Origin of the sequence: Persicimonas caeni (assembly GCF_006517175.1) — a bacterium.
GTDB classification, from domain to species: Bacteria; Myxococcota_A; Bradymonadia; order Bradymonadales; family Bradymonadaceae; genus Persicimonas; species Persicimonas caeni.
Map to the genome: position 1 here is coordinate 1,095,202 of NZ_CP041186.1, position 57,671 is coordinate 1,152,872.

39 protein-coding genes (2 of these 39 only partly in view) are annotated in these 57,671 nt (G+C 60.9%); 10 read left to right on the forward strand and 29 right to left on the reverse strand.

The genetic code is table 11. The features are described 5' to 3' along the window. Both FIV42_RS04145 and FIV42_RS29985 read right to left on the reverse strand, forming a co-directional pair. Positions 1 to 178 carry the beginning of a phosphotransferase family protein gene (locus tag FIV42_RS04145; protein ID WP_141196448.1) on the reverse strand. The gene continues 758 nt to the left of window position 1, outside the view, so 178 of the gene's 936 nt are visible here — the first part of the coding sequence; the start codon lies at positions 176 to 178; its stop codon lies off the left edge, out of view. A 56-nt stretch (positions 179 to 234) separates the two neighbouring features. Continuing rightward, the gene (locus FIV42_RS29985; RefSeq protein WP_168210392.1) at positions 235 to 399 is read right to left on the reverse strand and encodes a hypothetical protein; all 165 of its coding nucleotides are present in this window, start codon (positions 397 to 399) and stop codon (positions 235 to 237) included. Between the two features lie 208 nt (positions 400 to 607). Between FIV42_RS29985 and phnD the strand changes: the two genes are divergently transcribed. After that, positions 608 to 2,908, forward strand: coding sequence for a serine/threonine-protein kinase (gene phnD, locus FIV42_RS04150; protein WP_141196454.1), 2,301 nt, complete (start codon positions 608 to 610; stop codon positions 2,906 to 2,908). A gap of 3 nt (positions 2,909 to 2,911) precedes the next feature. Here the strand turns inward: phnD and FIV42_RS04155 are convergent, their stop codons facing one another. Beyond that, a complete protein-coding gene (locus tag FIV42_RS04155) occupies positions 2,912 to 4,921 on the reverse strand; it encodes an HD domain-containing phosphohydrolase (protein WP_141196455.1) in 2,010 nt (669 codons plus the stop codon). Positions 4,922 to 5,194: 273 nt separating this feature from the next. On the opposite strand from FIV42_RS04155, the gene FIV42_RS04160 reads away from it, so the two are divergent. Further along, the gene (locus FIV42_RS04160) at positions 5,195 to 7,777 is read left to right on the forward strand and encodes a carbon-nitrogen hydrolase family protein (protein ID WP_141196456.1); all 2,583 of its coding nucleotides are present in this window, start codon (positions 5,195 to 5,197) and stop codon (positions 7,775 to 7,777) included. 31 nt (positions 7,778 to 7,808) lie between these two features. Here the strand turns inward: FIV42_RS04160 and mutY are convergent, their stop codons facing one another. Beyond that, a complete protein-coding gene (gene mutY, locus FIV42_RS04165; protein WP_141196457.1) occupies positions 7,809 to 8,942 on the reverse strand; it encodes an A/G-specific adenine glycosylase in 1,134 nt (377 codons plus the stop codon). A gap of 21 nt (positions 8,943 to 8,963) precedes the next feature. Continuing rightward, positions 8,964 to 9,299 (reverse strand): hypothetical protein, encoded by a 336-nt coding sequence (locus FIV42_RS04170; protein ID WP_141196458.1) that lies wholly within the window; start codon positions 9,297 to 9,299, stop codon positions 8,964 to 8,966. A gap of 371 nt (positions 9,300 to 9,670) precedes the next feature. Here FIV42_RS04170 and FIV42_RS04175 point away from each other — a divergent pair, with 371 nt between their 5' ends. After that, entirely contained in the window at positions 9,671 to 10,342 is a 672-nt protein-coding gene (locus FIV42_RS04175; RefSeq protein WP_141196459.1) for a hypothetical protein, read from the forward strand. A 201-nt stretch (positions 10,343 to 10,543) separates the two neighbouring features. Further along, the gene (locus FIV42_RS04180; RefSeq protein WP_141196460.1) at positions 10,544 to 11,809 is read left to right on the forward strand and encodes a protoporphyrinogen/coproporphyrinogen oxidase; all 1,266 of its coding nucleotides are present in this window, start codon (positions 10,544 to 10,546) and stop codon (positions 11,807 to 11,809) included. 7 nt (positions 11,810 to 11,816) lie between these two features. Here the strand turns inward: FIV42_RS04180 and mgtE are convergent, their stop codons facing one another. Further along, positions 11,817 to 13,208, reverse strand: a complete 1,392-nt coding sequence (gene mgtE / locus FIV42_RS04185) for a magnesium transporter (protein ID WP_141196461.1) — start codon at positions 13,206 to 13,208, stop codon at positions 11,817 to 11,819. 79 nt (positions 13,209 to 13,287) lie between these two features. Further along, positions 13,288 to 13,884, reverse strand: coding sequence for a helix-turn-helix domain-containing protein (locus FIV42_RS04190; RefSeq protein WP_141196462.1), 597 nt, complete (start codon positions 13,882 to 13,884; stop codon positions 13,288 to 13,290). A 475-nt stretch (positions 13,885 to 14,359) separates the two neighbouring features. Here FIV42_RS04190 and FIV42_RS04195 point away from each other — a divergent pair, with 475 nt between their 5' ends. Next, on the forward strand, positions 14,360 to 15,964 hold the full coding sequence (locus tag FIV42_RS04195) for a hypothetical protein (protein ID WP_141196463.1): 1,605 nt from the start codon (positions 14,360 to 14,362) through the stop codon (positions 15,962 to 15,964). A gap of 92 nt (positions 15,965 to 16,056) precedes the next feature. Here FIV42_RS04195 and rsmI read toward each other — a convergent pair whose 3' ends face one another. The 11 genes from rsmI to FIV42_RS04245 all read right to left on the reverse strand — a co-directional run bounded on the left by rsmI (position 16,057) and on the right by FIV42_RS04245 (position 42,119). After that, positions 16,057 to 16,905, reverse strand: coding sequence for a 16S rRNA (cytidine(1402)-2'-O)-methyltransferase (gene rsmI, locus FIV42_RS04200; protein ID WP_141196464.1), 849 nt, complete (start codon positions 16,903 to 16,905; stop codon positions 16,057 to 16,059). Positions 16,906 to 17,003: 98 nt separating this feature from the next. Beyond that, positions 17,004 to 29,654, reverse strand: coding sequence for a hypothetical protein (locus tag FIV42_RS04205; protein WP_141196465.1), 12,651 nt, complete (start codon positions 29,652 to 29,654; stop codon positions 17,004 to 17,006). Positions 29,655 to 29,738: 84 nt separating this feature from the next. Then, complete coding sequence (locus FIV42_RS04210; RefSeq protein ID WP_168210394.1) at positions 29,739 to 30,605, reverse strand: tetratricopeptide repeat protein; 867 nt, start codon at positions 30,603 to 30,605, stop codon at positions 29,739 to 29,741. Positions 30,606 to 30,854: 249 nt separating this feature from the next. After that, a complete protein-coding gene (locus FIV42_RS04215; RefSeq protein WP_168210395.1) occupies positions 30,855 to 31,436 on the reverse strand; it encodes an AgmX/PglI C-terminal domain-containing protein in 582 nt (193 codons plus the stop codon). After that, positions 31,433 to 33,640, reverse strand: a complete 2,208-nt coding sequence (locus FIV42_RS04220; RefSeq protein ID WP_141196468.1) for an AgmX/PglI C-terminal domain-containing protein — start codon at positions 33,638 to 33,640, stop codon at positions 31,433 to 31,435. Before FIV42_RS04220 ends, FIV42_RS04215 begins: the two co-directional genes overlap by 4 nt. A gap of 126 nt (positions 33,641 to 33,766) precedes the next feature. Further along, on the reverse strand, positions 33,767 to 34,054 hold the full coding sequence (locus tag FIV42_RS04225; protein WP_141196469.1) for a hypothetical protein: 288 nt from the start codon (positions 34,052 to 34,054) through the stop codon (positions 33,767 to 33,769). A gap of 295 nt (positions 34,055 to 34,349) precedes the next feature. Continuing rightward, positions 34,350 to 35,882 (reverse strand): tetratricopeptide repeat protein, encoded by a 1,533-nt coding sequence (locus tag FIV42_RS04230; RefSeq protein WP_168210396.1) that lies wholly within the window; start codon positions 35,880 to 35,882, stop codon positions 34,350 to 34,352. An 80-nt stretch (positions 35,883 to 35,962) separates the two neighbouring features. Next, positions 35,963 to 39,394: a tetratricopeptide repeat protein gene (locus tag FIV42_RS04235; RefSeq protein ID WP_168210397.1), complete on the reverse strand. Its 3,432-nt coding sequence runs from the start codon at positions 39,392 to 39,394 to the stop codon at positions 35,963 to 35,965. Between the two features lie 58 nt (positions 39,395 to 39,452). Beyond that, positions 39,453 to 41,063, reverse strand: coding sequence for a tetratricopeptide repeat protein (locus FIV42_RS29990; RefSeq protein ID WP_168210398.1), 1,611 nt, complete (start codon positions 41,061 to 41,063; stop codon positions 39,453 to 39,455). A gap of 129 nt (positions 41,064 to 41,192) precedes the next feature. Further along, positions 41,193 to 41,525: a hypothetical protein gene (locus FIV42_RS04240; protein ID WP_141196472.1), complete on the reverse strand. Its 333-nt coding sequence runs from the start codon at positions 41,523 to 41,525 to the stop codon at positions 41,193 to 41,195. Positions 41,526 to 41,792: 267 nt separating this feature from the next. Then, positions 41,793 to 42,119: a hypothetical protein gene (locus FIV42_RS04245; RefSeq protein WP_141196473.1), complete on the reverse strand. Its 327-nt coding sequence runs from the start codon at positions 42,117 to 42,119 to the stop codon at positions 41,793 to 41,795. Positions 42,120 to 42,481: 362 nt separating this feature from the next. On the opposite strand from FIV42_RS04245, the gene FIV42_RS04250 reads away from it, so the two are divergent. After that, positions 42,482 to 44,071 (forward strand): hypothetical protein, encoded by a 1,590-nt coding sequence (locus FIV42_RS04250; RefSeq protein WP_141196474.1) that lies wholly within the window; start codon positions 42,482 to 42,484, stop codon positions 44,069 to 44,071. An 18-nt stretch (positions 44,072 to 44,089) separates the two neighbouring features. Here FIV42_RS04250 and FIV42_RS04255 read toward each other — a convergent pair whose 3' ends face one another. From FIV42_RS04255 to FIV42_RS04300, 10 genes are all read right to left on the reverse strand, one after another. Continuing rightward, a complete protein-coding gene (locus FIV42_RS04255; RefSeq protein ID WP_141196475.1) occupies positions 44,090 to 44,518 on the reverse strand; it encodes a YraN family protein in 429 nt (142 codons plus the stop codon). A 141-nt stretch (positions 44,519 to 44,659) separates the two neighbouring features. Continuing rightward, the gene (locus tag FIV42_RS04260) at positions 44,660 to 45,334 is read right to left on the reverse strand and encodes a ribonuclease HII (protein ID WP_141196476.1); all 675 of its coding nucleotides are present in this window, start codon (positions 45,332 to 45,334) and stop codon (positions 44,660 to 44,662) included. Between the two features lie 11 nt (positions 45,335 to 45,345). Next, entirely contained in the window at positions 45,346 to 47,007 is a 1,662-nt protein-coding gene (locus FIV42_RS04265) for an AAA family ATPase (RefSeq protein ID WP_141196477.1), read from the reverse strand. 221 nt (positions 47,008 to 47,228) lie between these two features. Continuing rightward, a complete protein-coding gene (rplS, locus tag FIV42_RS04270; protein ID WP_141196478.1) occupies positions 47,229 to 47,588 on the reverse strand; it encodes a 50S ribosomal protein L19 in 360 nt (119 codons plus the stop codon). Positions 47,589 to 47,733: 145 nt separating this feature from the next. After that, a complete protein-coding gene (gene trmD / locus FIV42_RS04275; RefSeq protein ID WP_141196479.1) occupies positions 47,734 to 48,414 on the reverse strand; it encodes a tRNA (guanosine(37)-N1)-methyltransferase TrmD in 681 nt (226 codons plus the stop codon). A 29-nt stretch (positions 48,415 to 48,443) separates the two neighbouring features. Beyond that, positions 48,444 to 48,989 (reverse strand): ribosome maturation factor RimM, encoded by a 546-nt coding sequence (rimM, locus tag FIV42_RS04280; protein WP_141196480.1) that lies wholly within the window; start codon positions 48,987 to 48,989, stop codon positions 48,444 to 48,446. A gap of 3 nt (positions 48,990 to 48,992) precedes the next feature. Next, positions 48,993 to 49,256 (reverse strand): KH domain-containing protein, encoded by a 264-nt coding sequence (locus FIV42_RS04285; protein ID WP_141196481.1) that lies wholly within the window; start codon positions 49,254 to 49,256, stop codon positions 48,993 to 48,995. A gap of 51 nt (positions 49,257 to 49,307) precedes the next feature. Further along, positions 49,308 to 49,838 carry a 30S ribosomal protein S16 gene (gene rpsP, locus FIV42_RS31055; protein WP_281285786.1) on the reverse strand — a complete coding sequence of 177 codons (531 nt, stop codon included), beginning with the start codon at positions 49,836 to 49,838 and terminating at the stop codon, positions 49,308 to 49,310. A 241-nt stretch (positions 49,839 to 50,079) separates the two neighbouring features. Continuing rightward, positions 50,080 to 50,481, reverse strand: coding sequence for a Grx4 family monothiol glutaredoxin (gene grxD, locus FIV42_RS04295; protein WP_174769487.1), 402 nt, complete (start codon positions 50,479 to 50,481; stop codon positions 50,080 to 50,082). Continuing rightward, a complete protein-coding gene (locus FIV42_RS04300) occupies positions 50,478 to 50,726 on the reverse strand; it encodes a BolA family protein (protein WP_141196483.1) in 249 nt (82 codons plus the stop codon). Before FIV42_RS04300 ends, grxD begins: the two co-directional genes overlap by 4 nt. A 372-nt stretch (positions 50,727 to 51,098) precedes the next feature. Here FIV42_RS04300 and FIV42_RS04305 point away from each other — a divergent pair, with 372 nt between their 5' ends. The 4 genes from FIV42_RS04305 to FIV42_RS04320 all read left to right on the forward strand — a co-directional run bounded on the left by FIV42_RS04305 (position 51,099) and on the right by FIV42_RS04320 (position 57,386). Further along, positions 51,099 to 53,477 (forward strand): 3-hydroxyacyl-CoA dehydrogenase/enoyl-CoA hydratase family protein, encoded by a 2,379-nt coding sequence (locus FIV42_RS04305; RefSeq protein ID WP_141196484.1) that lies wholly within the window; start codon positions 51,099 to 51,101, stop codon positions 53,475 to 53,477. An 81-nt stretch (positions 53,478 to 53,558) separates the two neighbouring features. Beyond that, positions 53,559 to 54,740, forward strand: coding sequence for a thiolase family protein (locus FIV42_RS04310; RefSeq protein ID WP_141196485.1), 1,182 nt, complete (start codon positions 53,559 to 53,561; stop codon positions 54,738 to 54,740). A gap of 237 nt (positions 54,741 to 54,977) precedes the next feature. After that, entirely contained in the window at positions 54,978 to 55,448 is a 471-nt protein-coding gene (locus FIV42_RS04315) for a septal ring lytic transglycosylase RlpA family protein (protein ID WP_141196486.1), read from the forward strand. A 417-nt stretch (positions 55,449 to 55,865) separates the two neighbouring features. Further along, on the forward strand, positions 55,866 to 57,386 hold the full coding sequence (locus tag FIV42_RS04320; protein ID WP_168210399.1) for a CRTAC1 family protein: 1,521 nt from the start codon (positions 55,866 to 55,868) through the stop codon (positions 57,384 to 57,386). A 60-nt stretch (positions 57,387 to 57,446) separates the two neighbouring features. On the opposite strand, the gene FIV42_RS04325 is transcribed toward FIV42_RS04320, so the two are convergent. Further along, positions 57,447 to 57,671: the end of a vWA domain-containing protein gene (locus FIV42_RS04325; protein ID WP_141196488.1), read on the reverse strand. 2,019 nt of this gene lie beyond the right edge of the window; the window shows 225 of its 2,244 coding nt (coding positions 2,020-2,244); its start codon lies off the right edge, out of view; it ends in the stop codon at positions 57,447 to 57,449.

The following is a 57,671-nucleotide window of genomic DNA, read 5'->3' on the forward strand; positions in this document are numbered from 1 at the left end:
CCCGCTTGGCGAGCAGTGCTTCGTCCCACACGTACAGCAATGCTGATCGCTGATCGTCGAGGTGCACGCGCACACGCAGCCCGCGCCCCTCGACAGCGGGATCTTCGGTTGGCTGCCAAGGCTGCGCGGCCAACACTTCTTGGAGCACGTCGACGGCTTTGAGGGCGTCCTGAGACATCGTTGACTCACTTCCAAGACGACAAAAAACAAGACGACAAAAGAGGTGCGCCCAACCTACTGGCACGCCTTCGGCAGATCTTCTTCGCGATCTTCGTACATCGCCTCGACCGTACGCAGGATGGTGCGGCAGGTATCCGGGTCTTTGACGCCTTGAGCAATCTCGCCGCAGGCGCTGCCGACTCCTTCCTCATCTTTGATCGCCTCGCAACAGCGAGACATCTGGCGACATTCTTCGGCTTTGCACCCCGCAAGTGCGCCCAGACTCAGGCTCACAGCGAGACTCAACACCACGATCGATGAAATCCTTTTCATAGCGATTCCGTTGTAACATGAGGATACTTTGCGAACGAGCCAATTCCGACTACGATGGCCATGAGACTCTCTGCAACTCGACTGCTCTGGAGCCGCGAACGACACCGAGGCGTGCGTGTCTGACACGAATACAGCTCCCGTGATGCTTGGCAAGTACGAACTGGTGACCAAACTGGCCACCGGGGGCATGGCCGAGCTGTTTCTTGCCCGCGAGCGTGGCCTTGCCGGCCTGGAGCGCCTCGTCGTCATCAAGCGCATCCTGCCTCATCTGGCCGACGATCCTTCCTTTATCGACATGTTCCTTCGGGAAGCAAGGATCATCGCCAGACTCAACCACCCCAATGTCGTCCAAATCTTCGAGCTCGGCGAAGAGAATGGCGACTACTATATTGCCATGGAGTATATCCACGGCAGCACGGTGCGTGAAATGCAGGTGCTCGCCGAGCGCGACGGCACCTCCCTGCCGGTGCAGGTGGCTCTGTCAGTCGTCGACCAAGCTTGTCGAGGCCTGCACGCTGCCCACGAGCTTCGTGACTTGGAGGGCAGCCCCCTCGAGCTCATTCACCGAGACGTCTCCCCGCACAACCTGATGTGCACCACCGAAGGATTCGTCAAAGTACTCGACTTTGGCGTGGCCAAGGCATCCCAGGGCGTCGAGGCGACTCACTCCGGTCACCTCAAAGGCAAATTCGCCTACATGTCTCCCGAACAGTGCAAGGGGCTGAAGCTCGACCGGCGAGCGGACATCTTTGCACTCGGCATCGTGCTGTGGGAGGCGCTGACCGATCGTCGCCTCTTCAAGCGCGAAAAAGATCTCGACATGATGCGGGCGGTCGTCCAAGAGCAACCCGAGCCTCCGAGCACCTACAATCCCGCGGTGCCCGATGTGGTCGATCGCGTGGTGCTCAAGGCCTTGGTCAAAGATCGCGACCAACGCTATCAGACCGCCGAGCAGATGCGCCGTGCGCTTATCCAAGCCGCACGTGCCAGCGGGCTTGCGTTCGGCGAAGACGTTCTGGCGGAGTTTCTCGAAAAGATCGCCGGCGAGGAGTTGGCCGAGCGTCAGGCGACGATGCACGACGCCCTGGAGCGCTCCCTGACCTCGAACGAAAAGCGCAACCTGATTCACGTGACGGGCTCGGACTCGCGCTCGGCAGTCAGCGGCTCCCAGCGACAGGGCCAAGATCATATCGCCACGGTCGTCGATCGTCCTGCTGACAGTGGTTCATTCCCCGAGTTGCGCCGCTCGCCGTCGGGAAGCGGCAGCCTCCCCTCCGGGGTGCGGGCGTTCGACGCAGGAGACTCCCACTCGCAGTCCGGCTCTCATCCAAGCGCCCAGTCCGATCTGCGGACGACCGCGACGATGGATGAGCAGAGCATCGATATGGGAGCCCCGCCGCCGAACATCGGCGGTCGCGCCGCTGATGACTCGAACGGCAAGACGCTGGCGTTGATCGCCGGCGTGACCGTGGCAAGCGTCATCGCCGCAGCTTTCTTCTTCTGGCCTCAAATCAAGGGAAGTGAGCTGGGCCAAAAGCTGCTCGGTGAGGAAAAGGCGTCTCCCATTCTCATCGGCGATCCCATCCGCGTCGGCTGGGCTCCGATCGCGACGCCCGATGTGCTCGAAAAGGAGATTCAGCCCATCCAAGCGTATATGGAGAAAGAGCTCGGGCGTCCGGTGCCGATGGAAGTCACGAGCAGCTATGAGGAGTTGTCCAAGGGGGTGCGTAACGGCGACTACGACATCGCCATCTTGCCTCCCCTGCTGTACGTGCAGACCAAGAAAGCGGAGCCCAAGATCCGCCTGCTCGCCATTCGCCAGTTCGGCGGCTCGACGTCGAGCGACGCCCTCTTGCTAACCCGCATGGACTCCCAAGTCAGCTCGTTGGCCGACCTGGAGGGCAAAACCTTTTGTTTCACAGACCGCAACTCGACCACCGGTAACTTCCTGCCGCGCGCCTACTTGAAGCGCCAAGGCCACAACCCCGGCGAGTTTATCGGCGAAGTGGTGTGGAGCGGCAATCACCTTCAAGCGTTGCGTGATTTGGTCGCCCAAAAGTGCGACGCAGCGGCAACCTACTCGGGCTCGTTTCTGACCGCAGGAAAATTCGGCGTCCCGGTCGGAAAGATCCGCCAACTCGCGATCACGGGCCACGTGCCCCAAGATTCGGTGGTCGCAGCCCCGGACACCCCTGACTCCGTCGCCAAGGATCTGGAGCGTGTGCTGCTCGACTTCGATCCCAAAGAGGACGCCGGGGTCGAAACCGTCGGGGAAATCCTGCAGATCACCGGCTTTTCGGACGGCTCCGACGAGGCGTTCGATGATCTACGCGATGCGGTGGAAAATAACGACGAGCTGCCCGAACGTCTGGCGCCCAAGGAAGACGGCGCTCAAGCCGAAAAGGGTAAAGACTAAGCTCTAAAAATGCCCCGGGATCTTGTCGATGATCGCCGGCAGTACCCGGTCGGCGAATACCTCAACCAACTCCCCGTCGAGCTTCTTGGCTTCGGCCTCCGCTCGCAAAATCGCTACGCCCCGCTCGGGCGTGGCCGCCTTGCGGTACGGACGATCAGCTGCCGTCACCGCGTCGAAGATGTCGGCGATGGTGAGCATGCGTACCTGCGGAATGATCTCGTCGGCGTCTAGCCCCTGCGGGTACCCGCTGCCGTCGAGCTTTTCGTGGTGCGCACCGGCAATACAGGGTACTTGCTTGAGCTCGTCGCCCCACGGAATGCGTTCCAGGTAATCTTGGCTACGCTGGGCGTGGGAGCGCATATCTTCCCACTCCTGCTCGTTGAGTGTCCCCTTCTTGATGGTGAGGTTCTCGATCTCCTCGGCGGTCAAATACGGATGCCGCTGGCCACAGGGGCTGAGGAAGAAACGCTCGCCGAGCTTCTCGACCCGCTCGATCTTCTCGTCCTCCAGAAAGGGCGCCGCGGCCACCTCGTATAACCAGTTGAGCGTGCCGTCGAGCTCATCGCAGAAGGATTGATAGCGCGCTTCGAGCTGATGAAACTTGGTCGGAGGCATCGGCTCTCGGCTGTTGCCAAAATGGCCCCGGATCATGCGCTGGTACTCGAGGGCCTTGATGGTCTCGAAGCGTTGGCCAATCAGGTCGAGATGCAACTCGGGCAGCCGCTTTCCCTTGCGCAGCACGCTCTCACGCACCGCAATTTTGCCGAAGTCGTGCAACAGAGCAGCATAGCGTAGTTCTTTTAGTTCCGATCGCTGCAGATAGATGTCTTTGAGGCTGCCCACCTCGATCCCGTTGACCGCCTGGGCAAGTTCGAGGGTGTAGTCCGCCACCCGCTCGCTGTGGCCAGCGGTGGTGGGATCGCGAGCTTCGATCGCGTTGACGCTAGCAGCCACGAAGCTCTCGAACATCTCGACGATATTCTCCGAGAGCTTGGCGCGCTCGAGCGCGAACGCCACGTTGGAGGCAAAGACGCTAAAGAGGTTGAGATCTTGCTTCGAAAAGAGGCTTCCGAGTCCGCGCGTGTCGACCTGCATCACTCCCAGCAGGGAGCGCTGACCGATCAGCGGAGCGCACAGCGCCGCGGTGATTTGAGCGTCGAGGATCGATTGGCTGACGTTATTGCCCAGCGAGTCTTTGACGAAGAGCACGCTCTCGCGCGTTTCGATGACCTGACGCAAAATACTGGTGCTCAGGATCGGCTCTTCGCTCTCATCTTCGCTTCCGGGAAGTTCTCCGCGCACTCGCGAGACAAAGGGGCTCGTCTGGCTGACGTCTTCGGGGTCGTCGGCCAAGGTGATCGCGAAGAAATTCGCTGCCGGAAAGGCCTGGAAGACCGCATCGACGATCAGGTCGAGGATCTCGTCGAGCTTGGTTTGGCTGTTCAGTTCGCCGGCGAGGCGAAACAAGATGGCCAAGCGATCATCGCTGCTGGCGATGTCTCGGGGCAACGAGCGTACCCCGCTCATCGCGGTGGTGATCATCGTCTCGCGCGGCCCGGAGACCCCGGCGGCTTGTTGGTGGAGAATCTCTTCGGTGGGTCCCGAAACCTCGTCAATCTCGACTTTCTCGGTACGCAGCTCCTCTTCACCCGCGCCCAACTCGACGCGGATCAAGGTGCAGCCGACCTGGATCTCGGCGCCATCAGCCAAGCGAACCTTGCGCGCCGAATCGTGGTCTTGCAAATGCAACGAGACGTCGTCGACCAACACCAGCGAGCCATGCCGACTCTTCAGGTCGCGATAGATCAGCTGACCACCTTCGAAACAGAGCTCGCCGTGCTCGTTGGAGACAAATCCATCCGACAACATGAACTCATTGCGAGAGCCGCGGCCCACGCCGACTCGCTCCCGGTGCGTAAACGAGCGGCTCATCCCAGCGTCAGGGCCGCTCAGCACGGTCATCTTGACGACTTGCCGCTCCCCAGTTGTTACGTGCGTGTCTGTCATGCTCATGGTTGGATCGGGGGTGCTACAGGAGCGGTAGTCTAACACACGGCCTTATGCGTCGCCATGGAGAGAGCAACTTCGATGCTCGACAACAGCCTGTGGGCACACTAACGGGGCCCACGTCACGGGCACTCGCCCCGATTTCTTGTAGTGCGTCGTAGTTTTCGCACAATAGAAGGACGGGCTGATAACATGCGAGCCTGTCAGATGTTCACCGCGCCTGTCGGCGGAGATGTAATGAATCGTTTGCAGCAAAGGATGATACGCACCCGATTTGCCTTGGCAGCTATCGCAGCCACGATGCTGCTCGGCTGCGGCGGCGACGACAGCGGTACCAATGAGGGGCACAACGTCGCCAATAACACAGTCGAAGACGCCGGCACAGGCGACATCCGCGATGCGTCCTCGGATGCGACCAGCTATGATACGTCCGGGGGCGACACGGCTGCTGATGCCGCCGAGCCGAGCCGGTACGAGCCGTCGCTGAGCGATCTTGGAGCGCCCCCGGCGAACTGTACGACGTCTGTGGTTAATTCGACAACGAACGCCACGGAAACGCGCGCGCGCCTCTTTGTACCCAGCTACAGAATCGACTTCGACGCCCTCTCTTCCCATCGAGCTTTTCGAGAGCATATCCACGAGATGGTTCACGAAAAGGTGCTGCCTTGCCGCGCCGAGGCCAGCCCGAACGTGGTCGTATTTCCCGAGTCGATGGGCCTGCCGATGTGGCTCATCGGCGACAAAGCCTCCGCGGCACGTGGGTTTTCCGAGTCGACCCAGGCGCTGACCGCGATGGTCGGCCAAGTCCAACAAGCTTATACCTATTACGGCGAAAAGTTTCCCGACACCTCCATCACCTCGCGCTTTGTGCTGGCGATGACCGATCCGGTCGTGCGCGCCACCTACGATACGTTCGGCCGCATCGCCGACCGCTACGACCTGTATGTATCGGTGACCGTGGATTTGCCCGACTTCCAAAAGACCACCGACGCGTCGGTGGTGAGCCGCCTGGCCGACCCGGACTTCGACACCCACGACTACGCCTACGAGGCTACGAGCCCCAAAGTCCATAATCGCCAGATCCTCTTCGGGCCCGACGGCGAAGTGGTCGACGAGACGCTCAAGACGTACGTGACGGCGATGGAACTCGACCAACTCGCCTTGGCCGCAGGCGACTTCACCGACATCCACCCCATGCAGACCCCATGGGGGAGAACGGGCGTCGTTATCTCCAAGCCCGCCTGGATGCCCGACGTGCAGGACCGCCTCGACGATCTGGGGGCCGAGGTGATCTTCCAGCCCGAAGCCTTCTTCGGCGGCTGGGTCCCCCCGCTCCCGCCGGACACTCCCGAAGAGCAGGTTCGCTGGGAACCCGACTTATTCATGCTCGGCGGATGGAACCTGGTGCAGCGAGCGCCGCGCGCGACCCACAATTTCGTGTCCCAATTGACCGGCAACTTCTTCGAGATGACCAGCGATGCTCAGGTCCAGATCATCGAGAAGGCCGCGCGAGCGTCAGGCTCCGGCGAATTCGTCGGTCAACGTGGCCCACTTTCAGGCAATACTTTCATCGGACCCTGGGTCGTCGAGGACCCCGGCCTGTCCGAGCCCAACCTGACGCTCGCCCAGCGGCGCGAGCGCCTGCGCGACGTGGGGGCAAAACTCTTGCCCGGCTCCGGGGATCCTCTCGAGGGCGAGTACGTCCAGGGCATGTGGGCCGCCGACTTGAGCGGCCCGGCCACCACCGAGCCGGTCGAGGTGCAGACCCACCCGCAGCTCGCCGTCGTCGAAGGCGCCACCTACGTGGTGAGCAGCCGAGGGGCCGTCGGAGAGCGCACGATCGCCGTCGAGATTTTCGAAGGTGGCAGCCTCACAGGCTCGTTCGAGCAGGCCACGTCGGGCTACGACGTCATTCGTCCAGCCATCGCCACGGATGGCACAAAGCTGCATATTGTCGCCGAATTGGTCGGCAAGGACGAAAACCGCCTGCTGTACACGAGCTTCGATCCGGCACAGCGAGCCTTCGTCGACAGCGGCAAGCTCATCGATACGAATCTCGTCGGTGAATGGGCGTTTCATCCGTCGATCGCCGTGGTCGACACCGTGTTGCACATGAGCTGGATCAAGCGTGTCGGCAATGCCAACCGCGCATTCTACGCCCAGACAAGCCTTGCCGAGCCCTTCGCCAACTTGGCGGTCAACGCCGAGCTCGAGCCGCGCCCGGACAACCGCGCCGAACTCGAAGCTAACCAGTGGGACGCGCGTGTCGCCGTCGACGCACAGGCAATTGCGGTGACATGGATCGACTTCAAGAACTGGCAATGGGAAGTCATGGTATCTGTGAGCACCGACGGTGGGCTCGGCTGGTCCGAGCCGGTGCGTGTCGATGCTGTGCCCGACGGTGTCGAAGCGCTCAGCTCCACGCCGGCGATCACCTCTCTTGGGGGGGGCGAGTTTATGATCGCCTGGACTGACGCACGCGCGACCCGTCCGAACACCCGCATTGCAACTCGCACCATTTCAGTAGCCGGCGATGCAATGCTGAGCATGGGAGCGCCACAACGCCTCGGCGAAGCAGCTCCGTTCGACCAGTGGATGTGGCGCCCTGCCTTCGTCGAGACGGCCAATGGACCTGCCGTGGTCTACGAAACACTTGTGGACAACGCCTGGTCCATCGAACTCGTCGAGTTCGACGCCGACGGTACCGCCGAAGCCCCCATGGCCCTTGTGGACGCAACACAAACCGCCAAGCACTTCGCCGCCGCGCAGGCAACCAATGAGGGCTTCCAGGTGGTATTCGAAGAGGTCGGTCCGGCGGAACGGGGCGCCTCGGACGTCGTCCTGCACGACGTTCTGCGCTAGAGAACTCGAAATAAGGGGGTGGGGGGCAGGCTCATGCCTGTTCGTATAGCGCGAGCACCTTTCGCATGGCCGCCGACATAGGAAGTCGCTCGAGCTCGTCACGCGAAACCCAGTCGACGGGCTGGTCGAACTCGGCGGCGCCCTCCGGTGGCTCCTCGGTGTCGAGGCGGCGTGCTTCGGCGCGAATGGTCATGCGGATATGCGAGAAATGGTGGACGAGCTCTCCGAGATCGTTGGGCTCACTCGTCTCGAGACCCGCAGTCGCCAGACACTGCTCGAGGTATGCGTCGACCGATGACGCCTTTCCATCCTCATCGACGACCGTCGGAAACTCCCACAATCCGCCGAGGAGGCCATCAGGCGGACGCTTGACGACCAGAAACCGCTCCGCACGCCCCGTTCCAAATACGACGACCGAGGTGCCGACGGTCATGGGACGTTGTCGCGTGCGCTTGGCCGTGGCGGGGTACTCGGTGGGCTCGCCCTCGGCAAAGGCGATGCAGTGTTCGCGTACCGGGCACAGCATACATGTGGGACTCTGAGGCGTGCAGATGGTCGCGCCGAGTTCCATCATCGCCTGGTTGAAATCGCCGGGCGCATCCGGATCGACCAGGTCGCCGGCGAGCGCCCAGTACAGCTTTTGATTGGCCGTTGCTTTCGGGTCGCCGCTGATAGCGCGCAAACGAGACAGAACCCGCTCGACATTTCCATCGACCACGGGCACGGGCTCATCAAAGGCGATGGATGCAATAGCGCCGGCGGTATACGGACCGATGCCCTTGAGCGATTTCAGCTGCTTGACGGTGCGTGGAACCTCGCCGCCCATCTCGTCGACGACGACGGCGGCCGACTCGTGCAGAAAGCGCGCGCGTCGGTAGTAGCCCAACCCTGCCCACAGCTCCATGACGTCTTCGCGCTCGGCACGAGCCAAGTCTTCCACGGTCGGAAATCGCTCCAACCAGCGGTGGTAGTAGTCGATGACCGTGGCCACCTGAGTCTGCTGGAGCATGATCTCCGAGACCCAAACGGCATAAGGGTCGCCGATATCGCGCCAAGGCAGCTCGCGCTTATGGTGCGCGTACCAACTGAGCAGCGCACGACGAAGGCTGTCGCACTCGTCGGCGCTGAATTGATGTTCGCTGGCTATTTCGGCGGTTCGAGACATAGAGGCGCGATTGACGTCGGCTTATTCTTGCTCTTGGCAGATACCGGGCGGGTCCGACGCTTCCTCACAACTCTCGCAGCCCAACGTGTCGTCGGAGAAGAATTGGCCCGACTCGCACAGGCACTCTTCGGCGCACTGGGCGACGGGACATCCGCGCTCGTCGTCCTCGATGAAGAACCCGCACCCGGGACGACAGTCCGGATCGGGAACCGCCGGGCACGCCGAGCACAACTCGTTGGCCTCGTCGAAGTACTCACCGGGGCGGCAATCCTCGGGCTGATCGGTTGCCTCACCGCATGCAAACAGCGCGGCAAACGCGATCAGCAACAAACAAGTCGCCGCGACACGCCATCTCACGAAATGTCGCCCTCGATGCTCCATGGCCTCAGTCCCTCGAACAGGTTGTCCAGCGACGCCGATGACCCATCGGCGCGGTGAATGTACGCAAGGTGTCCTATCAAAACTGGCAGCGAGCACACAAGCTTCCAGCCTCGAGCAGGAGCCTGCTCAGCTTGCCGGCTGCGCGGGACGGATTATCTTGTGTAGTAGCCGCCAAACTCGAACAAGTGGATAACTGATACTCCAAAATCGGCGATTCCACCGAGACAGCGCCCTCTTTCTTTGCTACAGTGAACTTTAGAAGCCATTTCGCATGTAGCAGATGATGTTTGAGGAGCGCCAACCGGCAGCTCTCGATCCAATGATCGCTTTCGCCAAGGAGATTGGCGTTGATTAATGGTATTGGCAAACGAGCGCACCGACATTTGGCCCCCTGGGCCGGGTTGATGGTGTGGATACTGGTCAGCCTCGTCACCTCGGTGGCCGTGGCCGAACAGTCTCCCAAATTGCTCAAACTGCGCGACAGTGACCGCAGCGCCAGCCGCGCCGATCATTTCGACCTGCCCTCGCCACACACGATTTCGGTGGGCGGGGAGTTGGCCGCGCCGTCACATCACGCCAAGATCTTGTCGGAGGTGGCTCGCCGTCCCGCGCCCCAGTGGCCGCAAACCGCGACACAGCCGATCAACCTGATCCCGCCGGTCCTCGTCATGCGTGACAACCGTACTGACGACGGCAATCAGTTGGCCTGGGGACTCGCCGGCACCGGCGCGTCCATCTTCACCGGCGCCCTGCTCTTCCACATCGAGTCGATGGCGCTCCAGAGCGAATACGAACAGTTGGCAGCCAGCGCCAGCGCGCGTCGCTACCGAGAAATCCGCAACCAGATCGACCAGACGCGCAAGTTCGTCACGGCACTGTACGCCGTAGGTGGCTCGATGGTCACCAGCGGTGTGGTACTCATGGCGACCGACAACCACGACGGTGGTGGACTGACCGCCAAACTCGTACCTCACTGGATGCACGGCAACCCCGCCGCGCGCTTGAAGGTCTCGTTCTGAGAATCTTCGCCCTCGCGACAGTGTTAGCCAATTGAAGGCTATTGCTCCCTTGCAAAGGTTATCTGTTTTTGGTTCTTGATACTTGGTTTGCCAGTGACGTACATCTTTGTTGAACCAAGACCCAAGACCTAAAAGCACTTCAACCTTCGCCGCCACTGTGAAGAGGCCCGAAGACTACGGACGCCCCAAGCCACTCAAAGCATGCAGAAAACCAAGTACCTCATCATCGGCGCCGGCATGTCCGGCCTCGCCTTCGCAAACTTCGTCGATTCGGACGACTATCTCGTCCTGGAGCGCGAGCCCGAGATCGGGGGCTGGTGCAAGACGATCAAAAAGAAGGGCTTCGTCTGGGATTTCTCGGGCCACTTCTTTCACTTCAAGCGCCCCGAAATCGAGAAGTACCTGCGCGATCGGATGCCCGCCGATGAAGTGACCACCGTCGTCAAGAATTCGAAGATCATCTACAAGGACGCGCTGGTCGATTTTCCCTTCCAGAAGAATATCCACCAACTCCCGCAAGAGGACTTCATCGAGTGCCTCTATGACCTGTACTTTCGCGATGAGGTCAAAGACGAGTTCGACCAGGATAGCTTCAAGGGGATGCTCTACGAGAAGTTTGGCAAGGGGATCAGCGAGAAGTTCTTGGTGCCTTACAACGAGAAGTTGTACGCCTGCGACCTCGAGGAACTCGACCGCAACGCGATGGGGCGGTTCTTCCCGTACGCCGACCTCGAGGACATCATCCGCAACATGCGCCGGCCGGACAACGTCTCGTACAATGCGACGTTCACCTACCCGAAAAACGGCGCGATCATGTACGTCAACGCGCTCGCCTCGGAGGTACCCGACGAGAAGATCTTGCTCGAACAAGATCTGACCAACATCGATCTGCAGCGCAAAGTCGCCACGACCTCGAGCGGCGACGAAATCGAGTTCGAGTACGTCGTCTCCTCGGCCCCCTTCGACAAGCTGTTGCAGATTGCGGAACTCGAGCACGACCCGTCGGTCTTCACCTACAACAAGGTGCTCTGCTTCAACCTGGGCTTCGACAAGAAGGGCCCGGAAGGCATCCACTGGATCTATCTGCCCGAGAAAAAGTACTCCTTCTATCGGGTGGGCTTCTACGACAATATCCTGGGGACCGACCGCATGAGCATGTATGTCGAACTCGGCTTCGAGAAGGACGCCGAGGTCGACCGCCAGGCGATGAAAGCGCAGGTGCTAGAAGACCTGAAGACAGCCGGCATCGTCGAGGACCACGAGCTCGTGGCCGACCACAGCGTCGTGCTCGACCCGGCCTACGTGCACATCACGCAAGACTCGCGCGCGGAGTTCGACCGCCTCAGCTCTATCCTGGAGCTACGCGGCGTCCACTCGATCGGACGCTACGGAGGATGGACCTACTGCTCCATCGAGGACAACATCGTCGAAGCGAGGGAACTGGCCGAGAAGTTCAACGCCCTGTGAGCCGCGCTCACAGCCCCAGCATGAGCACCGCGATCGCCAAGAAGATCCACACCCCGAGCACGTCGATCGCGGTGATCACCAGTGGCCCACTGGCGGTGGCCGGGTCGAGGTTCATCTTCTTGAATAGAATCGGCACCACCGAGCCCAAAGTCGCCGCCACACTCATCGCCGCGAGCAGTGACGCGGCGATTGTGCCGGCAAAGATCAACGGGCTCGCCGAATCATAGGTATCCTGTTGCCAAAACAAGGTGCCGGCAATCGCCGCTACGAGCACGCCGTAAGAAACGCCCAGGAGCGTCCCCACCACGAGCTCTTTGAGCACCACTCGTCCCAGCTCGACAAAGTCGTACTTTCCCAGCGAGAGCCCTCGCGTGACGATGGCCGATGACTGGGTCCCAATATTGCCCGCCATGCCAATCATCACCGGGATAAAGGCCGCCAGCGGGATCATCTCTCGCAGCGCATGGCTGTAGTCGAAGACCACCAGCATCGCCAAGATCCCCCCCAGAAAGCTCGGGAAGAGCCACGGCCAGCGCGTGCGAAAACTAAAGAGGACCGAGTTGTAGCGGCTGACGTCCTCTTGACCGGCGCCGGCCATCAGGAGCATGTCCTCGGTCGCCTCCGAGCGGATGACGTCGATGATGTCATCGACCGTGACGATGCCCACCAGCCGGTTATTGTCGTCGACGACGGGCAGTGCCACCAGGTTGTAGCGCGCGATGAGGCGGGCGACCTCTTCCTGATCGGTGTCCACACGCACCCGGATGACGTCCGGGATCATGAACTCCTTGAGGGGACGGTTCCGCTCGGCGCGCACGAGCTCACGCAAGCTGGCCACGCCGACGAGCGTGTCGTGCTCGCTGACGACGTACAGGTAGAAGACGACCTCGGCCTCGCCGGCCTCCTTCTGGAGCTGTTCGAGCGCCTCTTGGGCCGTCGTATTCTGCTCGAGCGCGAAGTAGTCGGTCGACATGAGCCCGCCGGCCGACTCGGGGTCGAAGGCCAACAGCGATTCGGTCTCGGCCTGAGACTCGGTGCGCATCATCGCCACGATCTTGTCGCGGCGCTCCTCGTCGCGCACCAAATCGAGGGTGTCGGCGGTATCATCGGGCGGCATGACCTCGAGGATGTCGACCAGCTTGCGATCCTCGACTTCCTCGAGAAACCGGACGAGGATACCCGGCTCGAGTTCGCTCAGCACTTCGGCGGCGCGTTCCCGATCGGTGTGCTCGATCACTCGGAAGAAACTCTGACGCTGCTCGGGTGTAAGTGAGCTAAAAGTGTAGGCGAGATCGGCCGGATGGGTTCGGCTGATGATCTTTTGGAGCTGAGCGGTGGCGTTTCGCCGCAGGAGCTTGGCCACCGACGTCGTCAGAACCTTGTTCGACTCGCGTTTCATAACCGACCACAAACGACATAAAAAAAGCTGGCGGTCATGGAGACTGCCAGCTTCTTAACCCTGAGGGATGGCTGCTGCGTCAGTGAGCCGTGGCGCCTGCCTCGCCCTCTTCGGAAGCGCTCGCCGGCTGCTCGAGAGCCCAACGCGTTTCTTCTGCAGCCTGCTCGACCTCCCATTCCGATTCGGTGGCCGTCGGGAACTGCGCCGGATCCTTCGCCGTCGCGCTCTGGCCGCCGGTGACCAAGTTGAGCACGAAGAACAAGAAGACGAGTACCAACGCAATCGCGACCACGTGAGCGGCGCGCACTTTGCGCGTGAAGCTCGACATGTGCGAGCCAAACCCGGCGACTTGTTTCTTGGCTTTGGAGATCGACTTGCGCGCAGCCTCTCGGCCTTGCGGACCTTCGGGAGCCGGCTGGCTGTAGCGGCCGGTATAACGTTCGAACGCCTGGATGACAGCTTCCGGGTCGAGCTTCAACTCGCGCGAATAACTGCGCAGGTGACCACGAACGAATACATCAGCGCTGTATTCGTCATATCTGTCGCCCTCGAGATGAGTGAGCATCGTACGCGGAATACGGGTCATGGCAGCCACGTCTCCCAGGCTCAGGCCGAGGGATTGACGCGCTTCCTTGAGAATGGCTCCGGGCGACTTCTTGGCTACTTCGCGGCTCATACAGCGTGACGGCGGCAAATACTAAGGGATTACGGATTTTATGTGATCAGGTCAGCTGCGCGACGACATATCTGGCGCATGATGCCTTGCAGGTCGCGCTCTCGCCGAGCGCGGCAATTGACCCGATGTTCTGCGTTGAGTCTGGTGGAGGTTCGTCACTGTCAACATTGAACCACACCAGGGTTATCCTGTCAATATTTTCGGGCGTCGTTTGCAGGATCGCAAACTTTTTTCCGCCCCCCTCTCGCCCGCTGGTATAGGGTGCTCAGGGCACCTTTGTGCGCGCCATATGATCATCGTTAGACCGAGAATGCAAGCCGTTTTAATGAGATTCTTTGCGCTGGGAGCGACTTCCCCCTAAACTTGACACCCTACAGGGCGGCTGATAGCAATCCCGAGGTCTCTTCATGTTGTTGATCCGGGGTGCCGTTTAATTCCTGATTGATGTCGAATCAAGCGCCTGCAGGAGATGTTTATGCGTTGTTATGTTGTTGCCTCGTCCTTCTGCGCGAGCGCCCTCGGGTTGCTCCTCGCATCGGCTCCCGCACAGGCCGCAGAGTTCACTGATCTGCTCGATGCGGCGGACGACTTCGACGATTTCCAAGAGGACACCTACGATCCGTTCGATTTCCATATCGAACCGTCCTTCCGCTTCGACATTTCGAGCGCGCAGATCACTCGCGAGGCGCCCTGCGTCCCCGATTTGGATCGGTTCGCCGACGAGCCCGCCGTCTTCAACAACCCCCGTGTGGTTGAAGACGAAGGTCGTTGTTCGGAGCCCTCGATGGTGTTCAACCGCGAGATGCTCTACGAGCACACCCGCTCGACGATGGACGTCGAGCTTCGCGCCGGCCTCTACAAGGACCTCGAGCTGCACCTGACGGTTCCCTACGTCATCAACAGTGCCCGCGGCCTCAAATACGACAACGAATCGAACTTGCCCGGCCAACAGGTCGACGAGACGAATTCCTCGGTCGACCCGTCCAACGCCCGCGTCGAGCAGCGCGCCGGTCAAGTCTTCGACGACAACATGTCGATCGAAGAGCAGCTGCGCGCCTTCGACCAATACAACGTGTATCGCTTCTTCGACTTGAGCGATGATCATCGCCAGATCGAGCGATCGGGTTTTGCTGATCCCACCATCGGCATTGCGTGGGCCCCGTTCAACGACCAACGCGACGACACCAAGGCCACGTTGTTGTTCGGCATGGACTACACGATGCCGATCGCGCCGGTGAAAGAGGCCGACGACAAGGATGTGGGCGAAGGCAAGCACGTGCTGCACTGGAAGATCGCTTCGTCAAAGCGCTTCGATTGGATCGAGCCGTATTTCGGCATTGAGTACTTCCTGCCCATTGCCGCCAGCGACTCGCCCATCCGTAAGGTTGACTCGCAAAATGAGGGCCAAGTGTTCACCAACCCGCCCATGCGCGGCGACGTGACCATCGGCACCGAGTTTATCCCCTACCAAAATGACGAGACCGGCGAGCGCTACGCTATCGATCTGCGCTTCACGATGGGCTACGTCAGCGAAGGCCGCGATTACACCCCGCTGTACGACCACATGGTCAACAGCGACTGCAACCGGAAGACCGTCGCCGACGTGTTGCCGAAATTCGAAAACGGCCAGCTTACCAACCCCGAAGATGTCGCATGTGCATGGATTGTCCAGCGCCCGGGCAACGCCGATCCTAACCCGGTCTACGACCTGGCCTCGATGAGCCAGGAAGATCGCCAAGAGACACTGTTTCGCACCGACGGGATCATGACCGTCGAAGATTACGGCACCTTCGCGGGCCAGGTTGGCTTCTATCTACAGCCCTCGCGCTACTTCCAGCTCAACGCCATCGCACAGCTCAAGCACCGCCAAGAGCACTTTCTGACCAACGCCCGCACCGGACGCGACATCGACAACGACGCCGAGGAGACCGACGACGATACCGTCGACCTGACCGGCAGCGACGCACAGTTCGAGCGCAACCCGGTCTACAACCCGACCTACGACTCCTCGGGCAATCGGTTCCGCATCCAGGAGTACAACACCTGGTCGTTCATCGTGAACGCGGCGTTGCAGTTCTGATTGATTCGCGGAGCGGCTGCTTGCTGCCCGCGGAGCCATCGCCAGTGCAGCCCCGGGACTTGTCCCGGGGTTTTGATTTTCAACCGCGAAGGTTAGTCACCCTTCTTCACCCGCTCAATCCGGTCGTACAGCTCCGACTTACGCACGTCGAATAGCTCGGCGACGACCTCCTTGATGCCCCTCGGGCGCATCCCCTCCTCCAACAACTCGGCGATCTTGGCGTCGATCTGCGCGTCGATATCCTCTTCGGCTTCGTTGGGACGCCAGGGCGCCAGCAAGACCACGAACTCCCCATGGATCTCGCGAGCGGCGAGCTCCGCGCATACCTCGGCGACCGGTCCACGCATGTACTCTTCGTGCATTTTCGTGAGTTCGCGCGCCGCGCATACCTCGTGGCCCTCGCCGTAGACCGCCCCCACGTCCTCCAGAAGCTCGACGACGCGATACGGCGACTCGTAGAGCACCACCGTCACCTCGAGCGCCCTGAGTGCCTCCAGGCGCTCCTTGCGCGCCTTGGTCTTATTCGGAAGGAACCCTTCGAAGAAAAACCGGTTGGTGGGCAGGCCCGAGCCGCTCAACGCGACCATCGCCGCCACAGGGCCGGGCAGCGCGACGACCTCGTGCCCCTGCGCGGCGGCCTCACGTACGAGCCGGTAGCCCGGGTCGGAGATGGTCGGCGTGCCGGCGTCACTCGTCAGCACGACTGTCTGTCCGGCGTCGAGCGCACGCAAGAGCTCGCCTGTGCGCCCGGCCTCGTTGTGCTCGTGATAGCTCACCAACCTGGGCGTCCCATCCTTGCGGGCAATGCCGAAGAGCTCGAGGAGCTTTCCGGTGCGGCGAGTGTCCTCGCAGGCGATGATATCGGCCGAGGCCAGCGCGTCTTTCTGGCGAGGCGTAGCGTCTTGCAGATTGCCAATGGGTGTCGGGCAAACGATGAGCATGGCAGTTCTCGGTAGGTTTCTCACACAAGGTGGGGCTCTAAAGAAAAGGGCGTCCCCGAAAGGACGCCCTTTTCGCTTTACTCAGATGCTACGAGCGATCAGCCGATGGCCAACCCGAGCTTCTGACGGATCTCGAAGTACTCGTCGCTGATGCTGAACAGCACCATCTCACGAATCTTCTCTTTGACCGTCGCCTTGCCAATCGGGTTGGTGTCGTTCTTGATGCAGCTCGCCGCCTCATTCAGGTCGCCGCTCAAGACCAGACCCATGCGGATGCTGGTGTGCTCGACATGCGTGAGCCAGGCGGACAGGTTCGGGTTCTTACCCTGGGACAGATACTGCTGCATGTACTTGCGCACCTGCGTAAGCATCTGGGCGGGCATATTCTGCAGCTCCTTGATGACCTCTGCGCCGGCCTCGCCGAGCTGTTGGCCAATGCCCAAGCTCGGATCGGTCATGTGCATCGTAGCCATGAACAGAAGCTTGAGGTTCTCAGTCGGGAAGCCGACCGAGCCCAAGTAATGCTCCGGGCGCATCCAGCAAAGCTGCTTACCGATGAGGAAAGCGAGCTCGCGGTCACCCTTGCCCTGCATCATGTCCGCGCCGATGACCACCGACGGAGACGGGGCGTTGGCGTTGCGGATACCGAGCGCCTGGTCACGCTTCAGGTAGACCTCGGGGGCGGGGATGAGGTTCACACGCTGGGCGGCGTACTTGTAGATCTTGCAGAAGAGCATCTGCTGATCCAAATCGAGCTTGTCCTTGCGCGGATGCAGCCCCCACGGCCCCTTCTTGAGCCGGCGCGAGTAGTAGTCGCGCAGACCCTGGCCCAGAATGCTCATGATGAAGCTGATGAGCATCTCTTGTTCGGGATAGTACAGAAGGCGGTACAGCTCCTGCTTGAACTGGCCTTTGGCCGCCGGCAGGTTCTGCCCCAGGTACTGGCGGTAGAACTTCTCTTCCTGCTCGTTTGCACTCTGCAGGAAGCTCAGCGCCGCCGACATGCACCAAGCCGGGTCGTACTTCTTCTGTTGGATATATGCCTTGAACAGCGCACGATAGCTCTCGATGCGGAACGGATCGAGTTGGATGAGCTCCTTGTGCTGCTCGATGGCGCCGGCCGGATCGCCCGCCTTCTTCTCGTACAGCTCGGCCAAGATGAGACGAAGCTTCTCGTCTTTGGGGTTCAAGCCCACGGCAGCCTCGTACGCGCCGATAGCGCTCTTCACGTGGCCCAGGCGGCTTCGGTAGATCTCACCGAGGTTCGTCCACAGCAAGACTTTGATGTTCTCCATCTCGCCGTCGTCGTTCTCGGCCACGCGCCGCAGCATGCGACGGTAGGCGCGCTCGAGCTCTTTCCATTCCTTGGCCTGCGTCAGGATGCGGTCGATGGCTTCGAAAGCCTTGAGCAACTTGACGTCATTATCGAGCGCGGCGTCGAAGTACTGGACCGCCTCCATGGGGTCACCAATCTCGTCACGGAAGATGACGCCGACGGTGTAGCTGTACTTGGAGGCACGACCTGCATCGGTCTCGTGCTCGATGAGACGCTGCAGAATCTCGACCGCTTCGACCCACTGTTTGGTCTTGGTGTAGAGGTCGAGCAGCTTGCGCAGCACGGCCATACTCTCGGGCTCGATGTCGAGCGCCTCGAGGTAGACCATCACCGCACGGTTGCGGTCGCCGATCTTCTGGGCGAGCAAGTCGCCCATTCGCGTCAGCAGTGCAAAGCGGGCTGCGGGCTCTTCTTCGGCCTGCAGGATCTGTCGCGAATATTCGACGACCTGCTCCCAGTTCTCCTGCTCCTCGTAGAGCTCCACGAGCGCGTCGAGCACCTCGCGGTTCTGCCCGTCGATCTCGAGTGCCTTGATAAAGTACTCGATGGCGCGACGGTTCTCTCCGAATCGGCGCCGAATCTTACCGGCGCGGTGATACAGCGTGACGAGCTCGTCAGAGTCGAGCTTGTCGATGTGCTGGAACTCGAGGTTTTCGAAGACGGTCGCCGCCTTCTCGTAATCCTCGTGCTCGAAGAGCAGGTGGCCCAGACCCTTGAGGGTCTCGTAGTGGTTCGGGTCGTGCTCGTAAGCCTCGCGATAATGTTTGAGCGCCTGCTGTCGCTGCTCGAGGCGACGGAAGGTTTGGCCTGCTTGCAGGTGAAGCTCGTGGAGCTTCTCCGGCTCGGCGTCGTTTCCTTCGTACTCCTCGATGACCAGCTCGAGCAGCGGCACCGCACGCTCCCAGCGCTGCTCGCGCATATACATCGCGATGAGCGGCTCGGCGGCGGCGACGTTGCGTGCGTTATTCTCGAGCGCAGCCTCGTAGTAGTTGAGCGCGCTGACGCGGTCGTCGACTTTGTCCTCGTACAGCTTGCCGATTTCGGCGAGGTACTCGGCCTTCTTGTCGAGGTCGCGCGAGGCGTTCTCGGCGGCTTTGAGGGCGCGGATAAGCGGCTGCCAATCGCCCTTTCGCTCGTAGACACGTCGCAGGGCACGGACCGCATCGGGGTGGCCGGGAACCAAGTCGAGCGTCGACAGGTAGGCATCCTCGGCGCGGTCGTCGTCGAGGAGCTGCTCCTCGAGAATCTCGCCCATGCGGCAGTAGATCTCGGCGCGCTCCTCGTTGCTGTCGAGCAAGTCGACCAAGCGCCGGTACGATTCGACCGCCGGCTCGTAGCTGTCGGTCTCTTCCTGCAGAGTCGCCAACTCGAGGTAGGCTTCGGCCTGATGGGGGTCGAGTTCGACCGACTGCATGAACGCTTCGACCGCTGCGTGCGGGTCTTGGACCTGATCGCGGCGGGTGCGTGCGAGCTCATTGAGAAGCTCGACCTTCCGCGGACCGTCCTCGATGACCTCGACGTGGCGCTGCAGTGCGTCGACCAGGTCGAACCAACGCTCCAGGTTGCGGTAGAGGCGCTCGAGGTTCTGGATGGCCGCTTCGTTGTCGTGCTCGACCATCAAGATGTTGTTGTACGCCTCGATGGCGCTCTCCGGGTCTTCGAACTGATCCTCGTAGACCGCGGCCATCTTGCCGTAGATCGCCACCTGCTCGTCGGGCTCGTGGGTGAGTCCCAGACGCTGCTCGTAGACGTCGAGCAGGTCGTTCCACTGCTCGGTCTGCAGGTAGAGCCTCTCGAGCGCTTCGAGCGAGGCCTCGTGGGTTTGATCGACCGTGAGAACTTCCGCATAGGCGTCGATGGCGGCCTGCGCGTCTTGCAGATGCTGCTCGTAAGTCTCGGCGATACGCACCTTGATGCCGACGATGGCATCCGGGTCGTAGGTCGCCTCGGCCTTCTGTCGAAGGATCTCGATAAGCTCTTCCCAGCGGTCGTACGCCTCGAAGATGCGCTCGAGGCACTCCATCGCCAGGATGTCGGTCTCGTCGAGCATCAGAATCTGCTGGTAGGCAGACACAGCCTCGTCGATCTCGGCCATCTGCATCTCGTACAACTCGCCGAGACGTCGCCACAGCTCGATGCGCTCGTCGGGCGCGCTCGTCAGCTCGATGCGCTTATGGATGACATCGGCGAGCTCCGGCCACGAGGCGAGCTGTCGATACAGCTCCTCGAGCTTCTCGAGGATCTCGGCGTTGTCCGGCTCGATGCCCAGCGCGCGGCGCAGGTGATAGACCGCGTCATCGGGCTGGTCGAGCTTGTCGGCGTACCAACCGCCCACCTTGCGGTGAAGGTCGGCCGCCTCGATGCCGTCTTCGAGCTCACTCAACACGTCGGCAGCACGGCCGACGAGTTCGTCCCACAGGTTGGTCTGATCGGCCAGTCGCGCCAGATCTTGGTTGAGCTGCTCATCTTCGAGCGTCTCGGGCCCGAAGGCCGACAGCTGCACAAGAAGCGCACTTTCGGGCTGTCCCAGATGCTGTTCGAACACCTGAGCTGCGTTGCGAAGCGTCTCGACGCGCTCGAAGGGGTCGTCGGCGACGACCTCGGCACGGGTCAGATACAGCTCGACAAGGCTTCCGTAGGCCTCTTCGGTGCCCTGGTCGCGGTAGATGCTCTCCAGCGCGTGGCTCGCCTGCATGTTGGTCGGGTCGATCTCGAGAATCTGCTCGTAGAACGACACCGCGCGGTTGGGTTCGAACAGCTTGTTCTCCCAGATATCCGCAATGCGGGTCAGCTCGTCGATGCGCTCGTAGTCGTCTTCGAGGCGGTCGACTTTGAGCTCGAGCACCTGCGCGGCCTCCTCCCACATGCTCTCCTGGAGGTAGAGCCGCTCGAGGTTCTCCAGCGCCAGCTCATTGCCCGGGTCGAGCGACATGACGTTCTTCCATGCCTCGATCGCGTCGTGGGGCTGCATGAGCATATCGCCGTAGATTTCACCGAGCTCGATCCACAGCGAGAGCTTGCGCTCTTGCTCGACGCCTTCGTGTTCGATGAGGCGACGGACCACGTCGGGAAGTTGGGCGTAGTCACCCTGGCGCGTGTAGATGTCACGCAGGGCCTCGAGCGCCCGCAGGTGCGTCGGCTCGATGGCGAGGACGTTCTGCCAGGCGTCGAGCGCCTGCAACTCGTTGTCGAGCTTGTCCTGCCAGATGGTGCCCAGCGAGTCGTACAGCTCCAGCTGCTCGCCTGGCTCTTGAGTGAGCTCGACGCGCTGCTCGAGGATGGTCACAAGGTCGTTCCAGCGCTCCTCTTCGAGGTAAAGGCGCTGCAGCTCGCCGAGCGCGTCCTGGTCGGTCGGCTCGAGTTTCAGAACCTCGTTCCAAAGGTCGATGGCATCGAGCGGACGCTCGAGCATCTCCTCGGCGAGGTTGGCCATGCGAGCAAACAACTCGATTTTCTCTTCGGGCTCGTGAGTGTTCTCGGCGCGACGGCGAAGCACGTCGAACAGGTCTTCCCACTGCTGGCGCTCCAAGTGGATGCGCTCGAGCTGGCGAAGCGAATCTTCGTGCATCGGCTGGATGTCGAGCACGTTGCGATACGTGTCCACGGCGCGCTCGGGCTGCTCGAGGTTGTGCTGGAAGAGCTGAGCCAGCCGGAAGCTGAGCTCGATGATCTTCTCTTCGTCGTACAACCCTTCGATGCGCTTCTGGAGCACTTCGGCCAAGTCGTCCCAGCGTGCCTGCTGCTCGTAGATTCGGTCGAGAGCTTCGAGCACACGAGGCTCGCTCGGGTCGATCTCGAGCGCTTGCAGGTAAGCGCCTTCGGCCTCTTCGGCCTGGCCGAGCTTTTCGTCGAGGATACGCGCAAGGCTGACCCACAAGGTCAGCGCGTCCTCTTCGACGAGGTCCTCGCGCTCGAGGGCGTCCACGTAAAAGCCGGCCGCCTCGCCCCAAGCTTGGGTGCTCTGGGCGAGTTCGTCGATTCGCTCGAGGACCTCGGGGTCGTCGGGCTTCTCGAACAGCGCCGAGCCGAAGGCTTGGAGCGCACGCTCCTCGTCTTGCAACTCGTTCAAGAAGATGCGCGCCACCTGCATCAGTAGCTCGTAGCGCTCGAAGTGATCGTCGAGCATCTCCAGACGCTGCAGGTAGATCTCGACGAGCTTCTCGTGCTGGCCCTTCTCCAGGTAATACGGCTCGAGGATGTCGGCGATCTTTTGGACCTCTTGGCCCGCCATGAACATCTGCTCGAGCGAGCCGATGGCCTGCGCATTGTCCGGATCGTCCATCAGCACGGTCTGGTAGACCTCGATGGCGTCGATCGGGCGCTCCAGCGCGTCCTGGTACAGCGTACCGAGGCGCAACCGCAGTTCGAGCGCCTCGTCGGGCTCGGTCGTATTGTAGATGCGCGTCTGCAGAATCTCGGCCAGGTGTTCCCACTGGCCTTCGGCCAAGTACAGCCGGTCGAGGGCCAAGATGGCCTTCTCACTATCCGGCTCACTTTCGAGCACGCGGTTGAAGCGCTCGATGGCCTCTTCGGCGTATTGCAGCTCCTCTTCGTAGATGCGTGCGATGCGCAGGTTGAGCTCAGTCACCGCATCGAAGTTGGTGGTGTCAGCGAGCGTCTCGTCGAGACGGTCGATGAGCACCTCCCAGGCGCCGAGCTGAGCGGCGAGGCGCTCGAGATGCTCGAGCACGTCTTCGCGTGCGGCATCGACCCTGAGAGCTTCGACATAGGTTTCGAACGCGTCCTGCGGATTATCGAGGTTCTCTTCGTAGATGCGCGCCACTTCGCGGTACAACTCGAGCTTGCGCTCGGGGTCGTGGCTCGCCTCGATGAGAAGCTTGTAAACGCGGACGAGCTTTTCCCACTCGTCGGCAGCCTCGTAGATGGGCCGCAGCACTTCGGCGGCCTCCACCTCGTACTCCCCGCGGGTGATCAGACCTTCGAGTGCCTCGGTCGTCGCCTCGTGCTGGGGAGCCTGGTCGAGCACCTCGCTGTAGACTTCGATGGCGCGAAGCACATCGCCCAGCTCCGTCTCCCACAGATGGCCGACGCGGTAGCGCAGGTCGAGCTTGTCCTCGTCCATCGCCACCAGCTCCATCTGACGCTGGAGGGTCTCCAAAAGCTCGTTCCACTGTTCGGTCTGGCCGTACAGCGTGTCGAGGTTCTCGAGCGCGGCGAGTTCGTCGGGGTCGATCTCGAGGATGCGACGGTAGTTTTCAATCGCCTCGAACGGCGCATCGAGGTGCTCGCGATAGATCGGACCCATCGCGTAGAGCAGGTCCTTTTTCGCCTCGTCGTTGTCGGCCAGCTCGAACTTGCGCTGGTAGATCTCGAGCAGCTCCTGCCAACGCTCGAGGTTGGTGAAGATCACCTCGAGGCGGTCGATGGCGTGGCTGTCGGCATCGTCGATGTCGAGCACGCGCCGGTAGACGCCCACGGCGTCTTCGGGCTGGTCGAGCACGTCTTCGTAAGTGGTGCCGGCCTGATACAGCAGGTTTTTCTTGTCGTCGTCTTCCTCGACCAGCTCGGCCTTGGTGACGAGCACGTCGACCAACTCGGCGAAGTCTTGGATATGACGATACAGCTCTTCGAGCGCCTCGACCGTCTCCAGATCGTTGGGGAAGAGCTCTTGGACGCGACGCAACAGGTAGGTCGCCGGCTCGAACGCATCGAGCTGTTCGATGCAGATATTCGCCGCGCGCCACAACAGGTCTCGCTTGACGTCCGGATCTGCCTGGAAGTCGGCCTCGGCCTCGAAATGGTCGGCAAGCTCTTGCCAATTGCCGATCTGCTCGGCCAGACGATACAGATTATCGAGGGTCGTTTCGTTGGCGACGTCGTCGCGAAGCGCACGCCCGTACGTCTCGAAGGCATCTTGGGCGCGTCCAGCGCGCTCTTCGTGAAGCGCAGCCACACGGTGCAGAAGCTCGACACGTGCGTCGGGATCTTCGCTGGCATCGACCTGGACTTCGAGCGCCCGGATAAGCTTCTCGGGCTGGTCCCACTCGATGTAGAGCGGCTCGAGGATGCGGCTGGCGCGACCGCGCGGCGCCTCCTCTTTGTCCATCATCTGCTCGAGCGCCTCGAGCGCGTCGGCGTTGGTCGGCTCGTCGTCGAGGACCTCCTCGTACAGGTCGACCGCACGGTCGAACTCCATGAGGTGATGCTCCAACACGGCGGCCAAGCGGTTCTTGACGTCGTTTTCTTCATCCTCGTCGACCAGCTCGAGCTCGGTGCGGATATTGTCCGCCAGCTCGTTCCACATCTCTTGGCCGCGGAAGAGCTGGCCGAGCATGCGTACGGCTCGGACGTTGTCCGGACGATCCTCGATCATCCCCTCGAGCACCGAAATGGCGCGCTCGGGGTCATCGAGAAGGCGATCGAAGAGCACCGCGATCTTGAAGTGCAGTTCCTCGACCTCTTCGTCGGTCTCGGCAAGCTCGAGCTCACGCTTGTAGACATCGTGAAGCTCATCCCACTGCTCGGTCTGAGCGTAGAGTCCCTCGAGTTCCTGGAGCGCGCGCGACGAACCGGGCTCCAACTCGAGCACACGGTGATACAGCGACTGCGCCGTCTCGGTGTCTTCGAGGCGCTCGCCGTACATCTCTCCGAGGTCGAAGAGGTACTCGATGCGAAGCTCGTCGGATTCGAGCTCTGGCTCCAGCTCTTCGTAGAGCTCGATGAGCTCTTCCCAGCGATCGATCGGGCCGGCGACCCGACGAAGCTGGGCGCGCGCGGTTTCGTTCTCGGGCTGCAAGCGAACCAGCTTGGAGTACGTCTCGAAGGCCTCGTTGTGATAACCGAGCTCTTCGATCTGCGTGCGGCCAATTCGCTCGAGCAGCGCGACCTGTCGCTCGAGATCGTCGGCCGTCTCGACCTGAATCTCGAGGACGTTGATGAACTTCTGCCACTGTCCCTGTAGCTCGTAAACCGGCGTCAGGATCTGGGCAACTTCATCGCGGAACTGCGGCTCTTCGAGATAGCTCTCGATTGTCTGGCGAGCTTCGTGGTGAAGCGGACGCCAAGACAACACGTAGCCAAGCGACTCGACCGCCTCGGCGTCTTCGGCGAGGTGCTCTTTGCAGACCACACCCAGCTCGAAGCGCAGCGCGACAAGCCGCTCGATTTCACCTTCGGTGTAGGCGGGACCGAGATCGGTATCGGCGTCGGCGACGATTTCCTCGTCGGCCACCTCGGAAGCTTCGCGCAGCTCTTCCGCCTCCGAAAGTGCGTCGAGCGCTGCCTCAGACGCCTCCTCGACAAGCGAGGCCTCCGAAATTTCGCCGCCAGCGCCTTCAAAGACTTCGTCGGCAAATTCGTCGGCCGTTGCCTCGACCGCCTCGGCCTCAGAGCCACCGTCGGCGAGCGCCTCGGAGACCTCTTCGACCGGCCCCATGCCCGGGCCGTCCTCGGCGAGTTCGGCATCGTCGAGCGCCAACGCTTCTTCGGACGCTTCGTCTGCCAGCGCCTCGGCTGCAGCAAGACTCTCGTCGGCCTCGATGGAGACCGGCTCACCGCCCGCCAAGAAGGCGTCGATCGGAAGCACCCCCGGATAGTGGGATTTGCGTCCCCCAGCGCGCTCTTCGATAAGCGCGATCTCGCGGCGAATGATCTCGGCGAGTTCCTCGTGCGAATCCTGCGCGGCGTACAGACGGTGCAGCTCGCGAAGGGTCGTCTCGTTCTCTTCGTCGAGTTCGAGAGCCTCGCGCAGACGGTCGATAGCCGTGTCGATATCGCCGGCTTGGACCTCGGCAATCTCGGCCATGCCCTGCAGGATTTCGACCTGGTCGCTCACCTCCTCGGTGAGGTCCAGACGGCGTCGGTAGACGCTCATCAGCTCGTCCCAGCGCTCGGAGCGACGGAAAATCCGCTCCATCGACGCAAGTGCGGCGAGGTTGTCCTCTTCCTCCTCGAGCACCGCTTCGAATTGGGCTAGCGCATCGTCGAGCTGGTCGAGTTCCTCGGAGAGCACGGTGCCCAAGCGCAACCGAAGCTGCTGGCGGGTCTCGAACTCGAGGTCTTCTTGAAGCGCCTGGCGATAAGCCTCAGCCAATTCGCCAAACGTATCGGCCGCACGCGCGGCATCTTCGAGCGCCTCGATAACTTCGCCGGCGCTCGGATCGTCGTAGAACGCTTCGGCGTACCAACGGAAGGCGCCGGTGGCATCGTCGAGTTGCTCGGCGTGCAGTTCGGCCAACTTGAGCTGGTACTCGCGACGCTCCTGGGGCTCGTCCCGGTGCTCCAGAATGATCTGGTAGCAGGTCTTGAGCTGGTCGTAGTCCTCTTTCTCACGCGCGATCGGCTCGAGCTGGAGGGCGACCTTCTCGTTGCGCTCGTCGATACCGAGCGCCCGGTCGAGGTCACGCTCGGCGCGACCGGTGTCGTCGAGTTCGTCGCGCCAGATGCGCGCCGCGCGAAGCAACAGCTCGATCTTGACCTCGTCCTCTTTCATCGTACCGGCCAAAGTCTCGAGCACACGCACGAGATCTTGCGGGCCGTCGGCCTCGGTCTTGAACGCCTCGAGAGCGTCCCAATCGCGATTGTCGATGTAGAGGCGCTCGAGAGCTTTGCGCGCCTTGAGGTCTTCGGGCTCCAATTCGAGAGCGCCCTTCCATGCCTCGATCGCCCGCTCGGAATCCTCCAAGCGGTCCGAATAGAGCATCCCAAGCTTCTGGTAGAGCTTCATCTTCTCGTCGCCGTCGGCGACGTGGCCCACCTTCAGCTCCAAAATTTCGGCGAGCTTCTCGTAATCACGGCTCTTCTCGTAGAGCGTCTCCAGCGCGTCGAGCGCGCTCGGGTCTTCCGGGGCGAAGTTGCGCACTTCGAGCCAAAGCTCGGTGGCCACCTCCGGATTACGCAGCCGGTCGCTGGCGAGTTGGGCGACCTCTTTGAAGCCTTCTGCCTTCTCCTCGTCGGTCTCGAAGGTCTCGATCTCCCGCTTGTGGACATCGATGAGCTTCTCCCAGTCGCGCCGCTTCTCGTACATCTCCTTCAAGAATTCGATCGCACCGGGGTGATGCGGACGAAGCTCGAGGATCGACTCGTAGGCCTTGATGGCTTCGGCCTGGTTGCGGAACTTCTCGAGGAAGAGTTCGGCGATTTGCTCGTAAATTTCGACGCGCGCGCTGTCCGAGCGGACCAACTCGGCCTTCTCCTGGAGCATGTTGATCAGCTCCGAGGCGCGGTTCATCTTGTCGTACATCTCGATGAGCGCGTCGATCGCCTCGAGATTCTCCGCGTCGATCTCGAGGATTTCTTTGTAGGTGTTCACGACCATCATGTCGTGATTCATCTCGTCGCGGTAGACGCGAATCGCCTCGTGCAACAGGTCGATTTTGTCGTAGTCGCGATCGTCGCCCAGCGCCTCGACCTCTTTTTTGACCAGGTCGACGTACATCGGCCACTTCTCGGCGCGCTTGTAGAGCACCTTGAGCCGGTTGCTCACCAAATGGTCGTCGACCTGCCGGTCGAGGCGGCGAAGCGCGTCGATCTCTTTGTCGAGATCATCGAGCGCAGCGGCCATATTGGCCATGTGCCAATAAACTTTGTGCGCTTTCTCATCACCGTCGAGGTCGGCGTGGCGCTGCTCCAACGAACGCTGGTACTTGCGCCAGTTGTCGGTCGCCGCCTCCATGTCTTCGAGAGCCGACAGAATTTCGTCGTCACCGGCGGCTTCGGCCGCTTCACTCGCCGCGTCTTGGTCGCCGAGTTCGAAGAAGGCGATCCGCGCTTTGAGACTGTCGTCCTCGGCGGTCTCGAAGACTTGCTTCCAGAAATCCTTGTCGGTCCACAGGTAGCTGGTGCGACGGAAGAAAGACTGCCCGACACCAAGCCCGACTGCGGTCTCCCACAAGTTCAAGCCGGCCTCGTCGCCATCGCGGTGGCGAGACTCCAATCGTGCGGCGCGGCTGAGCAGCGTCAGCGACTCGTCGCCGCCTCCTGCTGCTTCGGCGTCCGCGACGAGTTCGTCAAAGCGGTCACGCCAGCTGGTTTCGGGCTCTTCTTCGACGTCTTCTTCAATATCGTCGGCGTCGAGTTCTTCCTCGTCGACGTCCTCGGCCTCCAGCTCTTCTTCTTCTTCGAACTCTTCTTCGAACTCTGCTTCTTCGAGATCTGCGCTCTCTTCTTCGAGCTCTTCCTCGTCGACGTCTTCAGCCTCCAGCTCTTCTTCGAGCTCTTCGGCTGCGAGTTCATCTTCGTCGCCATCCTCAGCTTCGAGTTCTTCTTCTTCGAGCTCTTCGACCTCGGCGCTCTCTTCTTCGAGCTCTTCGACCTCGGCGCTCTCTTCTTCGAGCTCTTCAGCGTCGGTCATCTCGGGCTCAACGAAATCGTCGACTTCTTCGTCAGCGTCGACTTCTTCGTCAGCCTCGATTTCTTCGTCGGCTTCGAGGACTTCGACATCCTCCTCATCGGCCAAATCGGCCTCGATCGGCGCGGCCGGAGGTCCGGCATCGACCTCTTCGACAAGCATCGCTTCGTCGAGTTCCATCGTGCCCGGATCGTCGCTCGGAGCACTCTCCTGCTCATCGAGGAGCATGGCCTCGTCGAGCTCCATCGTGCCCGGATCGTCGGCTGGAGCTGCGGGCTCTGCTTCGACGAGCATCGAGTCGTCGAGTTCCATCGTGGCCGGATTCGGCTCGACATCATCGAGCGCTTCGACCTCGGCGTCCGCATCGACGTCATCCCCTTCGAGTAGGCGCTTTGCCTCCTCGTTTTCCGGGTTGATCTCGAGCGCGATTTGGAAGCACTGCGCCGCGCCCTCGGGGTCGCCCAAGTGATCCCGGTAAACCTTGCCCAACTCGACCGATGCGCGCGCCTGTAGCGTCGGCTCCTCGATGCTCTCGACTTCTTCGTACAGAAGTTCGGCAAGCTTAGGCCAATCCTGCTGGTCTCGCGCCAAGTCTTGGTGCGCCCAGCGCGCGGCGAGATTCGATGGCTGCAACTCCAGCGCGTAGACGTAGGCGTTTTGCGCCTCCTCGAGGTCGCCAAGGAAGCTGCCCAGGATCGTGCCCATGCGCATGTAGAGCCGACTTTGATACGCCGCATCGTCGAAGTGCTCGAGCGCCTCGGTGAAGAAACCGAGTAACTCCTCGACCTCGCCTTTGAGCGCCAAGTCGAACAAATGAGCTTCGATCGACACGTATGTCTCGTCGCCCAACTCGAGGGCGACACTGACATACTCGCGCCCGCTCTCGACGTCTCCCAGCTGCACAGCCGCCAGGCGGCCTGCCTCCAGAAGAAAACGCGAGGCGACATCAGCACTCTCAGCCTCCTCGGCCGCCTGCTGGAAAGTCGTCACCAGTTGCTCGACATCGGAGCTGAACATACGCTCGAGCTCTTTGAGCGGTCCGAGGTCGTAAGGATCGGCTGCGAGCCGTGATAGGAGTTCCTGCATCTGAGTCTCACGATCCATGAGCTGTCAACTTGCCTTGCAAATCTATTGTGAGGTCCGCGGCGACTGGGCGCCGCGGAAGATTTCGGAGGTCTGCTGCGAGCCTCATTTGCCCGCTTGCTTCGTTGCTGCCTTCTCTTTTTCCGACTTGAGCGTCTGCAACAAACCTTGAGCGGCGCTGCGGCGCACCTGGTCTTCGGAGCGTGTCAGGTACGTCTCGAGCACCCCAATCGCCGCGTCGTGTTCGCCGAGCTCATTGTGCGCCACGGCGAGGTTGAACGTGGCCGATACATGCTTCGGGTCGAGTTCGAGCGCCTTTTTGAAGCTGTTGGCGGCTTCTTGGAAGCGCTTGAGCTTCAACTGCGCAACGCCGCGACCGGCGTAGAGGCGAGCGACATCCCCATTGTTGAGAACGCCGTTGTCGTAGACCTGCAGTGCCTTGTCGTAGAAGCCGTAAGCGGTGTAGAGGTCCCCCAGTGCATGGTACGCCGCCCCGCCCGGGTCCTCTTCGTCCATCTTCATGCGAGCGTTGGCTCGAATCGATTTCATGAAGCTCTCGACGGCCTGAGCGTTCTCGCCAAGCTTTTTCTGACTCAGCCCGAGTCGGAACCACGACTTCGCGTCGTTCGGTGCCTTTTGAACCGCTTGCTGATACTGCTGCGCGGCCATCTCGTGGTTGCTCTTGTCGGAGAGCACCGCCCCGAGCTTGTAATGAATCTCGGCATTTTCCGGATCGCGCTGTAGCGCCTCGCGGTAAGCTTGCTCGGCGTTGTCGAGCTCACTTAGCTGCCGATGGTAGAGTTGTCCGAGGTAAAGCGCCGGTTCGGCGAAGGTGGGGTCGGTACTCTTGGCGGCCTTGAGGTACTTGACCGCCGTGATGTTTTGGCCCGATTGATAGGCCTCGATCCCCTTGTTCATCTCGGTGACCGCCTTGGCGCGGTTCTGATTGCACCCGAATGCGAAGGCCAGCATTGCCAGGATTAAAGCTGTGCCCAGGTGCCTCGGCAGATATCTCGTCGAGGATGTGGCCCTCGCACGAAACGTATCTTCCATATCGTGGTTCTCCCGTCGCTCGGAAATGGTCCAGACGGTTCGATTGTTCACACTTTTACGGCAACAATTCTCGTCGCATCATAACCCCTTGAAGGTTCGGCTCGCAACCTCCCGTTCTACTAGGTAGAATCGCCCGCAGACGCGCCAAAGCGCAAGCGCAAGATTGGATCATTTTTTTAGATTTTCTTCTTCAATTGGGGGCGCTTGCGGATCGAAGATTTCGCGGCGTAAATCGAGTCGCACGTAGAGCCGACGGATCATCGCGGTCTTCGACCTGGGAAGATCGAAGCGAAGCTTGTGCAAGATCCGCTCGACACAACGCTCCAGTCGGGTACTCGAAGCGCTTGTAGAAACCTGCTCCACTCCGGCCACGCGCCCGTTGCTGGTCACGATCGCCTCATAGACCACCGTACCTTCCAATGCCCGATTGACCTGCAGCGCCAGGCGATAACAACGGCGTGTCTCTCGCTGTAAGAGCTTGGCGGCCCCGGTCGTCTGGAGCCCACTGTCCTGCTCGCCCTGTACGTCGACGCTGACCCTCGGGCGTACCGCGACCGGGTCGGTCCCTTCCGGATTGTGGCTCGAGTCGCTGACGGCCGGTGGAATGCGTCGAGTGGTATCGTCCGCGCGCTCATCGGGCGTCGAGGCGCACCCAGCCGCGATTGCCAAGATCAAAAGAACAAGAAAACGCGCGCCCGCACCCAGGGTGCGGACGCGCGCTTCCGAATTAGAGTCGAAGCTGATGGTCACTGCCTGCTGAAGTTGAACGGGTAGTTGACCACGACAATGCCACCGCCTTTCGGCTCGGGGAAGACCCAACGGCGAATCTTGGAGGTGACACACGATTCGACGGCGCGGTTCTTCAGGGTGCTGCTTCGCACCATCGCCGCGATAACATCACCGGTGCCGGAGATGGTGAACTTGACCTTGATGCGACCAGACAAGTTTTTGTTCTTCTGCAGTTCCTTCTCGTAGCAGAAGGCAATCTCACGACGGTGCTTGCGAATGACGCGGCGGATGATCTCTTTGTCGAGCGAGCCGGTCACGACCGGGCGACCCGGCACAACCTGCGGAAGTTTGTTGTCTTTCTCGCCCAAGTTGCCGGCACCTTTACCGTAACCGGAGCCACCACGACCGCCACCACCACGGCCGGCTGTGCCGACGTTGGCCATGCCAATGCCGCGCTCGGAGACGCCGCCGCCACCACGGCCGGAACCCGACAGCCCCAGCCCGCCAAAGCCCTTGGCCGTGCCGACCGAGTCGCCTTCGAGATTACCCAACGCGTGGATAGCGTCGCTGCCAACCGACTGGCTGCTGTTGCCCCACATGCTGCTGACCTGGTTTTGGTTGAAGACCTGCATGACACCGGCGTTCATCGCCACGTTGGTGTCGCGCGCCTTCTTGAGCTCCATATTGGAGTTGTCGGGCGGGCCTTTGATGGCCATGCGCTTGTTCTCTTGCTCGGCATCCTCTTTGCCGGCCTGTCCCTCTTCGCCTTTATGCTTGGCCGCTTCCTCTTCGTTGCCCTGGTCCTTGTCGAGCCAGTCGGGTTCCTTCTTCTCTTCCTGCTCGGGCTTCATCATCATTTCGACGAAGCGGTCCTCAGCCTGGAAGCCATCGAGGTCGAGGCTCTTAGCATCGTCCGGCAGGGTCATCGCCAAGAAGAGGAACAGGATGTGGGCCACCGCGCTGATAGCCAGATACGGCAGCGGCTCGGTGTCGATGGAAAATCCACCGCCGATCACTGCAGGCATGTCAGTGAAATGGACCAAAAAGGTCGTCGCGCCGATGTCGATGCGCGCGCTACTGCGCGAGCCGATCGGCACTTCGAAGGCGCTGGGGGCCTCGGCGCTCTGCTTGGCGACGTTCTGTCCAATCGCCTCGCTGAGGCTGTAGCGCTGGTCGCCATTTTGGATGAAGCCGTCCATCGCCTGCGTAAAGATCAGGTAGAACGACCCACCGCGACACGCGATGAAGGGAAACTGGATATCTTGGCCGAATGCAGGGTCTTCGATGACAAAGTCATTTTCCTTGTCCGGACCGATGGTCACGGTGCGCGGAGTGGGGAAACTTGTCACCGACAGGACGTGATCGGCCCAAATCATCGCGACCTCGAGCGTATCTCCGCCCGAACCCTCGAAGAACTCCTCCTGATACACGTCGCTGTCCGACGGTCCGTTGTAGGCAGTCGCCGTATCGGACTCGCCGCCGACGAAACCCACAGGTTCCTCGGTGGCGATCCACTCACCGTTGGGATCGTAGTAGCCGTAGGCGACCTGCCACTGGCCGGCTTCATCGTAATAGCCGTAGCCAGCTTGGTACTGACCGTGCTCGTCGTACCAGTAGGGGATGTAGTTGTTCTGCTCGTCGTAATAGCCCTGCTGTGTGTACGGCTGGACGACGGTGCCGTCAGCCAGCGTGACCGCCTGGTGCTGAGCTCCCTGTCCGGTAGCCCGCTGCTGGGTCGACGCCGCCTGCTGCTCTTCGGCCTGCTGAGCCGACTGGTCAGCCTGGGCCGCCGGTTGCTCAGTCGGCTCGCCGGTTTGCTGGCGGTCGACGTCGAGCTTTTGCTCGAGACCGCTGGTCACCTGCGTGGCATCGCCCGCACCGCCAAATTCCATGTCGGCTGCCGGCTGTTCGCCCGCCTCCACGAAATTGACCCGCACGGTGGTGTCGCCGAACTGCAGTTCGTCGCCACTCGAAATTTCGGTCTTGGTTACCTTCTCTCCGTTGACGAACGTCCCCGACGCACTCCCCAGGTCGATGACGCTGTAAGATCCGCCCGACCCTTTCTCGATCACCGCGTGGATGCGCGAGACGTTCGGATCTTCGAGTCGTAGGTGGGAACTCGCCAACTTACCGATCTTAATGACGTTTTGGTCGAGTTCTTCAGTCCGTACAACTTCGCCGTCCCGGACGATCTCAAAGCGAAGTTTGACGCTGTTTTGACTCATCGCTCCCTTATCCCTCAAAAGTGGTGCGCGCTACTCATGAGACGCCGTCGTATTCTGCACCCGAGTACGGCGTCCGCCCCGGGCTTCCAGCCGCCGGGGTTCCGCCCGCGCGGCCAGTAACTCTCTTTACAGGTCCTCGACCGACTCGAGCATCTCCGGGATGAAATCCGAGCGAATCTTGATCAGACTGCTCGTCTTCCCGTGGGTCTGGCCGGTGATGTTCTCGCCGTCAGGCTTGACCAGACTTCCAGTGACGTCGTCACCCTCGAAGTCGTAGACCGTCTCCTTTTGGTACTGCACGTCTCCGCCGCCTTGCGTGCGGCCCACCTCCGGCTGCGGCATGTCTTGCGCCGCGCCCATGGTCGGGATGAGAAAGACAGTAACTCCAGCGAGTACTTTGAGTTTTTTCAGCATGGCTGCTCCTACAGTCATCAGTAGGCCAGAATTTTCACGAAGCCTCGCCTCGACACGCTCGGCCTTGGCGACGGGTTCCAAGTGATTGGACAACGGGAGCGTTCGAAAGTTCCGAAGGTTCCCAAATAAATTTTAGCTTCAGTGTTTCTAGCTGTCTCAATGTACCACAGTGACACCACCGCGCAAAGCTAACCACAATCTGGCGCACTTCACGCGCGACTTTTTTCGAGTTCAAACACAAACGCCCGCTAATTTGAATAGCGGGCGTATGTGGTCTGGGTAATTCATGCATAAATCAGGAGCCTTCTTGAGCCGAGGCAGCCTCCTGCTGCTTCGACTCGCCCCCGTCCTGAGCTTGTCCGCCTTCGGGGTTCTCGGTGTCTCCGGCCCCGTCAGAGTCGCCTTCAGGCTGGTCCTGTTGCTCTTGTTGCTTCTCCTCTTCGGCCGCAGCCTGCTCGGCCTGCTGCTCCTTCATCATCTTCGCCTGGTCACGCAACTCTTTGACGGTGGTGCGAAGCTGGGGGATCTGCTCCTTGGTCGCCTTGATGATCTTGGTGACCTGACCGATCCGCTCGTTGGCCTCTTTGCGGTGGGCTTCATTGCCCTTGTTGTCGTAGGCCAGATAGTTGCGGTAGTGCTCGATCGCTTGGTTGTAGTGATCGATCGCCTTCTCCAGGTTCTCGACGTTCCACTCCGTGGTCGCCGCACTCGCCTCGAGTTGGTCGACGGGATCGTCGCTCTTGGCCTGCGGTGGCGGCTCGCGATTGACCCCGGCAATGGCATCTTGCGCCTTGTGCTCGTGCTCGAGCACGCCCAAGTTATACTGGACGATGGCGTTCTTTGGCTCACGCTCCAAGATCTCTTTGTAGATCTTTTCGGCCGCCTCCAGATTACCCATGCCGCGCTTGGCGACCGCGATCGAAATCTTTGCCTCTGTGTTGTTCGGCTCCTGAGCGAGCACCTTTTCGAAGTGCGACAGGGCGCGCTCGTAATCACGCACGTTGAGGATGACCGCCCCCAGGTTCATGCGCGCCGGCACGTGATCGGGCTCGAGCTCGATGGCCTTTTGGAACTGACGGATCGCTTCGGTGACATCTTTACGGGCAAGTTCTACCAAGCCGAGAATGTTACGAAGATCGGGTTCCTTGAGGCCCTGATCCATCTTGAGCGCGTTGAGGATTACGAGCTTGGCGACGTCGTGGTTTCCACGGGCGTAGTAGATACGCGCCAGGTTGGCATACGCCTTGACGTTGCTCGCATCACCGGCCAGCGACAGGCGAGCGTGGCGCACCGCCTTGCCGAAGTCGTCATCCTGACGGAAGAACACGCTGATGTTGTTGTGGGCGGCCGGGTTGTAATTTTCGGCCTCGAGCGCGTCGCGAAAGTGCTGACGCGCCGCGTCCATATTCCCGTTATCGAGGGCCATCATGCCGAGATTGACGTGCGGCGCCCCGAGCTTCGGAGCCGTCTCGACGGCCTTTTTGTAAGCCTCGCGTGCATCTTCGACCTCACCCTGCTCCTCGTAGAGCAGCCCGAGGTTGAACCACGCTTTTCCGAAACCGGGATCCTCATCGACGGCATCTTCGAGCGCGGAGACCGCGTCGCCCACACCCTGCTCGCCCTGCTTCTCGTAGATCTCGACCGCTTTCTCGAACTCTTTTTTGGCGTCGACGTTCGTGCTGCCGCCCTGCGCCAGATCCGAGGCGTTCTTGTCGTCTTTGGTATTCCCCCCGGTCGAGCACCCGCTGGCAACAAGCAGCAACGCGGCCAAGAGGATGGTGATCGTGCGGCCAAACCGGCCGGCGTGAGATTTTTCGATTCGCTTCATATCGCGTCTATTCATCGGTGTTTCGAGCCTCATGCTTCGCAAAGCCAGCAACGCTTTCATTCCGTCGTGCTCACCTCGCGTCAGGAGGCGTCGGCCGTCTCATCTCCTTCGGCAGCGCCCTCGCCCTCGACGTCAGACGACTCGACGGCGTCCTCGGCCGCATCCTCGGTGGTGCCCTGGTCGAAGTCTTGGAGGCGATCCTCCTCTTTCATCTTGGTGATGAACGCCGAGCGCATGAAGCCAGGGTTGAGGTGCTCGGGTTCGGCGCGCAGCTCCGACGGCTTGCGATACTCCCGCGGGCGAAGCTTCGCCAACTGGATCTCGGCCTTCTTGCTGTACTCGTTGAACCAGTTTTGCTTGAGGGCCACATCGAGCGCCTGCTTGTATGCCTGCACCGCCTTGTTCTCGATCATCGAGGCGCGGTCTTCGAGCAGGCCCTTGTAGATCTCTTCCTGGTCATAAGTCAGGCGCTTGGGCACCGGGCTGTTTCGCACCGTCTCGGCGAAGTTCTGGTACTGCGCGCCAATGCGGTACAGCGCGGCAATGGCCCAGTCGGGACGCTTGAAGAGGATGACTTGCTCGAAGATCTTCTGAGCCTTCTCGGCGACCTCCATCTTCTTCTTGATGCGCTTTTGCAGCTCTTTCTCGTTGGCCGACTTGATGGTGATCTCGGCCATCTCCTGGAAGACGTCCTCACCAATCATGAACTTGGCGCGGGCGGCCGCGTCGCGACCGTCGCTCAGCTCACCCTGAGTCTTCTCGTCGAGCGACGTGTAGATATCGAGCGTCTTTTTGAACTCCTTGAGAGCTCGGCGCTTATTTCTCGGGCCGCCCTCGTCCCAGTAGTACATGCCGATGGCGGCGTGAGCCTTGAGAATGCGGTCGTAATCGGACTTCTTCTCGTACTCGCGCAGGAAGCGCTGGTACTGCTTGAGCGCCTTTCGCTCTTCGCCCTGCTTCTCGTAGATACGCGCGATCTGGAAGTAGGCGATGGCAGCGCGCTCGGGCTTCTTTTTGCCGAACAGCTTCAGGTAGTGCTCATAGTCCTTGATGGCGCGGTCATAATCGCCCAGTCCGTAGCGGAACTCGGAGGCGTTGGCCAAAGCCGGCTCGGCCTTCTCGTGCTCGGGGAAGTTGGCCACAAAGAGCTCATAGAACTTGGCGGCCTGACTGTAGACGGCCAGCGCGTGGTAGTTGCCGCCGATATTGTAGAGCGTCTTCGGCGCCAGGGGCGACTGCGGGGTCGCCTTGAGCAAGAAGACGCGCACCTTGATGGCTTTGCCGAGGTCGCGCATGCGCTCGAAGTCGAGCGCGGCGTTGTAGAGCGCCTTGTCGACGTACTCCGACTGCGGGAAATCACGGTAGAACTGAACGAAGCACTTGGCGGCGTCTTTCCACTGCTCCTTCTCGTCGTGGACGGTGCAGATCTTGAAGCGGATCTGCACGTTGAGCGTGTTCACGCTGTCCATGAACGGCCCATCGTCGATGGGCTCTTTTTCGATGTATCCGACGACGGCCTTGTGCAGGCCCTCGAAGTCATTGAGCAGGTTGAGCGTGTCGAGGTGCAGGTTCGCCGCGATGACCGCCAGGCGGTGCTCGCTGTGGTTGTAGGCGATGTCCTTGAAGATCTCGAGCGCTTCACGGAAGTGGTTGAAGTCGTAATAGGTACGCGCCAAGTTGTATTTGACGTCGACGATACGCTCGCCGTCGGGCGCGTGCTTCATGTAGCGCTCGAGCGCGTGGATGAACTTTTTGTGAAGGTCGGGGATCTCCTTAGGCTTGGGCGGCTCCTTCTTGGCCTGCTCACCGTCCTTCTTCTCGTCCTTCTCATCGCTGGTCTCGTCGTCGACCTTGGCGATGCTGCTCTCGGCAATCTCCGCCTGCTCCTCGGAGGTGTCGACCACCTTGAAGTACGCCAACACCGCCGCGTGGACCGCATCTTCGGTGTACTTGCCCTTCGGGTCGATATCGATGACCTTCTCGTAGCTCTCGGCGGCCTTCTCCCACTGCTGCAGTTTGTAGAGCAGTTCAGCGTAGAAGAACGTCGTGGTGTACTTCTTGGGGGAGTCCGGGAAGGTCTCCAGGTAGTGCTTGTAGAGGTGGTAAGCCATCGAGTACAGGTCGGCGTTTTTGGTCTTCTGCGCCTCGCGGTGGTACTGAGTGGCCCACTGGCGAACCAACGACTCGACGCGCTTTCGCTTGCGGTCGTAGTTCTGCTCTTTGGTGTCACCGAATTTGTCTTGGTCGGCGTACTGCACCAGCTTCATCAGACGGACCAACTCTTTGATCGACTTGACGCTGTAGGCGTTGGAGACCGTCTGGTTGCGCACGATCTCGTACTGGTAGTCGATCGTCTTGACGCTGGTCTTGTTGAGCTTGATGAGCTGTCGGTACATGCGCGTCGAGTCGCGCGTGTTGCCCATGTCGCCGTAGTGGATCGCCAGGCGCTCGGCCAACTTGAGCCAAGTCTCCTTGTCGTCGTTGGTGATATCCTTGAGGAAGGGGATTGCCTTTTTCGGGTTACCCACGTGCGAGTACGTGCGCACGATGTCCTTGCGCGCCTGCTTGATCAACGCCTTGCTCTGGGGGTGGTTCGGGTGCTTCTTGGCGTACTTGATCACGTTGATGAACGTGTCGAGCGCCTTGTCCTTCTGGGCCATGTTGAAATAGCACCAGCCCGCCTTGTACTTGGCGTAGGCGTAGACCTCCGAATCCTTGTACTGAGCGGCCTTCTTGTAGGCCTTGAGCGCGTTTTGGGCGTCGTCGTTGTTGAAGTAGTACTCACCGAACGACAAGAGCACGTTGGGCACGTACTTGGTGTTGGGGAAGTCGCGGATGAGGCGCTTGAAGATCTTGATCGCCTCTTCCTGCTTGCCGATCTCTTGAAGGTTGGTCCCCAAGTAAAAGAGCACCTTGTCGAGATCTTTGAAATTCGGGTGGTTCTGATAGATATCGACGTAGAGCTGGACGGCTTCCTTCTTGAGCCGCTCGGCCTCGTCGAGCATGCGCTGCATGGAGGCGCGGCATTGCTTGGCCTTTTGCTTGTTGCCCTTGTCGTCGAGGGTGTAGCACTGGTCCTGTTTTTTGAACGCCGTCATCTCGTAGTACTTCGACTTGTCCCAGTACATCTCGGACAAGTTGAACAGGTACTCGGCGCACTTGGGGTTGCTCTGGGGGCAGCTGTCGATGAGCTTCTTGAGCTGGACGATCTGCTCGTCGAGCCGGCGCACGTTCTCGACTTGCTTGGTGGGAATCGAACTCGAGGCGCTGACATTCGGACCTTCCTCCTCGCCTTCGAGGGAGGGTCGCTCCTTTTGGTCCTTGGCCTCGGCGACCTGAACGGTCTTCTCTTCCTTCTCTTTTTCTTCGGGTGCCCCTTCCTGGGCCCATCCTTGCGCGGGCAGCGCGAGGCACAACGCGGCGAGGAGCGCAGCGGCAAGCAGGCGCGCCTTGGTGTTGTCGGACGAGCGGTTGAAGAAAGCGATCATCTGGTGCTCCTTGAAGCTAGTCATCGAGCGCGCCGCCAACAGTCGGCGCCGAGGCGGCCGCGCCCAGCTCACACGTGTGCGCTCAGCGGCTGCACTCCGAGTTGATGTTGAAGACATAGGCCCCCAACTCGTCTCGCCAGTATTCCCCGTCGAACGTCCAATACATTTGCTCGTCACTGATCTTAATCTCGGGCGAATCGGTGACATTCCCCTGGACGTTCATGCCCGCGCGGATGTCTGCCTCGATCTGGCCCTGCTCGGCGCGGGCGACCTCGAACGTGATCTCTTCCTTCTGCATGATCAGCTCTTCGAGCTCGCGCACCACACGCTGCAGGCGCTGCTGAGCTACGGTGCCAGCGTCGCTGACCGCGAAGCTCAACGCCAACTCGGACTCCTGCAAAAGCGAAGTTCCCAGCGGACTCGACTGCCAAGCGTCGGGCATGGTGCCGATCTTCTCTTTCTCTTTTCGAATCGTGTCGACGAGGTCGAACTTACGCTCGACCTGAGCGTCGTCCAGCGCAGCATCCAAGATCTGGTAGACCTGCGGGTCGAACTCGGCGCTGCCGCCTTCGAGCTTCTCGAGCCACTCGAACATTGCGGTCGGATCTTGATAGTCGGTCAATACCGCCTGCACATCGTCTTTGAGGGGAGCGTAGTAGTAATCGAAGTCCTCGAGTACGTAGCGCACACGCTCGTACTTGCAGTTGTAGAAGAAGATCACCGCCGACAGAATCGGCCCCTCGGGGAAGTAGGCGTCGGCGAAAAACGGCGAGTTCAGGCTGTGCAGGTTGCCCAGCGCCTTGTTGTAATCGTCGGTCTGGAAGAAGGCCCAGCTCGACTCGAACAGCGCCTGCGGCCAGCGCACCGAACTGCGGTCGATATTCGAGTAGTATTTGAGGCTCGTGCCGTAGTCGCCCGTCGAGTAGAACACGCGCGCCATGCCGAAGGTCGTCAGCTCCTTGAGCTCTTGCTCCTCGGGAGTCAGTGCTGTGCTCTCTTCTTTGGAGCGAAGGTGGGAGAGCACCGTCTTGAACTCTTGGACGGCGGGCTTGGCCTCGTAGTTGGCCACGTGGGTGATCGCAGCGATGTAGTGCGCCTTTCCATAGTGCTCACTGCGCTTGCTGACCGCGGTCAGAAGGCGAAGTGCTTCCGCATTGTTCATCTGCTGGTACAGATGGCGGCCTACCAAGTAGGCGAACTGGTCGCGGTACTTTTCGGGAACATCTTGCGGGTAATAGCTGGCGTAGGGAGCCAGTCGCTGCATCAGCGAGGGGTCACCGGGAATGACATCGGTCAACAGGACCAGGCCACGCAACGTGGGCAGATAATACGGGTGCGACTCTCCGGCGTCGACGATGCGGCCGAAGTAGCTCAAAGCCCCCTGATACAACTCCATTCGCAGCAGCGTCTTTCCGAGTTCATACTCGGCTTCGGGCACATAGGCCTCGGCGGCCACGTCTTCCGAGGAGACCACCTTGTAGAACATCAGGCTGGCCTCGTCGTACTTCTTCTGTTCGTAGAGCTTTTTGCCCTCGGCCAGAAGGTCCGCAAAGGGGCCGGTCTTCTCGGGAGAGGCTTCCTCTTCGACTTCTTCTTCGCCGAAGGACATCGTGCCCTGAGCCCCGGCCTGACTGACCGCGACTAGCTGGATAGCTAGGAGGACGAGAAAACCACTCAGAAAGCGCTTCGACATGGATTTGGCTCCATGAAAAGATTCTAGTAGACGCGCAGGCGCTAACCTCGCGCAGATATTCATCAGGGTCTCTCGGTGCTGCTCGCCGCCCCGGCCAACGTGGTTACGCCGGCCAGTCGCAGACCGTCGTCACTCATCGATGTCGACGTCTTCGACGCAGTAGCTGGTGTTCGAGCCGAACGGGAACTGCCGGCACTTTCCGGCCACACAATCGCCGTCGGACTCGCAGGTCGTCGTGCAGAACGCCTGACTCCCCTTGTACCGCGCGCAGATCTGAGTTTCACACTGCAAGTTCTGCTCTTCGACACAGCTCACGTTAGACTCGGGATCGGCACACAGGCTCCCCGCTTCCAGATCGCAGCTGGCGTACATATCGTCGCCGCACGCGGTCAGGGTCACCGTCAGCGCCAATAGGGCCCCGGCAAAGAGTGAGCCTCCCAAAAAGTGACGCCATCGCTGCATTCGCCTTCCTCCACACACCACAGATGACCATTGAGATTCATGCTGCATGCAGAATGCACTTGAAGGCGCACTCTCGTCAAGGTCGCTCTCTGACTCGGGATGAGCGCCTTTTGCAGTTTATTGTCGTCTACCACAGCATCAATTCTTGCTCTGACAAGAATCAATTCTTTTTGAGACAATGCGAACCACGCAAGAATGAAACAAGAACGAAAGAAGGCCGGCGGAATACCCGCCGGCCTTCTTCGATCCTAACGGATCAGCAGCGACTCACATGCTGTCGTCCGCTTCGGGCTCTTCTTCAGCCGCTTCTTCTTCCATCTCTTCGCCAGCTTCTTCAGCGGCTTCTTCGGTCTCTTCAGCGGCCTCTTCAGCGCCTTCCTCGACCTCTTCAGCAGCTTCTTCGGTTTCCTCAGCTGCTTCCTCGGCAGCCTCTTCGGTCTCCTCAGCAGCTTCTTCGGTCTCCTCTTCCATCGGCGCTTCCTGCTCCTTGACCTCTTCCTGAGCTTCGTCAGGCTTGGCTTCGCCGTTGCTGCAAGCGGTGGCGAACGAGAACGAGAGCGCGATCAAAGCGATCAACAGACTCTTGAGCTTCATGGTTGTCACTCCTTAAACTTTTGGTGTGGGCCCAGGGTTTTCAACAAGCCAGTGCACGGCATGGCAACGTGTCGGTCAACGGTCCCTGTGAACCACTTCAATCAACTGATTGTCACTGGCAAAGCCATACGTGCCAACAATATGCCTCTTTTGGGCTTAGCACGTTCCTATACATTTTCAAGAAATAAGTCCTCGTGTCTAGATAATTCTCATGGCAGCCCGATCTTTTTTGGAGGCGCAACCTGAGGAGCGGGCTTTGAACCCGCACTCGCCTGTTATATAAACGCGGGAGCGCTCGCCGAGTCTTGTTGCTGCCGGCGAGCGATCGCAAGCTTGATTTCTCTCCGGCGGAGAAGCCTGTCATGTCGATTCATCGTCTGTCCTGTCGCATTGTTTGTACCCTTCTGTTCGTCGCGGCATTCGCCCCGGCTTCGGCCCTCGGCCAGCAAAAGGAGCAAGCCTCCGCCAACCCCGAAAGCACTGCCGACGACGCCAAAGCTGGTGCCGACGCCAGCGGTGAGCGCCTGCTCGAAGAGGCGGCCGAGATCTCGGGCGAAGTCGCCAGGATCCGCGGCCTATCGCTCAAGCACGAAATCAAAAAGGGCATTCGCAACCGCGACCAACTCCGCAAGGTGCTCATCGAGCGGCTCGCCGAAGAGGTCACTGACGAAGATGTCGAAAACGAAGCCAAAGTTTTCAAGAAGTTAGGCTTGATGCCCGAGGACCTCGACTACAAGCAAACCTTGCTGGACGTGTTGACCGAGCAGATCGCCGGGTTTTACGACCAAAACGCCAAAGAGCTGTACATCATGCAGGGGATCCCCCTGGAGTTGCAGCGACCGGCAATGGCTCATGAAATCTTCCACGCCATCCAAGACCAGCACTTCGACATCAAGCGCATGGTCGAGCCGATCAGCAGCAAGGAGAACGGTGATTTCGCCTTGGCACGCTCGGCGCTCATCGAGGGCGACGCCAGTGTGGTGATGATCGACTTCTCGTTGTACGAGGAAGGCGTTCTGCCGCGCGACCAAGTGCGCAGCATCATCGACATTCCCATGATGGCCAACGTCCTCACGCAGTTGACCCGGGAGGATATCGGAGCTCTGCAACAGATGGTCCCTCAGGGGACAAACCCCTCCTCTCCGGTCGATCCGTCGCAGCTGTCCGAGTCGGCCTTGGCCGACGCACCGCGCATGATCCGCAAGCTCCTCGTATTTCCCTACTTTGGGGGCATGCGTTTCGTAATCAAGACCCGCTTGGGGCATGACTGGGAGCGCGTCAATCAAGTTTACAAGAACCCGCCCGTCTCCACCGAGCAGATCTTGCACCCGGAACGCTACTTCGCCGGAGACGAGCCCGTGCGTCTCGACTACAACGTCGAGCCGACCTTCGAAGACGACGCACTCATCTACGACAGCGTGTTGGGCGAGTACCAGATGCGCTTGGTCCTCGAAGAGCATCTGCTCGAGGGCGAAGACGGCCAGAAGAATCGTGCCCCGCTCGACAAGGCGCTCGATGGCTGGGACGGCGACCGGCTGCGCGCCTACGAGACGTCCGAGGGCCAAACCCTCATTTCGCATCTGAGCGTCTGGGATTCTCTCGACGACGCTGACGAATACTTCGACGCGCTCGTCGAGATGATGAAGGTGCGTTATCCCGACGCGAAGTTGACTCACAACCGCGGCAAGTACGGCCAGTCCGTGTGCATGCGCGCCGGCGAAGGCGATGAGGCCGAGCGCATCTATCTCGAGCAATGGGGTGACCTGGTGCTGCATCTCGAAGGCGCTCCCACCAAGCTCGACGCCAAGGGCAAAGAGACCGACACCACCGCTTATATCCTCCGGGAGCGCATCATGCGCACCGTCGAGCGCACGCCCTTCGCAGAAGTCTACGAGCAGAAGGTCGAGGCTTACGACGCCGAGGCGGCGACCAAGGATGCGAGCGACCGGTAGACGCCTTTCGGGACGCGGCTACCAGACCCGCCCGTCAGCATCGAACGCACAGGGAAAATGCGTCAGCTTCGGCTCTTCGCCGCTCAGGTCGATGGCAATGACGTCGAAGCGAACGTTGACCTTGCGAACCTTCTCTTTTTGCAGATACACCTTCGCCAGGCGCACCAACCGCCCACGTTTGCGGGCGTTGACCGAAGCTTCCGGAGGCGGCCCCAATGGGGTGCGCTTGGTCTTGACCTCGACAAACGCCAGTGTCTGCTCCATTCGGTGGCCCACCTTGCCGTAGCGGCTGGCCACCATGTCCAACTCGCCCATCTTGAGGGTGTAGTTGCGGTGCAAGACCTCCCAACCCAACTCGCGCATATGTTCGGCAGCGAGATCTTCGCCAGCCATCCCAATTTCGCGACGCGGGTCAAGGTCTTTCGAGTCGTCTTTCGTCTGTTCCATCTCGTTTTCTCCACGGAAGAGTGACACACGGTCCCTATTACGGTTTTCGGCAAGAAGGGCCGAATCGTTGCGTGTGTGTGGAGAAAAAAAACGAAAACCGCCCCCACAGCGGCACCTGACGGGGGATCGCGGCGTCGTTTTCTATTTGCGGAGCTTGTCGCGGTATTCGCGCACACCACCGAACGTGAGCCGGTGGATGGGACAAGGTCCGTACTCGGCAACCGCATCGCGGTGCTGCTTGGTAGGATAGCCTTTGTTGCTGGCAAACCCGTATTCCGGCCACTGTTCGTGATGGCGCGCCATGACCTCGTCACGGGAAACCTTCGCCAGAATACTGGCCGCCGCGATGGCTCGGCTACGTGCATCGCCTTTGACGACCGCGCGCTGCGGGAGCGACAGTTTGACGGGCATATTGCCGTCGATGAAGACGTAATCGGGAGGACCGTCGAGTTGCTCACACACCTCAGCGACGGCCGCCTCCATGGCGCGATGAGTCGCCTGGAGAATATTGATTTCGTCGATCACGGCATGATCGCTGAACGTGATACTGAAAGCCGGCGCCGAAGCTTGGATGAGTTCGAAGGCCTCTTCACGGCGCGTTTGCTCGAGCTTTTTGGAGTCGTCGAGCAGTTCGAGCCAAGGCTCTTCGAGCGCTTCGAGATCTATTGCGACTGCCGACGCATAAACCGGACCGGCCAATGGGCCTCGCCCGGCCTCGTCGACGCCGATGATAAACCGGTAGCCCTGGGAGACACACCAGTCTTCGAGTTCGCCGATGACCGGCTCGCCTTTCTGAAAGAGATTCTGCTGACTCATGGACGGTCGGTTTATCCGCTGCACAATACGATATGACTCTTCTTCGCGGCGCTCTCGAACACCTCGTCGAAGGCGTCTGAGACATTCGAACCGAAGTCGTCACGCGGGTCATTGACCCAGATGGTCTCGAAGTAGCCCCCCGAACGATCGGCGGTGTTCACGTGAAGCGCCAGCGCCAAGGCCGCCTTGACGATACGCTCTTCAGAGCTTCGCGTGCGTCGCCACATCTCGAGCTTATCGTCGCTCAGATCGCGAACGCGCAAGTCGCCCTCGGGCGAAAGCTCCACACCCTTGAACCGATTGCCGAGCACGTGCCCACAGATCTTGCCCCACATCTTGCGGGTTCGAGACTGCAATCCACTCGCAGTCCACTGCCCCGTGCGCTCGGCGGCCAACTTGAGTCGACCGAATGCAGTCTGGGGCACCTCTTCGGGCTCGTCGTCTTCGTCGTCAGAAAGGGCGTCGGCTGGCTCGATGCCAAGGCTCTGCAGATCGTTCTCGAGCTGGAAGGTCGACATGACGAACTCCGGAAGCAACGTGCGCTCGGCCTCTAGATCCTCGAGCTCTTCCTCGAGTTCGGCGATCGTGGCTGCCGCGGCTTTGTAGGTAGGATCGCGGCGTGCTTCCGTGGCTTTGGCCTCGAGTTGCTCGATGATCTGCTCGAGCTTGCTGGTCTTCTCGACGCGGACGAACAATTCCTCTTCGTTCTCGACACCCGCGTGAATCAACAGATGATTGATCTGCTCGCGAAACGAGACTTCCTCTTCGCGCACCTGGTTGAGGCGGCGCTTGATCGATTCTAGGCGCACTTGGTGCACACTGGCCCGTTCGAGATCGGTGAAGTACTTGAGCAACACCCAGGCAACCATGCCGAAGCCGACGACATTGACCGCGGCGGCCTGTCTCAGCGTGTCGTGCATGCCGACCGACACCCCGAGCGCGGCCACGCCGATCGCCAGTCCGGCCCAGAAGAGCGGCACCTTCCAAGGACGATCGGGCAGCTTTCGCTCCACGTCGATGCGCTCGTCTTCTTCCTGGCGAATCAGACGATCGAGCTGGTGGTCGAACTCCTCGAAGCGCTCGTCCTTCTCCGATAACAGAGACAGATCTTCCTCGGAGAGATCATCGAGTCGCAATTGCTCGAGCTTGGCTTTCGCCTGCTCGAGCTTCTCTTCGATCTTGGCGCCGGTGCCGAGTTGTTTGCGTTGCTCGGCAATCTTGCCCTCGATATTCTTGATTCGGTCCTCGAGTGTTTCGACACGCACGGCGGTGCGATACTTCTCGACGAGCTCACGGCCGCGCTCGTCGAGTGCAGCAGCGCCGTTCGCGGGGTCGTAGAGCTCGTCGTCGTCGAATCGCCAGAGGTTCAGCGCTGCAAAGGACTCGAAGTCCGGCAGACCGAGTTCGCCGGCCAACGCTTCGACCGTGGCATCCTCGCCCTTGGCGAGGCCGGTATAGCCCCCCTCGCCTTTTCTCTGTAGACGCAGCGACGACGGCTTGCCTCGGCGCAGCACGCGATACTCTTTGTCATCTTGCTCGAACACCACCGCCAACTTGATCGTGCCGTCCTGCTTCAACTGCTCGTCCAGCGGCGAAGGCACACGGGAGGGGTACAGTAGCGCGATGACAAGCGCGTGAACGTCGGCGGTCGTCAGGTCCGACGGAAGACTCATCCGGTCGACGCCGGGGGCCGTGGCCAGCCGGACCGGCGACTCGCAACCGAATACACCTTGGAATATGATCTCTCGGATTCGCATACGTGCAGTTTAGCGCCGCTGGCGGGCTGTTGTCTACCGCTTTGGTACACGTCGGCGATGAACGCAAAAAGCCAGCGGCCCGCCGATAGAAAAAGGCGGGCGCTGGCTTTTTACGCAGTCTTCAAAGGCGAACGAACTCAGACGCCCTTACGCTCGCGCTTGCTGCGGATACGCGCCGACTTACCGGTGCGCTCACGCAGGTAGTAGAGCTTGGCGCGGCGCACGCGGCCGATGTTGCCCAACTCGATCTTCTCGATACGCGGGCTGTGCACCGGGAAGATACGCTCGACGCCGATGCCGCCGGCCGAGATCTTGCGCACGGTGAAGGTCTCTTTGAGGCCGGAGCCGCTTCGGCCCAGGACGACACCTTCGAACACCTGGACGCGCTCTTTGTCACCCTCGCGAATGCGGAGGTGGACGCGCACGGTATCACCGGAGCGGAAGTGAGGAACGTCCTCGCGAAGCTGCTGCTCTTCAATCTTGTCAATAAGGCTCATGGTTCGTCTCCACCGTTGTGTGGCGGTCAATCGATTTTATGGCTCGTCCGTTCCGACGGCAGGGCCGGCGAAACCGGGGTTACACTAGTTGGACCCTCGCCAAGGGCGGGGTGATGTAACACGACACCCGAGCGAAGTAAAGACGTTAATCGTCCTGTAGCAAATCGGGCCGTCGCTGCTTGGTTCGCTCGACGGACTGTTCGCGGCGCCAATCGGCGATCTTTTGATGGTTGCCGCTGAGCAAGACCTCGGGAACCTGCCGTCCGCGAAACTCCCGCGGGCGGGTGTATTGAGGATATTCGAGGCGACCGTCGGCGAAACTCTCCTCGCGGATCGACGCCTCGTTGCCCAGCACGCCCGGAAGCAGACGCGTGACGGCGTCGATGAGCACAAGCGCGCCGGGCTCGCCGCCGCTCAGAACGTAATCACCGATCGAGACCTCGCGGTCGATCCATCCTTGGCGCACCCGCTCGTCGATCCCTTCGTAGCGCCCACAGGTCAGAATCATCCCTGGAAGTTCGGCGAGTTCGTGGGCCAAGCTCTGGCTCAGCGGCTCACCTTGCGGGCTCATGAGGATCCGCGGCGCGGCCGGATCTTGTTCGCGCGCATGCTCCAGCGCGCCGACCAACGGCTCGGGCTTCATGACCATGCCCGCTCCGCCCCCGTACGGGAGATCGTCGGTCGTCTTGTGCTTGTCGGTCGCAAAGTCCCTGATGTCGACGAGTTCGTAATCCACCAGGCCCTTGTCGTGGGCACGGCCCAAGATGGTCGCTTGGAGGGGAGTCTCGAAAAACTCCGGGAACAGTGTCAGGATCTGGAACTTCACGGCAGATCGCCTGCGGGCAGGAGGATGGCTCAGGGAAGCTCGGTGCCTTCCGGAGCCCAATGATCGAGGGGTTGGAGAAGCACGGCTCCGTCGTGATCGAGGTCGGCAACGGCGTCTTCGATCATTGGAACGAAGAGCTTGGAGCCGTCACTCATATGAACAACCATCACATCGTTGGCGCCGGTCTCGAAAAACCCGCCAACCTCGCCAATCGAACGCGACGGCCCCTCTTCAGCGAGCAAGATGAGGACCTCCCGTTCTACCAAGTCCTTCTGATAGAACTCGTCCTCTTCCAACTCGGGAAGCACCTCCGCGTCGACGAAAACCTCGAGGTTGGTCAGCGCTTCGGCTTCGTCGCGATCGGCGACCTCGTCGAACTGGACGATGTCGAACTTATTCGCTCGACGCGCCCGAGCCACCGTCAACGGGAAATCTTGGTCCCCCCGACGTGCGAAAACCCGCGATCCCACCTCGAAGAGGTCGGATCCCGGGTTCACGGGAAAGTAGCGGATCTCGCCGCGCACTCCGTGCGCACGTCCGAAGGTCCCCGTTTGGATGAGCTCTCGATCCGCCATCGGTCAGTCGACGATATCGACGGTGACCTGTTTGCCGGTGCCGATGTCGGCCGCGGTCACCATGCTGCGCATGGCGCGAGCGATCCGCCCGCCGCGACCGATCACGCGCCCACGCACGTCGTCGGGAGTGAAAATCTTGATATCGAGCTGCGAGTCACCCTCGTCGGCCTCGACGTTGAAGTCAACGTCGTCACCCAAGAGCGACTCCACCACGTAGCGAACCAGCTCGCGGTAGGCTTCGGCGGTGTCCTTGTCGGTTGCAGCCATCGTGTGCTCTCCCACAGACTAGTACTCGGCTCGAGAGGTGAGCCAATCCGATTACTCTTCCTCGTCGGAAGTTTCCTCGGACTCTTCGGCTTCTTTAGACTCTTCGGCTTTCTCAGCTTCTTCCGAAGCCTCTTCAGCCTCTTCGCCCTCTTCCGAAGCTTCTTCGGCCTCAGCTTTCTCAGCCTTTTCAGCCTTCTCAGCCTCTTTAGCGGCCTTGGCCTCTTCCTCGGCCTTTTTGGCCTCAGCTTTGGCTTGCTCGGCGATCTCGGCGCGACGAGCTTCGTCGGCCTGACGCTTCTGCTCGGCCTGGGCCTTGCGGGCAGCCTCGTCGGCCCCCTCTTCGCTCAGGTCGACCACGTCGCCGCGGCGCATGCGCCGGATCAACGACAGCACGGTGTCGGTCGGCTGGGCGCCGACGCTCAACCAGTACTCGACGCGCTCGGAGTTCAGGCGCACCGTGGCCGGCTCGTGGAGCGGGTCGTAGGTGCCCAGCATTTCGATGAACCGACCATCACGGGGGCTACGCTTGTCGGTGGCAACCACGCGATAGAAGGGGCGCTTTTTGGCGCCATAACGCTGCATTCTAAGTCGTACAGGCATCGTTTCTCAGTCGTCTTTTGGAAAACCAACTTCCTTATGTGAGCGCGCCCGGAGGAGCACCCACGGTCTATAAAATTGCGCGGCCCTGCATTTGCAAGGCCTCGGAAGGTCGGGAACACTAGAGATCCCAACCGTCCCTGTCAAGTGCGCGTGGCGCCGGCCGGCAAAAAAGCGACCACCGGGAGGACAAATCCATCCCGGTGTTCAATTGCACGGCGGCTGCTCAGTCGCCGCAAGCATCTTCGATCATCTGACCGAGGTCGCCCGACTCGTGCATCTTGCTCACGATGTCAGAGCCGCCCACCAACTCGCCGCCGACGTACAGCTGCGGAATGGTCGGCCAATCGCCGTAGTCTTTGATACCCTGACGGATCTCGGGGTCGGCGAGCACGTTGACCGCGTAAAACGGCTTGCCGTAGCTCGACAACACCGCGGCCGCGCGCGCCGAAAACCCGCACATGGGCTGCTGGGGCGTGCCCTTCATAAAGAGCACCAGATCATTCTCGGTCACCATCTTCTCGATCTCCGAGAGAACGTCGCCGCCTTCGTCGCGCGTCTTCGGCGCGGCCTCGGCAGACTCGGAACCGGCGATCGGAAGCGAAATCTTCTTCTTTTCGTCACTCATGACTTCTCTTCCCACTGCTCTGGAGTAAAAACGTCGAGCGTCAGTGCATGGATCGGCCCTTTCATCTCTTCTTTGAGGGCGTCGTAGACCATGCGGTGGCGCTTGATGAGCGGCTTCCCGTCAAACGCTTCGGAGATGACGGTCACCTGGTAGTGATCTTTGGTACCCGTCAGGTCCTGAACGTGGACCTCGGCATCCGTCAGAGATGCTTTGATCTTGGAGACGATCTCTTCCGGCTCAATCATTGTGTCTAACTCTCTGGCTGGCGTTAAATTCCGCGTGTGACCCACGAGGTCGAACTCGCCGGGTCGCCCGGTTCACGCCCCTTCCCCTAATAGGATTCGCTCGCGAATTCAAGATGCGTCCGTCACAAGATTGGATCTTTGGCCCGCGGTGATTACGGGTTTGCCTCGCAAATTAAGCGCGTGTCCGAGTTGCGTCCAGCAAGCGAAGCGATGCGGCCAGCGCTTGACCAAATCCGGTTCACACAATTATAAGTAGCCGCACTGAATCGTGGTTCATTGGCGCATGGCGTGCGCACTGAGCACGCCGCCAGATGCACGCGCCAGTCGCCGTTTCCTCTCGCTCAAACGACCTTACGCAAAGGAAGCACACTTATGGCAACCAAGCGCATTCGAAAGGCCGTCGTCATCGGCGCCGGGGTCATGGGTCGCGGCATCGCCGCGCACCTGGCCAACGCTCGCATCCCCGTTCACCTGCTCGATATCGTCCCACAACCCCAGGAGGGCGACGATCCGAAGGATCCGGCGTTTCGCAGCAAGATCGCGCGCAACGCGATCCAGCAGATCAAGAAGAGCAAGCCGGCGCTCATCTTCACCAAGCGCGATCTCGAGCTGATCACGCCGGGCAACATCGAAGATGATCTCGACGTGCTCGCCGACGCCGATTGGGTCGTCGAGGCCGTGCCCGAGCGTATGGACATCAAGCAGGCGACCTTCTCCAAGATCGAAGAGCACGCCGGCGAAGACACCATCATCACCTCGAACACCTCCGGGCTGTCCATCGCGGGCATGCTCGAAGGCCGCAGCGACAGCTTCAAAGAGCGCTTCCTGGTGACGCACTTCTTCAACCCGGTGCGCTACATGAAGCTTCTCGAGCTGGTCGAGGCCGAGGACACCTCCTCGGAGGTCACCGAGACGATGATCGCGTTCGGTCGCGACGTGCTCGGCAAGGGCATCGTGTTCGGCAAGGACACCACCAACTTCATCGCCAACCGCATTGGCGTGCATGGCATCATGAGCATCATGCACCTGATGAGCGACTTCGATATGACCATCGAAGACGTCGATCAGGTCTTCGGCAAGCCTATGGGCCGACCGAAGTCGGCTGTGTTCCGCACCGGTGACGTCGTCGGTTTGGACACCTTCGTGCACGTGGCCGACAACTGCCACGAGACGTTGACTGACGACGAGGACCGCGAGGTCTTTGAAGTCCCCGACTTCCTGCGCGACATGGTCGAAAAGGGCTGGACGGGTCAAAAGGCCGGCCAGGGCTTCTACAAGAAGACCGACGAAGGCATCATGGCCCTTCGCCCGGAGTCCATGGAGTACGAAAAGCGCGACAAGAGCGACTTTTCGAGCCTATCGGGTGCCAAGGGCTCGCCGGCGGACAAGATCCGCTACGTCATCCGCGAGGGCGAGGACAAGGCCGCCGATTTCGCACGCGCCGCCACCTACCGCTCGCTGGCCTACACGGCGCGACGCATGGGTGAGATCGCCGACGATGTCGTCAACATCGATCGCGCGATGCGCTGGGGCTTCAACTGGAAGCTCGGGCCGTTCCAGACCTGGGACGCCATCGGCCTCGAGTGGTCCGTCGAGCAGATGAAGGAAGAAGGCATCGAGCTGCCCTCTTGGATCGACGAGATGGTCGAAGCCGGCCACGAGTCTTTCTACCGCTGGAACGGAGCCACGCGTGAGTACTACGACGTGGAGGCAAATGACTACAAGCCGGTGCCGGCCGACGAGCGCGAGATCTCCATCGACGTGCTCAAGAAGTCGGACAAGAAGGTGATGGGCAACTCCAGCGCCAGCCTCTACGACATGGGCGACGGCGTGGCCCTGCTCGAGTTCCACACCAAGATGAACTCGGTCGACAACGACATCATCGCGATGATGGAGCAGGCCGCCGACGAGGTCGAAGACGGCGACTGGCGAGGGCTGGTCATCGGAAACGGCTCGGACAACTTCTCGGCAGGCGCCAACCTGATGCTTGTGCTCATGAACGCACGCGCGGGCAACTGGGACGACATCGAAGAGATGGTCACCCGCTTCCAGGCCGCCAACCAGCGCATGCGCTACCTGTCCAAGCCGGTCGTGGCTGCCCCGCGCGGCCTGACCCTTGGTGGCGGCGCCGAGGTAGCCATGGGCGCCAACGCTATCCAGCCTGCCGGCGAGCTCTACATGGGGCTGGTCGAAGTCGGCGTGGGCCTCGTGCCCGGCGGTGGCGGCAACCTGCAGCTGATGCGCAACATCTTCGGCAAGCACGCCAGCGACGCCGACTTCGACGCCCTCCCCTTCCTGCAGAAGGTCTTCATGCAGATCGGTATGGCCGAAGTCTCGCGCAGCGCCGAACAGGCACGCGAGGCGGGCTTCCTCAAGCTCGACGACGGGCTGTCGATCAACGCCGAGCATCGCCTGCACCACGCCAAGCAGCGGGTCATCGGCATGTACGAAGCGGGCTTCCGTGCGCCGCGTCCCACCCAGTTCCGCCTGCCCGGCAAGGACGGCGTGGCGACCATCGACATGATGCTCTACAGCATGGAGGGCCAGAAGCAGATCTCGGCCTACGACCGCCACATCGGCAAGATGTTGGCCAACGTGCTGTGCGGCGGCGAGACCACCCGCGCGGTGCTCACCAGCGAAGACCGGCTGCTCGAACTCGAGCGCGAGGCCTTCCTGTCGCTGTGCGGCGAAGAGAAGAGCCAGGAGCGCATGCAGCACATGCTCATGCACAACAAGCCGCTTCGTAACTAAACAGCGCCGCTCAGGAAGAAACCAACGGCGGTCGCGGGTTTTACCCGCGTCCGCCCTGAAGCCACATATATGGAGAAAACTATGGAAACGCGCGAAGTTGTCATTGTCTCTTACGCCCGCACGCCTTTTTGCAAGGCGAAGAAGGGCCTGCTCAAAGACACTCGCCCCGACACGATGGCCGCCGAGGCCATCAAGGCGGCGCTCGAGCGCGCCGAGGGCCTCAAAGCCGAAGACATCGAAGATGTGGTCATCGGCTGCGCGATGCCCGAGGGTGAGCAGGGCATGAACGTCGCCCGCATCGCCTCGCTGATGGCCGGCCTGCCCGACACCGTGCCGGCCATGACCGTCAACCGCTTCTGCTCGTCGGGCCTGCAGACCATCTCGCAGGTCGCCGAGCGTATCATGATCGGCGCCATCGACGTGGGCATCGCCGGCGGGACCGAGTCGATGACCATGGTCCCGATGGGCGGCAACAAGCCCTCGGCGAACCCGCAGATGATGGAGGAGCACCCCGAGATCTACATCCCCATGGGCACCACCGCCGAAAACGTCGCCAAGCGTTTCGAGGTGAGCCGCGAAGATCAGGACAAGTTCGCCCTTCGCAGCCACGAGCGCGCCGTCGACGCCTGGGAGCGCGGCTTCATGCAGGGTGAGGTCATTCCGGTTCACACCGAAGTCGTCAACCACGACGGCACCCGCAAAGAAGTCACCGTCAGCAAAGACGACGGCCCGCGCCCCGACTCGAGCCTCGAAGTGCTCGCCAAGCTCCCGACGGTCTTCGACCGCAAGGGTGGCTCGGTCACCCCGGGTAACGCATCGCCGCTGACCGACGGCGCTGCAGCCGTGGTGGTGATGTCCAAGGAGAAAGCCGACGAGCTCGGCCTCGAGCCGATGGGCTACTACCGCGGCTTCCAGGTCGCCGGCGTCGCTCCCGAGATCATGGGCATCGGCCCGGTCCCGGCGATCCGCAAGCTCATGGAGAAGCACGACATGAGCGTCGAAGACATCGACTTGTTCGAGATCAACGAGGCGTTCGCAAGCCAGTCGGTCTACTCGGCCCGTGAACTCGGCGTCGACATGGACAAGCTCAACGTCAACGGCGGCGCGATCGCTCTGGGTCACCCGCTGGGCGTCAGTGGCACCCGCATGACCGGCACGATCCTGCGCGCCCTCGAGGAGCAAGACGGCCGCTTCGGCGTCGTCTCGATGTGCATCGGCGGCGGCATGGGCGCTGCCGGCCTCTTCGAGCGCATCAAGAAGTAAGTCTGTTAGACCCAAACAGACGACCCTTCGAGGGTCGTGTCGCCGAAAATCTTCGGTGGCACGACCCTCTTTTTTTGCGGACAAACTACGATTTGGGGGCCGCTTTGGCGCACGCTTTCGATGACTCGACGCGCTATTTGAGCAGACAAACTACAATTTGGGGGCCGCTTTGGCGCACGCTTTCGATGACTCGACCCTCAAATTGTAGTTTGGCTGCCCAAATAGTATCCTAGGTGCATGAAGCACCTGCGTTTTCTCATAATTTCGCTTATCGCCGCGTTCGTCCTGAACGCCTGTGGCTCCACCTACGACACCTCGCGCATCCGCGATCCCAAAGGCGATCTGATCACCGATCGAGCCGCCAACGGACCCGACGGAAAGAAGCACGCACTCAGCGGCGGAGCGAGTTGGTACGGCAAGAAATTTCACGGCCGCACCACCGCCTCCGGCGAACCGTACGACATGTACGCCTTTACCGCGGCTCACAAGACCCTGCCGTTCCACACGGTGGTACGCGTCATCGAGCCGGAGACGAACAAATCGGTTGTTGTGCGCATCAACGACCGCGGACCCTACCACGGCAGCCGCATCATCGATCTGTCGTTTGCCGCGGCGACCGACCTGGACCTCGTCGAGCGCGGCGTGCAGCACGTCGAACTCGAGGTCGTGCAGTGGGGTGACGGCTCGCGGGTGCGTGCCACGGACTAGCACCGGCGCACTGGAACTCATATTCGTCCCTGAGTATAATCTGACTGGATTCAGCCTCCTGAAACAGCCGGGCACATGCCTTTTCGCTTGCCATTGTGGTTGGGAAGATACTGCGCCGCCTGCGGGCTGAGTCTCCTTACCTTCGTAGGATGTGGATGTTCCGGCGAGGCCCCCCCCGACGGCGACCGAAATGTGTATCGGGCGGAGGACGCGGGCGGGCGTGACGGAGTGAACGCCGACGCATCTGTAGATGACCTGACGACCCTGCCTCCTCCGCCCGAAAGGCCCGGGCCATTCAATCTCGATTGCCCTCCCGCCAGGCTATCTGACGAGCAGCGCCGCTGGCTTTCGCATACGCCCCACTGTTACGGCGAAGGTGAACCGCTCTTTGACGACGCGACCGAGTCATCTCAACTGGTGCACACTCACGGGTACGCAGACCACCTCACCCTCTATAAGCGCCAAGTTGGCGGCGGAGTCGCCCTCGAAGATTTCAACAACGACGGCGCCCTCGATCTGTATCTGAGCAACGCCAACGGGCCGAATCGGCTACTGCTGAACGACGGGAACGGTCAGTTCTTCGATTGCACCGCTCAGACCGCGATGGGATTCGCCCAGGATTGGACGAACGGTGTCAGTTCAGCCGATTACAACAATGACGGGTGGCAAGATCTCTACCTGACCAACCGGGGACCCGATCGCCTGATTCGCAACAACGGGGATGGGACGTTTACCGATGTGACCGAGCAGGCCAGCATCAGCGCCGACGCCAACAGTGGCACGGCGACGTGGGGAGATCTCGACGCCGACGGGCACCTCGATCTGTTCGTCTCGGCGCTCGCCTGGGAGTATACCAACGGCTACGAAAGCATTGTCCCCGGACGATCGCGGCTCTATCGCAACCTGGGCGACGGTAGCTTTCGAGAAGTTCTCCACGGAGTGAGCTTTGCGCCCGGAGCCTCGTTCATCTCCCCGATGGTCGATCTGGACGACGATGGAGATCTCGACCTGCTGCATACGCAGGAATTCTACCACATCACCCAGACTCAGTACTTTCGGAATGACGGCCCTACCTCCGATGGCTGGATTGACTGGCAGGAGCGCTTCGAGTTCCGCAGACTTCCGGTAAGTCACGCTGTGATGGGCGTAGCGCCCTTCGACATCAACCGTGACGGACGCCTCGATCTGGCGATGTCCGCACTTTGGGGGATGTCTCCGATGCGAGAAGCGTTGCTCGTCAATCGGGGCGACACCACGTTTGTCGACGAAGCCCCCGATCGTGGGGCGTTTGCCATGGACGCTGGGTACACTCCCGGAGAAACGCGCCGCTTTGTGAGTTGGGCGATGATCGCCGCCGACATCGACAACGATCGTGATGAGGATCTGTACGTCACCTACGGCCACTTCAGTCCGGGGGTCGACTGGGACGCCCCCCCAGAAGAGCATCCGCCCATGACACCGGACCAGCCCAACGCCCTATTGGTCAACGACGGACACGGACATTTCACACTGGCCGACGGGTCGTGTGCCGAGGACACTGGCCAAAGCCGCGCAGCAGCTGCCGGTGATGTCAATGGCGACGGGTGTGTCGATCTGGTGGTGGTCAATCAAAATGGCAACACCCGCCTCTTGCGCAACCGATGCGAAGCGGCCGGCCATGCGGTGTCGGTGCGCCTGCTCGGCACCCAGAGCAACCGCGATGCGGTCGGCGCCCGAGTCGAGTTGACTGTGGGCGACAACACGCAGCACAAGCGAGTCTTCGCCGGCTCCCGCGGAGTCCACTCCTCGCTGCCCAAACGACTGCACTTCGGACTGGGCGACGCCGACCAGGCCGATCGCCTCACGGTATGGTGGCCCTCGGGCAAGCATCAGGTATTCGGACCGATTCCGGCGGGCACGGTGGTACTTGAAGAGCCCTCCTCCTCCGACGCTCAATAAAAAAAGCCGGCGGCGCTTTCATTCGCGCCGCCGGCTTCATTCACCCCGATAAGTCGCCCATCAGGGCGTCATGCCTTCTCCGCATTTGCAAGTCGGATTGGGGGGATTGCTCCCATTGCCCCAGCCGAGCACGTACTGCGTGAAGTTCTTACCTTCGATTTCGTCGCGGCTGTCAGTGGGACACGAGCAAACGTCTCGCTCGTAGCAGGCGGCAGCTTCGTAGCCTGAAGGCAGGGTGTAGCGGTCGCCGTTTTGCTTGCGCACGTTGTCCCAACTGGTGCTCAG

Excerpts from the sequence above, each read along its gene's own strand:
- FIV42_RS29985 (WP_168210392.1), bottom strand. The coding sequence starts at position 399 with ATGTCTCGCTGTTGCGAGGCGATCAAAGATGAGGAAGGAGTCGGCAGC.
- FIV42_RS04155 (WP_141196455.1), bottom strand. The coding sequence starts at position 4,921 with ATGAGCATGACAGACACGCACGTAACAACTGGGGAGCGGCAAGTCGTC.
- mutY (WP_141196457.1), bottom strand. The coding sequence starts at position 8,942 with ATGTCTCGAACCGCCGAAATAGCCAGCGAACATCAATTCAGCGCCGAC.
- FIV42_RS04180 (WP_141196460.1), top strand. The coding sequence starts at position 10,544 with ATGCAGAAAACCAAGTACCTCATCATCGGCGCCGGCATGTCCGGCCTC.
- mgtE (WP_141196461.1), bottom strand. The coding sequence starts at position 13,208 with ATGAAACGCGAGTCGAACAAGGTTCTGACGACGTCGGTGGCCAAGCTC.
- FIV42_RS04190 (WP_141196462.1), bottom strand. The coding sequence starts at position 13,884 with ATGAGCCGCGAAGTAGCCAAGAAGTCGCCCGGAGCCATTCTCAAGGAA.
- FIV42_RS04195 (WP_141196463.1), top strand. The coding sequence starts at position 14,360 with ATGCGTTGTTATGTTGTTGCCTCGTCCTTCTGCGCGAGCGCCCTCGGG.
- rsmI (WP_141196464.1), bottom strand. The coding sequence starts at position 16,905 with ATGCTCATCGTTTGCCCGACACCCATTGGCAATCTGCAAGACGCTACG.
- FIV42_RS04205 (WP_141196465.1), bottom strand. The coding sequence starts at position 29,654 with ATGGATCGTGAGACTCAGATGCAGGAACTCCTATCACGGCTCGCAGCC.
- FIV42_RS04210 (WP_168210394.1), bottom strand. The coding sequence starts at position 30,605 with ATGCTGGCCTTCGCATTCGGGTGCAATCAGAACCGCGCCAAGGCGGTC.
- FIV42_RS04220 (WP_141196468.1), bottom strand. The coding sequence starts at position 33,640 with ATGAGTCAAAACAGCGTCAAACTTCGCTTTGAGATCGTCCGGGACGGC.
- FIV42_RS04225 (WP_141196469.1), bottom strand. The coding sequence starts at position 34,054 with ATGCTGAAAAAACTCAAAGTACTCGCTGGAGTTACTGTCTTTCTCATC.
- FIV42_RS04230 (WP_168210396.1), bottom strand. The coding sequence starts at position 35,882 with ATGAAGCGAATCGAAAAATCTCACGCCGGCCGGTTTGGCCGCACGATC.
- FIV42_RS04235 (WP_168210397.1), bottom strand. The coding sequence starts at position 39,394 with ATGACTAGCTTCAAGGAGCACCAGATGATCGCTTTCTTCAACCGCTCG.
- FIV42_RS29990 (WP_168210398.1), bottom strand. The coding sequence starts at position 41,063 with ATGTCGAAGCGCTTTCTGAGTGGTTTTCTCGTCCTCCTAGCTATCCAG.
- FIV42_RS04240 (WP_141196472.1), bottom strand. The coding sequence starts at position 41,525 with ATGCAGCGATGGCGTCACTTTTTGGGAGGCTCACTCTTTGCCGGGGCC.
- FIV42_RS04245 (WP_141196473.1), bottom strand. The coding sequence starts at position 42,119 with ATGAAGCTCAAGAGTCTGTTGATCGCTTTGATCGCGCTCTCGTTCTCG.
- FIV42_RS04250 (WP_141196474.1), top strand. The coding sequence starts at position 42,482 with ATGTCGATTCATCGTCTGTCCTGTCGCATTGTTTGTACCCTTCTGTTC.
- FIV42_RS04255 (WP_141196475.1), bottom strand. The coding sequence starts at position 44,518 with ATGGAACAGACGAAAGACGACTCGAAAGACCTTGACCCGCGTCGCGAA.
- FIV42_RS04260 (WP_141196476.1), bottom strand. The coding sequence starts at position 45,334 with ATGAGTCAGCAGAATCTCTTTCAGAAAGGCGAGCCGGTCATCGGCGAA.
- FIV42_RS04265 (WP_141196477.1), bottom strand. The coding sequence starts at position 47,007 with ATGAGTCTTCCGTCGGACCTGACGACCGCCGACGTTCACGCGCTTGTC.
- rplS (WP_141196478.1), bottom strand. The coding sequence starts at position 47,588 with ATGAGCCTTATTGACAAGATTGAAGAGCAGCAGCTTCGCGAGGACGTT.
- rimM (WP_141196480.1), bottom strand. The coding sequence starts at position 48,989 with ATGGCGGATCGAGAGCTCATCCAAACGGGGACCTTCGGACGTGCGCAC.
- FIV42_RS04285 (WP_141196481.1), bottom strand. The coding sequence starts at position 49,256 with ATGGCTGCAACCGACAAGGACACCGCCGAAGCCTACCGCGAGCTGGTT.
- rpsP (WP_281285786.1), bottom strand. The coding sequence starts at position 49,838 with ATGCAGCGTTATGGCGCCAAAAAGCGCCCCTTCTATCGCGTGGTTGCC.
- grxD (WP_174769487.1), bottom strand. The coding sequence starts at position 50,481 with ATGAGTGACGAAAAGAAGAAGATTTCGCTTCCGATCGCCGGTTCCGAG.
- FIV42_RS04300 (WP_141196483.1), bottom strand. The coding sequence starts at position 50,726 with ATGATTGAGCCGGAAGAGATCGTCTCCAAGATCAAAGCATCTCTGACG.
- FIV42_RS04305 (WP_141196484.1), top strand. The coding sequence starts at position 51,099 with ATGGCAACCAAGCGCATTCGAAAGGCCGTCGTCATCGGCGCCGGGGTC.
- FIV42_RS04310 (WP_141196485.1), top strand. The coding sequence starts at position 53,559 with ATGGAAACGCGCGAAGTTGTCATTGTCTCTTACGCCCGCACGCCTTTT.
- FIV42_RS04315 (WP_141196486.1), top strand. The coding sequence starts at position 54,978 with ATGAAGCACCTGCGTTTTCTCATAATTTCGCTTATCGCCGCGTTCGTC.